Source organism: Microbacterium sp. 22242 (assembly GCF_052045495.1).
In the GTDB taxonomy this organism is placed as follows: Bacteria; Actinomycetota; Actinomycetes; order Actinomycetales; family Microbacteriaceae; genus Microbacterium.
This window is the reverse complement of record NZ_JBQEOZ010000008.1, coordinates 112424-170094: the sequence shown is the minus strand read 5'-3', so window position 1 is coordinate 170094 and position 57671 is coordinate 112424. Positions and strand designations below refer to the sequence as shown.

Annotated in this window: 44 protein-coding genes (1 of these 44 cut by a window edge); 16 read left to right on the top strand and 28 right to left on the bottom strand. The window is 71.4% G+C overall.

Translation table 11 applies throughout. The features are described 5' to 3' along the window. The 12 genes from ACTJJZ_RS11010 to ACTJJZ_RS10955 all read right to left on the bottom strand — a co-directional run. Window positions 1-770, bottom strand: partial view of a transglutaminase-like domain-containing protein gene (locus ACTJJZ_RS11010; RefSeq protein ID WP_440721227.1) — the 5' portion only. It extends 1726 nt beyond the left edge of the window; 770 of the gene's 2496 nt are visible here — the first part of the coding sequence; its start codon is at window positions 768-770; the stop codon falls past the left edge of the window. After that, window positions 767-2023, bottom strand: a complete 1257-nt coding sequence (locus ACTJJZ_RS11005) for a DUF58 domain-containing protein (RefSeq protein WP_440721226.1) — start codon at window positions 2021-2023, stop codon at window positions 767-769. Before ACTJJZ_RS11005 ends, ACTJJZ_RS11010 begins: the two co-directional genes overlap by 4 nt. Window positions 2024-2140: 117 nt before the next feature. Further along, window positions 2141-3112: an AAA family ATPase gene (locus tag ACTJJZ_RS11000; protein ID WP_440721225.1), complete on the bottom strand. Its 972-nt coding sequence runs from the start codon at window positions 3110-3112 to the stop codon at window positions 2141-2143. Window positions 3113-3171: 59 nt separating this feature from the next. Further along, window positions 3172-9312 carry an Ig-like domain-containing protein gene (locus tag ACTJJZ_RS10995; protein WP_440721224.1) on the bottom strand — a complete coding sequence of 2047 codons (6141 nt, stop codon included), beginning with the start codon at window positions 9310-9312 and terminating at the stop codon, window positions 3172-3174. Between the two features lie 83 nt (window positions 9313-9395). Continuing rightward, the gene (eccCa, locus tag ACTJJZ_RS10990) at window positions 9396-13358 is read right to left on the bottom strand and encodes a type VII secretion protein EccCa (RefSeq protein ID WP_440721223.1); all 3963 of its coding nucleotides are present in this window, start codon (window positions 13356-13358) and stop codon (window positions 9396-9398) included. Then, a complete protein-coding gene (locus ACTJJZ_RS10985; RefSeq protein ID WP_440721222.1) occupies window positions 13355-14530 on the bottom strand; it encodes an RDD family protein in 1176 nt (391 codons plus the stop codon). The genes eccCa and ACTJJZ_RS10985 overlap by 4 nt, the downstream gene beginning before the upstream one ends. A gap of 308 nt (window positions 14531-14838) precedes the next feature. After that, the gene (locus ACTJJZ_RS10980; protein ID WP_440721221.1) at window positions 14839-16266 is read right to left on the bottom strand and encodes a hypothetical protein; all 1428 of its coding nucleotides are present in this window, start codon (window positions 16264-16266) and stop codon (window positions 14839-14841) included. A gap of 85 nt (window positions 16267-16351) precedes the next feature. Then, on the bottom strand, window positions 16352-17608 hold the full coding sequence (locus ACTJJZ_RS10975) for a hypothetical protein (protein WP_440721220.1): 1257 nt from the start codon (window positions 17606-17608) through the stop codon (window positions 16352-16354). Next, a complete protein-coding gene (locus tag ACTJJZ_RS10970) occupies window positions 17605-18990 on the bottom strand; it encodes a S8 family peptidase (protein WP_440721219.1) in 1386 nt (461 codons plus the stop codon). The genes ACTJJZ_RS10975 and ACTJJZ_RS10970 overlap by 4 nt, the downstream gene beginning before the upstream one ends. After that, window positions 18987-19367, bottom strand: a complete 381-nt coding sequence (locus ACTJJZ_RS10965; protein ID WP_440721218.1) for a hypothetical protein — start codon at window positions 19365-19367, stop codon at window positions 18987-18989. Before ACTJJZ_RS10965 ends, ACTJJZ_RS10970 begins: the two co-directional genes overlap by 4 nt. A gap of 122 nt (window positions 19368-19489) precedes the next feature. Continuing rightward, a complete protein-coding gene (locus ACTJJZ_RS10960) occupies window positions 19490-19777 on the bottom strand; it encodes a WXG100 family type VII secretion target (RefSeq protein WP_440721217.1) in 288 nt (95 codons plus the stop codon). Between the two features lie 35 nt (window positions 19778-19812). Then, window positions 19813-20127: a WXG100 family type VII secretion target gene (locus ACTJJZ_RS10955; RefSeq protein ID WP_440721216.1), complete on the bottom strand. Its 315-nt coding sequence runs from the start codon at window positions 20125-20127 to the stop codon at window positions 19813-19815. Between the two features lie 247 nt (window positions 20128-20374). Here ACTJJZ_RS10955 and eccD point away from each other — a divergent pair, with 247 nt between their 5' ends. Genes eccD through ACTJJZ_RS10940 form a run of 3 tightly spaced genes read left to right on the top strand, consistent with a single transcriptional unit; the run spans window position 20375 to window position 24312 of the window. Beyond that, window positions 20375-21706: a type VII secretion integral membrane protein EccD gene (gene eccD / locus ACTJJZ_RS10950; protein ID WP_440721215.1), complete on the top strand. Its 1332-nt coding sequence runs from the start codon at window positions 20375-20377 to the stop codon at window positions 21704-21706. A 3-nt stretch (window positions 21707-21709) separates the two neighbouring features. After that, window positions 21710-23023 (top strand): type VII secretion protein EccB, encoded by a 1314-nt coding sequence (gene eccB, locus ACTJJZ_RS10945; RefSeq protein WP_440721214.1) that lies wholly within the window; start codon window positions 21710-21712, stop codon window positions 23021-23023. Beyond that, a complete protein-coding gene (locus ACTJJZ_RS10940; RefSeq protein ID WP_440721213.1) occupies window positions 23020-24312 on the top strand; it encodes a S8 family serine peptidase in 1293 nt (430 codons plus the stop codon). The genes eccB and ACTJJZ_RS10940 overlap by 4 nt, the downstream gene beginning before the upstream one ends. An 11-nt stretch (window positions 24313-24323) precedes the next feature. Here ACTJJZ_RS10940 and ACTJJZ_RS10935 read toward each other — a convergent pair whose 3' ends face one another. Then, window positions 24324-25229 carry a DUF5684 domain-containing protein gene (locus ACTJJZ_RS10935; RefSeq protein ID WP_440721212.1) on the bottom strand — a complete coding sequence of 302 codons (906 nt, stop codon included), beginning with the start codon at window positions 25227-25229 and terminating at the stop codon, window positions 24324-24326. Between the two features lie 96 nt (window positions 25230-25325). On the opposite strand from ACTJJZ_RS10935, the gene ACTJJZ_RS10930 reads away from it, so the two are divergent. Continuing rightward, window positions 25326-25883, top strand: coding sequence for a hypothetical protein (locus tag ACTJJZ_RS10930; protein WP_440721211.1), 558 nt, complete (start codon window positions 25326-25328; stop codon window positions 25881-25883). Here ACTJJZ_RS10930 and ACTJJZ_RS10925 read toward each other — a convergent pair whose 3' ends face one another. Continuing rightward, window positions 25884-26462, bottom strand: coding sequence for a DNA-3-methyladenine glycosylase I (locus tag ACTJJZ_RS10925; RefSeq protein WP_440721210.1), 579 nt, complete (start codon window positions 26460-26462; stop codon window positions 25884-25886). Window positions 26463-26549: 87 nt separating this feature from the next. Between ACTJJZ_RS10925 and ACTJJZ_RS10920 the strand changes: the two genes are divergently transcribed. Beyond that, window positions 26550-27560, top strand: coding sequence for a hypothetical protein (locus ACTJJZ_RS10920; protein WP_440721209.1), 1011 nt, complete (start codon window positions 26550-26552; stop codon window positions 27558-27560). Between the two features lie 7 nt (window positions 27561-27567). Here ACTJJZ_RS10920 and ACTJJZ_RS10915 read toward each other — a convergent pair whose 3' ends face one another. The 4 genes from ACTJJZ_RS10915 to recQ form a co-directional block, all read right to left on the bottom strand. Next, window positions 27568-28407, bottom strand: coding sequence for a ribokinase (locus tag ACTJJZ_RS10915; protein WP_440721208.1), 840 nt, complete (start codon window positions 28405-28407; stop codon window positions 27568-27570). Between the two features lie 44 nt (window positions 28408-28451). Further along, a complete protein-coding gene (locus tag ACTJJZ_RS10910; protein ID WP_440721207.1) occupies window positions 28452-30524 on the bottom strand; it encodes an acyl-CoA dehydrogenase family protein in 2073 nt (690 codons plus the stop codon). Between the two features lie 138 nt (window positions 30525-30662). Beyond that, entirely contained in the window at window positions 30663-33353 is a 2691-nt protein-coding gene (locus tag ACTJJZ_RS10905; protein ID WP_440721206.1) for an aminotransferase class I/II-fold pyridoxal phosphate-dependent enzyme, read from the bottom strand. Window positions 33354-33519: 166 nt separating this feature from the next. Continuing rightward, window positions 33520-35631, bottom strand: coding sequence for a DNA helicase RecQ (recQ, locus tag ACTJJZ_RS10900; RefSeq protein ID WP_440721205.1), 2112 nt, complete (start codon window positions 35629-35631; stop codon window positions 33520-33522). Window positions 35632-35905: 274 nt separating this feature from the next. Between recQ and ACTJJZ_RS10895 the strand changes: the two genes are divergently transcribed. The 5 genes from ACTJJZ_RS10895 to ACTJJZ_RS10875 all read left to right on the top strand — a co-directional run bounded on the left by ACTJJZ_RS10895 (window position 35906) and on the right by ACTJJZ_RS10875 (window position 41760). Further along, a complete protein-coding gene (locus tag ACTJJZ_RS10895) occupies window positions 35906-36214 on the top strand; it encodes a GNAT family N-acetyltransferase (RefSeq protein WP_440721204.1) in 309 nt (102 codons plus the stop codon). 2 nt (window positions 36215-36216) lie between these two features. After that, on the top strand, window positions 36217-37152 hold the full coding sequence (locus tag ACTJJZ_RS10890) for a pirin family protein (RefSeq protein ID WP_440721239.1): 936 nt from the start codon (window positions 36217-36219) through the stop codon (window positions 37150-37152). Between the two features lie 179 nt (window positions 37153-37331). Continuing rightward, entirely contained in the window at window positions 37332-38612 is a 1281-nt protein-coding gene (locus ACTJJZ_RS10885; protein ID WP_440721203.1) for an MFS transporter, read from the top strand. A gap of 43 nt (window positions 38613-38655) precedes the next feature. After that, entirely contained in the window at window positions 38656-41094 is a 2439-nt protein-coding gene (locus ACTJJZ_RS10880; RefSeq protein ID WP_440721238.1) for a beta-glucosidase family protein, read from the top strand. Between the two features lie 21 nt (window positions 41095-41115). Next, complete coding sequence (locus tag ACTJJZ_RS10875) at window positions 41116-41760, top strand: TetR/AcrR family transcriptional regulator (RefSeq protein ID WP_440721202.1); 645 nt, start codon at window positions 41116-41118, stop codon at window positions 41758-41760. Window positions 41761-41840: 80 nt separating this feature from the next. Here the strand turns inward: ACTJJZ_RS10875 and ACTJJZ_RS10870 are convergent, their stop codons facing one another. Continuing rightward, on the bottom strand, window positions 41841-42599 hold the full coding sequence (locus ACTJJZ_RS10870; RefSeq protein ID WP_440721201.1) for a sulfite exporter TauE/SafE family protein: 759 nt from the start codon (window positions 42597-42599) through the stop codon (window positions 41841-41843). Window positions 42600-42755: 156 nt separating this feature from the next. Next, window positions 42756-43223 carry a MarR family winged helix-turn-helix transcriptional regulator gene (locus ACTJJZ_RS10865; protein WP_440721200.1) on the bottom strand — a complete coding sequence of 156 codons (468 nt, stop codon included), beginning with the start codon at window positions 43221-43223 and terminating at the stop codon, window positions 42756-42758. Window positions 43224-43287: 64 nt separating this feature from the next. On the opposite strand from ACTJJZ_RS10865, the gene ACTJJZ_RS10860 reads away from it, so the two are divergent. The 3 genes from ACTJJZ_RS10860 (at window position 43288) to ACTJJZ_RS10850 (ending at window position 45857) form a co-directional block, all read left to right on the top strand. Then, on the top strand, window positions 43288-43794 hold the full coding sequence (locus ACTJJZ_RS10860; protein ID WP_440721199.1) for a hypothetical protein: 507 nt from the start codon (window positions 43288-43290) through the stop codon (window positions 43792-43794). Beyond that, window positions 43791-45350 (top strand): multicopper oxidase family protein, encoded by a 1560-nt coding sequence (locus ACTJJZ_RS10855; RefSeq protein WP_440721198.1) that lies wholly within the window; start codon window positions 43791-43793, stop codon window positions 45348-45350. Before ACTJJZ_RS10860 ends, ACTJJZ_RS10855 begins: the two co-directional genes overlap by 4 nt. A 102-nt stretch (window positions 45351-45452) precedes the next feature. Beyond that, window positions 45453-45857: a VOC family protein gene (locus ACTJJZ_RS10850; RefSeq protein ID WP_440721197.1), complete on the top strand. Its 405-nt coding sequence runs from the start codon at window positions 45453-45455 to the stop codon at window positions 45855-45857. A 100-nt stretch (window positions 45858-45957) separates the two neighbouring features. On the opposite strand, the gene ACTJJZ_RS10845 is transcribed toward ACTJJZ_RS10850, so the two are convergent. The 6 genes from ACTJJZ_RS10845 to ACTJJZ_RS10820 form a co-directional block, all read right to left on the bottom strand. Further along, window positions 45958-46722: an ABC transporter permease gene (locus ACTJJZ_RS10845; RefSeq protein WP_440721196.1), complete on the bottom strand. Its 765-nt coding sequence runs from the start codon at window positions 46720-46722 to the stop codon at window positions 45958-45960. Beyond that, window positions 46719-47531 carry an ABC transporter ATP-binding protein gene (locus tag ACTJJZ_RS10840; protein ID WP_440721195.1) on the bottom strand — a complete coding sequence of 271 codons (813 nt, stop codon included), beginning with the start codon at window positions 47529-47531 and terminating at the stop codon, window positions 46719-46721. Before ACTJJZ_RS10840 ends, ACTJJZ_RS10845 begins: the two co-directional genes overlap by 4 nt. Beyond that, window positions 47528-47899: a DUF1048 domain-containing protein gene (locus ACTJJZ_RS10835; RefSeq protein ID WP_440721194.1), complete on the bottom strand. Its 372-nt coding sequence runs from the start codon at window positions 47897-47899 to the stop codon at window positions 47528-47530. The genes ACTJJZ_RS10840 and ACTJJZ_RS10835 overlap by 4 nt, the downstream gene beginning before the upstream one ends. A gap of 1 nt (window position 47900) precedes the next feature. After that, entirely contained in the window at window positions 47901-48257 is a 357-nt protein-coding gene (locus tag ACTJJZ_RS10830) for a PadR family transcriptional regulator (RefSeq protein WP_440721193.1), read from the bottom strand. 177 nt (window positions 48258-48434) lie between these two features. Continuing rightward, window positions 48435-49598, bottom strand: coding sequence for an acyl-CoA dehydrogenase family protein (locus ACTJJZ_RS10825; RefSeq protein ID WP_440721192.1), 1164 nt, complete (start codon window positions 49596-49598; stop codon window positions 48435-48437). A gap of 163 nt (window positions 49599-49761) precedes the next feature. Continuing rightward, complete coding sequence (locus ACTJJZ_RS10820) at window positions 49762-50679, bottom strand: M15 family metallopeptidase (protein WP_440721191.1); 918 nt, start codon at window positions 50677-50679, stop codon at window positions 49762-49764. Between the two features lie 145 nt (window positions 50680-50824). Between ACTJJZ_RS10820 and ACTJJZ_RS10815 the strand changes: the two genes are divergently transcribed. Next, window positions 50825-52411, top strand: a complete 1587-nt coding sequence (locus ACTJJZ_RS10815) for an Rv2578c family radical SAM protein (protein WP_440721190.1) — start codon at window positions 50825-50827, stop codon at window positions 52409-52411. A 127-nt stretch (window positions 52412-52538) separates the two neighbouring features. Here the strand turns inward: ACTJJZ_RS10815 and ACTJJZ_RS10810 are convergent, their stop codons facing one another. Continuing rightward, window positions 52539-53393, bottom strand: coding sequence for a phospholipase (locus ACTJJZ_RS10810; protein WP_440721189.1), 855 nt, complete (start codon window positions 53391-53393; stop codon window positions 52539-52541). A gap of 252 nt (window positions 53394-53645) precedes the next feature. Here ACTJJZ_RS10810 and ACTJJZ_RS10805 point away from each other — a divergent pair, with 252 nt between their 5' ends. Continuing rightward, window positions 53646-54125, top strand: coding sequence for a GNAT family N-acetyltransferase (locus ACTJJZ_RS10805; RefSeq protein ID WP_440721188.1), 480 nt, complete (start codon window positions 53646-53648; stop codon window positions 54123-54125). Window positions 54126-54266: 141 nt separating this feature from the next. On the opposite strand, the gene ACTJJZ_RS10800 is transcribed toward ACTJJZ_RS10805, so the two are convergent. Next, window positions 54267-56411, bottom strand: a complete 2145-nt coding sequence (locus ACTJJZ_RS10800) for a DEAD/DEAH box helicase (protein WP_440721187.1) — start codon at window positions 56409-56411, stop codon at window positions 54267-54269. A 300-nt stretch (window positions 56412-56711) separates the two neighbouring features. Between ACTJJZ_RS10800 and ACTJJZ_RS10795 the strand changes: the two genes are divergently transcribed. Beyond that, on the top strand, window positions 56712-57614 hold the full coding sequence (locus tag ACTJJZ_RS10795; RefSeq protein ID WP_440721186.1) for an aldose 1-epimerase family protein: 903 nt from the start codon (window positions 56712-56714) through the stop codon (window positions 57612-57614). Window positions 57615-57671 lie beyond the last annotated feature (57 nt).

The window sequence follows — 57671 nt, the reverse complement described above, 5'->3', positions numbered from 1 at the left end:
ACGACGAGCACCGCGGCGCCCGCGAGCAGCCGACGCCGCAGCAGCGCCGAGGAGCGGGATCCGTCCGACGGGGTCATCCGGACGGCCGCGTCTGCCGAGGCGCCCGCGCCCCGCAGCGCCAGCCAGGCCGCGCTCACGAGCGCGAAGACGACGCCCTGTGCGATCGGAGCCGCAGGATCGGGCACGCCCATCGCGATCACGAGCATGAGGTGCGCGCCGGCGGGGATGAGCGCCCACGCCACCCGCCGCAGACGCAGCGCGAGCGCCGCGGCCGTCGCCGAGGCGACGAGAGCCGAGAGGAACGGCACCAGGCCGTACCCGTCGCCGACCGCGACCGGCGCCACGGTGGTGAGCATCGCCTTCCAGCTGGTCACGGCGCCGGTGGCGAGACCGCCGAGGGTCGACCCGGTCGGGACGAATCCGAGCAGCGTGGTCTGCGGCAGGGCGAGCGCTCCGCCGAACAGGAAGTACGCGACCAGCACCAGCCCGGCGGTGGTCAGGATCCCCCATCCGCGCCAGGCGCAGAGAAGGGCGACGCCGAGGCCGAGAAGGAGCCCGCCCAGGGCGGCGGGCAGGTAGGACGGTCCGGCGAAGGAGGGCCACCAGCCCACGATCCCGACGCCGATCAGCACGGCGACGGCGACGAGGTCGATGAGCGTGCGGCGCACGCCGAGGGGAACACGGGGCGCTGTCGCGGCCGTCGGGATCCGTGGACTCCTGGGAACCCTGGCGGTCTTCGCGGCCTTCCGGGACGGGGCGGGAGCGGTCATGCGAGCACCTTCCCGAGGGCGAGCGGCAGCTGCTCCAGCGCGCCGACGGTGATCACGTCGGCGTCGCCGATGCGGCGGAGGGCGGGGGCGGAGCCGTGGCGGGCGACGATCGCCAGCACGCGGGAGCCGAAGGGCAGCCGCGCGCAGGCCGTGCGCAGCTCTTCGGGCGACGTGCGGCTGCCGCACACGAGGACGACGACGCTGGAGAGCGGCATGTGCGCGGCGACCGTGCCGGCGAGCGCGGACAGGGCGCCGTCCTTCGCGCGCCCGCTCTCCACGCCGGCGAGCGAGTCGAGCAGCTGCTTCCCGGTCCCCGCGGGGAGCGATCGCCCCTGCACCCGCAGCTCGACGTGCTGCGAGTCGCGGATCGCGCGGAGCCCGACGGATCCGGCGAGCGAGATCCCCAGCTCGAACTCGTCCTCGTCGAAGTAGTCGGCCATCGACCGGCTGAGACCGATCACGAAGTGCGAGCGCCGCGTCTCCTCGTACTGGCGGACCATGAGCACGCCCGTGCGCGCCGAGGAGCGCCAGTGCACCCGGCGCAGGTCGTCGCCGGGCTGGTACTCGTTCAGGGCGTGGAAGGAGACGTCGTCGCGGGACAGGTCGGCGGCGGGGAGGCCGTCGAGGTCGCGCAGGAACCCGAGCGACTGCCCGTCGAACACGATCGTGCGGGGGTGCACGAACAGGTCGATCGGGTCGTCCCTGCGGTGCGCCCGCTCGAACAGGCCGAGCGGATCGCCGCGCACCACGCTGACGGGCCCGACCGAGACGACCCCGCGGCGGTGGGTCGGGATCGCGAAGAGCTCCTCCGCCTCCTCCCCCGGCGCGAGCCGCTTGATCGCGAACTCGCCGCGGCCGGCGCCCACAGGCAGCACCACGCGGGAGGGCAGGATCGCCCTGCTGCCGCGGTTCGCGAGGGTCAGCGCGCCGACCGCGCGCTCGCCCACCACGACCCTGGTGCGGGCGAGGTCGAGGTGCACGTCGTAGGCGGTGCGGCCGATCAGGAACAGCGCGCACAGCGCGAGCACGACCGCCAGCACCAGGGCGATCACGGTGAGCTCGAGCCAGCCCAGCGGCAGCGCGATCAGCAGGGCGGCGACGGCGACGCCGAGCAGCACCCAGGCCAGCGGGCGCACCGCCGAGGCGATCAGCCGCAGCCGCGCGCCGACGCGGGCGAGCAGCAGGCCGGCGATGTCGCGCCAGCCCGCCTCGCGCTCGGATCCGGGGATCCGGGCCTCTGCGGTCGTGGTCATGTCGTGCTCTCTGTGATCGGTCGGTGCGGGTCGGGGTCTGAGGGTGTCGGAGGGATCCCGTGCCGGCGGCTCGTCCCTTCCACAGGCTCAGGGCCGGGGCTCGGGCGCCGCAGGCGGTCAGGCGGCGGCGCGCGCCTGCGGCGCCGGGACCTGCTCGACGACCCGGGCGACGACGGTCTCGGCGGTGGTGCCGGCGAACTCGGCCTCGGGATCGAGCAGCAGGCGATGCATCCAGACCGGCCGGACCAGCGCCTTCACGTCGTCCGGCAGGACGTAGTGGCGCCCGTGCGCGGCGGCCCACACCTTCGCGATGCGGACCATCGCGAGCGCACCGCGGACCGAGACGCCGAGGCGGATCGCGGAGTCGGCCCTGGTCGCCTCGACGAGTTCGGCGATGTAGCGCAGCACCGCCGGCTCGACGTGCACGGCGGCGGCGAGGTCGGCCATGTCGGCGACCGCGCTCGTGGTGATCACCGCGCTGAGTCCCGCCGACGGGTTGCGGTCTGCGGCGCCGGCGAGGATCGTCGCCGTGATCTCCAGGCTGGGGTAGCCGATCGACGTCTTGATCAGGAAGCGGTCGAGCTGCGCCTCCGGCAGCTTGTAGGTGCCGGCCTGCTCGATCGGGTTCTGCGTCGCGATCACGAGGAACGGGCGGCCGGCCTCGTGCGCGACGCCGTCCACGGTCACCCTGGACTCCTCCATGACCTCGAGCAGCGCGGACTGCGTCTTGGGCGACGCGCGGTTGATCTCGTCCGCGAGCACGATCGACGCGAACACCGGGCCCCTGTGGAACTCGAAGGTGTGCGTGTTCTGGTCGTAGATCGTGACGCCCGTGACGTCCGACGGCAGCAGGTCCGGCGTGAACTGGATGCGCGCGCTGGAACCCTGCACGGTCGCCGCCAGGGCCTTGGCCAGGCTGGTCTTGCCGGTGCCCGGCGCGTCCTCGAGGAGCACGTGCCCCTCGGCGAGCATCGACGCCAGCACCAGCCCGATCACGTCGCGCTTGCCCTGCAGCGCCCGGTCGACGTTGTCGACGAGGCGGGTGAAGGTCCCCTGGAACCAGGCGGCCTGCTCGGGGGTCATCGTCATCTCGGTTGTTCCTCTGATCTCAGTTCACGTCTGCGTCTGCGCCGCGGTCGGGACCGCGGCTAAGCATGTGGCCAGTAGTTCTTCTCGGTGTCGACGGAACCGCCCCAGCCGATGATGTCGATCCACACGTCGACGCCGTCGCGGCCCTTCCAGCAGCCGATCTGGGTCGAGCCGGCGCCGTCGAAGTTGACCCGGTACGACGCGCTGCCGATCTGGCCGTCCACACTGGAGTGGCAGGTGACCGAGTAGGTGCCGATCTTCAGGTTCTGCCAGTTCACGACGAAGTAGCGGCACCCGTTCACGCAGCCGCTTCCGGCCGCGCCGCCCTCGGTCACCCAGACGCGCGGCGGCGGCGGGCTGTCGGTCTTGGCGGAGTCCGAGACGATCGCGGACTGCTGTCCCGCGGTGTCGAATGCCTGCGCCTTGATCGTGTGGGTCTGGTCGTAGCCGTTGCCGACGGTCCTGGATCCGCTGTTCCCGAGGGACTGCCAGCCGTTGCCGTCGATGTTGACCTTGACCGTGACGTCACGGCCGTTGCGGGCCGGCGGGCTCCAGCTCAGCGTCACGCTCTGACCGTTGTTCACGGCGCGCACCGAAGGGTTGCCGACCGGGCCGTACGGCTGCAGATTGCCCTGCGAGCCCGCCGCTCCCGGCTGCGACTCCTGCCCGCCGACGACCGAGTACGCCCGCACGGAGACCGTGTAGGTGCCGTTGTTGGCGGCGTAGATGTTCGTGCCGTCCCAGTTGCGGCTCCAGCCGCTGCCGAGGGAGTACTCGTAGTGCGTCTCGGACGGGCTCGCGCCGTTGTAGTCGGAGAGCGTGTACGTCACGGCGATGTTGTTGTTCCCCTCCTTCGCGGAGGTGATCGTGGTCTGTCCCGGCTGGCCGAACGCCCGCTGCGCGTTCGACACGCCCGACCAGGCGCCGGCGCCGGCCTTGTTGTTGCCGCGCACCTGGAAGGTGTAGTCCGAGGTCGAGTTGCCCACCGTGACGTTCTGGGTGTTCGTGGTGCCGGGGATCCCCGAGATCGTGCGCACCACGGATCCGCCCTGCAGCACCTGCAGGTCGTAGCTCGAGATCGCGTCGCCGTTGGGGCCGGCCGCGCTCCAGGTCACCGTCATCTGCGACTGGCTGCCCACCGAAGGAGCGCTCTGCGCGGTCGGCGTGCCCGGCGCGGTCGGCGGACCCGCCGGGATCTCCGCCGCCGACCAGCCGCTCCAGCTGGACGGCTCCGGCGCGCGGTTAACCGCCTGCACGCGCACCTGGTAGTTCGCGCCGTTCTCCAGGCCGTCCCAGTGCAGCGAGTTGCCGGTCACGCCCGTCTTCTGCGCCACGCCGCTGGGCGGCGCGGGCGAGATCTCCAGGTTGTACGAGCTCACCGGCGATCCCGGCGTGGTCGGGGTGGTCCACGACACGTCCAGCGACTTGTCGCCGAACTTCAGCGTCGGCGGGTTCGGGGTGTCGGGGCGCGCGTCCGGCCGCGCGACCGCGGAGGCCGGCGACGGCTTGCCCTCGCCCACGCGGTTGGTCGCGGTGACCGTGAACGTGTATTCCACGTTGTTCGTCAGCCCGTCCAGCGTGCACGTGGTCGAGGCGCACTGCTTGTTGTAGGAGCCGCCGCCGGCGGCGCGCACGGTGTACCCGGTGATCTCGGCGCCGTTGTTCGACGGCGGCGCCCAGTTCAGCACCACCGTGCGGTCCTGCACGCTGGTCACCTGCGGCGCTCCGGGCGCGTCCGGCACGCCCTGCACGGTCACGACGATGCGCCCCTCGACCTGGCGGTCCGGATCCTTCGTCGCGTCCTGGATCCGGTAGCTCGCGACGACCTGCCCGATGAAGTCGGCGGCGGGGGTGATCACGACCTTGTCGCCCTGGACGGACGAGTTCGCGGAACCGGTCTGCACGTCGACCGACATGATCTTCAGCGGCTTGTCCGGGAACGGGTTCACGTCGTTCTCGAGCACGGGGATCGTCACCGGCTTGCCCTGATCCGCCTGCGGGACCGTGTCGGTGTTGGCGACCGGGAGCGGGCGCGTCGACGCGGCGACCGTGACCGAGACCGTGCCGTCGACGGGCGGCGTCTTGCCGTCCGTGATCTTCAGCTTCACCGTGCTGCCGCTGCCCTTGGGCGTCGACGAGTCGGCGGACACCTTCAGGGTCGAGCCGTCCAGCTCGGCCTTGATCCCGCCGTCCGGCTTGCCGGAGATCTCGTAGCTGATCTTCTTCGCGTCGCCGGGATCCGGATCCTTGGTGAGCGCGGCGAGGTCGACGCTCTGGGCGGGCTCGCCGGCCGCGACCGAAACCTGCGCGTTCGTGAACGCGGGCGGCTGGTTGTCGGGCGGGAGCACCGTGATCGGGATGCTCAGCGTGGCCTTGCGCCCCTTCGGGTCGTCCGGCCCCGTGCCGTCGGTGACCTCGAACGTCAGCGCGTCCTCGCCGAAGTAGCCCTGCTTGGAGGTGTACACGAGCGTGTGCTCGTCCTTGATCAGCGCGGCGCCGTTGCTGTTCACCGCGCTGACCTTGTCGGCCTGGGTGATCCGCGCCTGGCCGCCGCCGGCGACCGAGACGTACTGGGAGAGCGGCAGCTCCTTGGTCTGGCCGCTCTTCACCTCGACCGGCTTGGTGGAGGTGAGGGTCGGCGCGAGCTCGCTGAGCGCAGGGACGAAGATGAAGGCGGAGGCGGCCTGCTTGTCCTGGTCCGTGATCGTGTACGGGATCAGCTGGCGCTGGTCCGTCACGGCGACCTGGATCTTGCGATTCGGCAGCACCTTGGCGGAGTCGTCCTGCACGCTCAGCTGCAGGTCGTCGATCGTGCCGTCCGGATCCTCGTCGTTGTCGAGCACCGGCACCTCGACGCTCTGGCTGCTGCCCTTGACGTCCGAGGCCTTGATGCGGTCGTCGCGGGCGATCGGCGGCACGAGCGGCACGTCGTCGGCGACGGTGATCTGGACGGGGGCGGTGGCCGTCGCCCCGTGCGAGTCGACGACCGTGTAGCCGACGGAGGTCTGGATCGGGCGGTTCGGCGCGGTGATCAGCACGCGGTCGCCCGAGACCGTGGCGCTCAGCCCGTCCACCCCGGACGGGAGCTCGAGGCCGTTCTTCACCAGGCCGATCGTGTCGCCGTCGGGGTCGGAGTCGTTGCCGAGCACCGCCACCGCGACCGTCCGGCCCGGACGCATGGTCACGGAGTCCTTCACCGCGTACGGCGCCTGGTTGATGTTGGATCCGGGCGCGATCCCGACGTGGACCGTCGCCGTGGCGTCCTTCCCGAGCCGGTCGCGCACCTTGTAGGTGAAGGAGTCGATGCCGCTCGCGTTGTCGAAGGCCTGGTAGGTGAGGAAGTTCGATCCGACCTCGGTGACCTGGCCCTGCTTCGGCGCCGAGTCCAGTCCGACCAGCTCGACCGAGTCGCCCTCCGCGTCCAGCCCGTCCAGCGGCACGGCGATGCGCACGCTGGTGCCGCTGAGCGCGCGCACGGTGAGGTCGTGCGGCCGGGGCGCGGTGTTCGTCTTCTCGTCGACCGGGAGGACCTGGATCGTGATGTATCCGGCCGCCTTCTGCCCGTTGGAGTCCACCGCCTCGTAGGTCGCGTAGACGGTGCGCGCCGTGCTGCCCGCCTTGAAGCGCACCGTGTCCTGCGACACGAACGCCTCGCCGAACTTCGGGTCGACCAGGGGCTCGACGAGCTTCGGGGCGACGTGCAGGGTCGTGCCCGGCGCGTGCTTGTCGTTGTCCAGGACGTGGATGGTGACGACGTCGCCGGCGCGGACCACCGCGGTGTCGTCGTTCGCGACCGGGGGCTCGAGCTTGGCGGGGGCGGGGATCGGGATGACGATCACGTCGCCGTCCGCGGTCTTGGATCCGTTCGAGATCCGGTAGCTGATCCTGGCTTCCTTGTCGAGGTTGCCCTGGTCCGTGATCCGCAGCGTCTCGTGGTTCAGCACCGACACCGCGATCCCGCTGTGCGGAGGGACGGTCACCGACTGCACGACGAGGATCCCGCCGGCCGGGTCGATGTCGTTGTTCAGCACGCCCACGAGGGTGTCGCCGCCGGTGGGCAGCAGCGCCACGTCCCGCACCGCGATCGGCGGCGCCTGCTCCGCGGTCTTGTCCAGCACGTCGATGCGGACCAGGCCGGGCACCGCGTTCGGGCCCGCGCTGGCCAGGTACTGCACGTAGTAGACGCCGGGGTTCGCGGCCTGGAAGGTGAACGTCCCCTCGGCGAAGTTCGGGACGAGCGTGGCGCCGGGCGTCTCGTCGACGCGGGCGAGGCGCAGCTGCTCCTTGCCGGAGCTGGAGTCGTTCGCGAGCGGGGTCGCGGTGACCTGCTCGCCCGCGCGGGTCTGGTAGTGGTCGGCGTTGGTGACCGGCTGCGTGGTCCCGGCCGGGCGCACGTCCAGGTTGATCGTCCCCGTGCCGAGCTCGCCGAGCGCGTCGGCGACCACGATCTTGATCTCCTTGCGGCCCGGCGGGCTCGCGACCGCGTGATAGCTGAGCTGGCCGTCCGGGGTGAAGTCGACCTGGTCCCCGGGGGCCGCGATCACGTCCTTCAGGTACATGTCGTCGCCGTCCGGATCCAGCCAGTCCGGCAGCGCGTTGTACTTCAGGGTGCCGCCGACCTCGACCGTCATGGTCGGGGTGCGCTGCTGCTTGGGTGCCGCATTCGTATCCCAGCCGTGCACGTCGACCGCGACGGTCGCCGTGGCCTTGCCGCCGCGACCGTCATCGGCCTGGTACTGGAAGGACGCGGATCCCGAGGCGTTGTCCGCCACGGCGATCTGCAGGGCGCCGCCGTTGTTGATCGGCTGCACCTGGCCGATCGAGGGCTGCGCCTGCGTGAGGGACGCGACGAGCACGTCGCCGTCCGCGTCGGTGTCGTTGTCGAGCACGGGCAGCATCGTGGTGCGGCCAGGCCGCACGCCGAAGCGGTCGTCGTGCGCGACCGGCGGCGTGTTCTCCGGAGTGCGCTTGGGGAGCGTGGTCTGCACCTGGTCGTCGGTGGTCTGGTCCTGCTTCTCGGTGTTCCCCTCCGGCGGGACGATGTCCTGCCAGTTGTCCACCCGCTGCAGGTTGTCGGTGGCCAGCCACGCCGCGCCGCTCGCGGTGTCGTTCAGCACCACCACGTCGCGGTTCACCCGGAACACCAGCGAGGTGCTGCTCTGCGCCCCGTCGATCGTGGTCTTCAGGTCGTTCCCCGAGCCGATGCAGTCGCGGATGAACTTCGCGGACCCGCCCCATGCGGCGTAGGTGCACCCGCTCACGAACACGGGCGCCGCGGGGGAGCCGGTGCCGCCGGCCTCCTGCACGGAGGGCTCGGAGCCGTCCAGCGGCACCGAGATCAGCGCGTCGGCGGTGGAGATCGCCGCCACCGTGTTGTCGTCCGAGGGCTGCTGCAGCACGGCCGCGTCGAGGCTCTTCAGCGCGCCGCCCTTGAGCTCGGTGCGGTGCCCGTCCGCGTACACGGCCTTCGCATCCGCGTCGAGCACGACCGGCGTGGAGCCGACGACGGTGATGGTGGGCTTCGCGCCGCGTGCGAGGTCGATCCCCTCCGTGGCGGTCGGCTGCAGGTCGCCCTGCGCGTCGATGTGCACGGTGACGATCGAGCGCTGCTTCGCCGAGACGGCGTAGACCGTGCCGTCGCGGCCGACTGCGACGTCGGCGTTCGGTCCGAGCGTCGCGGCCGGCTTGGTGCTCGCGGCTTTGAATCCGCTCAGCCCCGACGCCGGCAGCACCCAGAGCTTGCCGTCCTTCGGCTCCAGGATCGCGACCGTGGTGCCGCCCAGGGCGGACTTGGCGCCGCCGGGGACCGAGACGGCGTCGCCCATCACGACGCGCGCGGGGTCGATCGTCGTGAGCGTGGACGAGGAGCGGTCGGTCACCAGCACCGTGCCGCCGGCCTGCAGCACGTCGTAGTCCTCGCTGGCAGCGCGCAGCCCGCCGTCGAGCACGCGGGACTGGTTGTTGAAGTGCCCGACCAGCAGGCTCGAGGTCTTCGTCAGCCAGACGCCGCCGTCATGCAGGTCGACCTCGGCGGTCGGGTTGCCCTCGTAGGCGAATGCCATGCCGGCGACCGCCACGCTCGCGGCCGCGACGCCGGCGACGGAGGCGAGGGTCTTCGGACGCATCCGCAACCACGCGAACGACTTGACCACGAAAAAGACCCCCCGGTTGGACCTGCCCAGCAGTCCCATGAGCGACATTCAGGGGACTGTAAGAGTGTAGACCGCGATTCCCGGCGTGCACGATGGGGAGAACTGCCCAGGTGCGGGTGCCTGTCCGGCTGCTAGGAGTAGCGCGGGGGGACCCAGAGCAGCTGGGCGGCGACGAGGCCGCGATCCCGGCTGACGATCTGGGCACGGCCCGGGATCGACGGGACCGCCTTGATCTTGCCGATCAGCGGCCCCTCTTCCGGGCTGCCGCTGAGCAGGATCCCGGTCGCGCCGAGGTCGGTCATGCGCTGGATGATCGGGTCGTACGCGGCGCGGCTCGCGCCTCCTGTGCGACGGGTGAGGATCACGTGCAGGCCGAGGTCCCCCGCCTGTGCGAGCAGCGGCGCGAGCGCCGTGATCGGGTTGCCCTGCGAGGTCGCGACCAGGTCGTAGTCGTCGATCAGCACGAAGCCCTCCGCCCCGGTCCACCAGGAGCGGGTGCGCAGCTGCTCGGGAGTGACGTCAGGGCCGGGGATGCGGCTGCGGAAGAACGCGGCCAGCTCTCCCATGCCGCCCTCGGCCAGCTCGTGCGAGGTGAGGTACGCCCCGAGGTACTCCTGCGGGATCTCGCCGAGCAGCGCGCGCCGGTAGTCGACCGCGAAGATCTTGGCCTGGTTCGGCGCGTAGAGCCGCATGATCTCGTGCACGACCCCGCGCAGCATGGACGACTTGCCGGAGTCCGCGTCGCCGTACAGGTACAGCAGCGGCTCGGCGAGCGGATCGATCGAGAAGGGTGCCAGGTTCGCCTCGTCGATCCCGAGCAGCAGCTCGCGCGGCTCGGTCCCGCCGGCATCCCGTGCGGCGAGCGCGCGCAGCTCGTCGTGGGTGATGCGGTCCGGCAGCAGCCGCAGCTTGGGGCCTGCCGGGCCGCGCCACGCGGCGCCGACGCGCCGCTGCAGGTCGTCGACGCCGTCGGCAAGGGAGGACGCGTCCTCGATCCCGTCCACCCGGGGCAGCGCGGTCAGCATCTGCAGGCCGCGCGAGTTCAGACCGCGGCCGGGCAGAGAGGTCACGTTCGCGGCGGCCTTGCGGTCGACCTCGGAGTCGCTCGCGTCTCCCAGGCGCAGCTCGATCCTGGTGCCGATGAGGTCCTTGATGTTGGCGCGCACCTCCATCCACCGGGACGCGGTGAGGATCACGTGCACGCCGTAGGTGAGTCCGCGCGCGGCGATCGCCTGGATCTCCGGCTCCAGGTTCTCGAACTCGGCGCGCAGCGTGCCCCAGCCGTCGACCACGAGGAAGATGTCGCCGTAGCCGTCGTCGACGGATCCCTCCGCGCGGCGCCGCCGGTACGTGTCGATCGAGTCGATCCCGTTCTGCCGGAAGTAGACCTCGCGCGCGTTCAGCAGCGAGGTGATCTCGTTGATCGTGCGGCGCACCACGTCGGGCTCGGACCGGGTCGCGAGGCCGCTCAGGTGCGTGAAGCCCTGCATGCCGGCGAAGCTGCCGCCGCCGAAGTCGAGGACGAAGAACTGCACCTCGTGCGGGGTGTGCGTGAGTGCGAGGGCGACGACGGTCGTGCGCGCGAGGGTGCTCTTGCCGCTCAGCGGCGCTCCGACGATCGCCATGTGCCCCGCGGCTCCGCCGAGCGAGATGACGAGGTCCTCGCGGCGCTGCTCGAGCGGCACGTCCACGATCCCGAGCGGTACGGTGAGCCCGCCCACCGCGCGCCAGCGCGGCGAGACGAGTCCGAGCTGCGGATCCTCGACCAGGTCGCCGAACAGGCCGCCGAGCGTCGGCGGGATCTCCAGCGGCGGCAGCCAGACGCGGTGCGCCTCCGGGCCCCGGCCGCTCATCCGCTCGACCGCGATCTCGAACGTGTTGCGGGTCTCCTCGGGTTCGGCGGGCCGGCCGGCGTCGGCGACGGCCTGCTCCTCGACCGGCTGCTCGCGGATCGGCACCGGAGCCGCGGTGAACAGCTCGACCGCGGCGTCCTGGCCGCCGCGGCGGGCGGACCCCACGGCGCGACGCCGGCGCGGGGGTGTCCCCGACACGTACGCGGCGCGGAACTGCGTCATGGTCTCGGTGTCGCTCTTGAGGAAGCCGACGCCCGGCTCCGGGGGCAGGTGATACGCGTCCGGCACGCCGAGGACGGCACGGGACTCGGATGCGGAGAACGTGCGCAGGCCGATCCGGTACGACAGGTAGGTGTCGAGGCCGCGCAGCTTGCCCTCCTCGAGCCGCTGCGAGGCGAGCAGCAGGTGCACCTGCAGGGACCGGCCGACCCGGCCGATGTTGACGAAGCTCTCCACGAACTCGGGCTTGGCGGCGAGCAGCTCGCTGAACTCGTCGGCGACGATGAGCAGCGCCGGCAGCGGCGCCAGATCGGTCCGGCCGCCGCGGCGGGCCTTCTCGTAGTCGGACACGTTCGCGAAGTTGCCGGCGGCGCGCAGCAGCTCCTGGCGACGCACGACCTCGCCCTGGAGCGCGTCCTGGAACCGGTCCACGAGCGAGAGCTCGCTGCCCAGGTTGGTGATGATCGCGGAGACGTGCGGCATGCCCGACATGCCCGCGAAGGTCGCGCCGCCCTTGAAGTCGACGAGCACGAAGTTCAGCTGCTCGGGCGAGTGCGTCAGCGTGAGCGCGAGCACGAGCGTGCGCAGCACCTCGGACTTGCCCGACCCGGTGGCTCCGATGATCAGACCGTGCGGGCCCATGCCGAGCTGAGCGGACTCCTTGATGTCCAGGATCAGCGGGGCGCCGTCCTCGGTCTGGCCGATCGGCACGCGCAGCCTGTCGCGCTCCAGGCGGGGCGCCCACGCGGTGTCGAAGTCGACGTCGCGCACGTCCGGAAGGTCGAGGAGGTCGACGAGCTCCGCCTGTCCGCGCAGGACGGCCTTCTCCGCCGCGGGGGACAGCGCGGTGGGCTGCGCGGAGATCAGTCGCCGGGCCGTGGCCTCCGCCTCGACGATGGTGATCCCGTCGACCTCGAACGGCCGCGCCAGGGCCTGCCTGCTCACGAGCTCGGCGGCGCCGTGCTGCGTCGCCGAGAGCGCGAGGCGCAGCGTGCTCTGGTCCTCGAGCTCGCTCCACCGGGACGGCAGGTCGATCACCGTGACGCCGGCCACGCCGTCGACCAGGGTCGAGGTCTGCACACCGTCCGTGAGCACGACGATGTGCGGCAGCGGGGGCGATCCGGCGCCGCGCGAGAATCGCGGGCGCTCCCGCATCCCGGCCGGCAGCAGCTCCTCCAGCTCGCTCATCCGCGTTCCGATCATGCGCGCCGGTCCGAGGGCGTCGCGCCCGGTGCGCGAGTGGGTGTGCGGCAGCCACTTCGCCCACTCCCACTGCGGCAGCACGGCCTGGTCCGCGGCGATCACGATCTGCACGTCCTCCGGATCGTGCATCGTCGCCACGTGCAGCAGCATCGCTCTGGCCAGGCTCCGCGCCTCGTCCTCGTCACCGGTGACCTCGACGCGGGCGTAGTCGCGCAGGGCGACGCCGAGCGGCAGCTGCGTCTGCGTCGAGTGCGCGAGCATGAACCGGTGCGCGGCGGAGGCCGCGACCGGATCGAGCTGCGCGAGCGGGGGCAGTTCCGGCGCCTCCAGCGTGATGCAGAGCGGCTGGTCGCTGAGGCCCACGCGCACCGAGAGGAAGTCCGGATCCGCCGGCGAGCGCTCGCCGATCCTGGTGCGGTCCTCGGCGACGTACGGCAGCGCGGCGGGCGCGGGCAGCTGCCAGTTCGCCGCGCGCCGCTGCTGACGGGCGGCCACGCGGACCGACTCGCGGAGCTCGGTGAGGTAGGCGAGGTACTCCCGGCGGGCCGCGAGCGTGGTGGCCTGCTTCTGGGACCGCTGGCGCCAGCCGTTCACGAGCACGAAGCCGAGCGAGGAGACCAGCACCATGCCGCCGATCAGGAACCCGCCCGGTCCCTGGTTCGTCATGCCGACCATGACCACCGCGCCGATGCTGCCCAGCATCGGCAGCATCGAGGTGAGCAGGTTCGACCCGCCGTCGCTGGGCTGCAGCTCCGGCGGCGCCTGCACGGTGAGCTTGCCCGAGGGGACCCGCGGTGGTGCCAGTCGCGGACCCGTCATGCGTTCTCGCCTCTCTCGTCGTCCCTGCCGGATGGTGCCGCGCCGGTCAGGAGCAGGCTGACCGTGAACACGCGGTCGCCGATGCGCACGCGGTCGCCGTCGTCGAGCAGCGTGCGGGCGCCCGGGGGGAGTTCCGCGCGTCGGCCGTCGTCGGCGAAGATGCCGGATCCGTTCGTGGATCCGAGGTCGGTGGCCCAGGTGCGGCCGCGGGAGTGCTCGAGGCGCAGATGGGTCTTGGACACCGTGCTGTCCGGATCGTCGACCGCCACGAGCTGATCGCCGGGCTCGGACGGCGCAGGGCGGCGCCCGAGATTGACGACCGCCGGCAGGTCGATGCGCACGCGCTGTCCGGTGTCGAAGCTGAGCAGCAGGGCTTCACCGCCGGCGGGACCGGCCGCGGGCGCGGTGCGCGGTGCGGCCGGCGCGGGCGCGGGAGGTGCCGGGACCGGAGCCGGGGCGGCCGGGCCCGGGACGACGGCGGGGCGTGCGCCCAGCGCGGGGACCGCGGGGGGCGCCGGCGCGGCCGGAGCCTGCGCGGGCGGTGCGGGCGTGACCGGAGCCTGCGCGACCGGGACCTGCGCGACCGGAGCCTGCCGGACAGGGACGTGCGCCGCCGGCACACCGCCCAGGACCGGGATCGCGAGGCCCTCGTCGTCGTCCAGGGCGGGTCGTGACGAGGTGCTGAAGACCAGCGGAGGGGCGACGGTCGCCGACGGGGCGGCCTCGGCGGCGACGGCTCCCCGGCGGGGCACGGCCACGACGACCGTGCCGGCGGCCCGGTCCGCCCAGGAACGCCGCTTGCCGCCGGCGTCCCAGGCGCTCGACGCCACGACGATCCACGACCCGATCCCGATCATGAAGCCGGCGCCCGTCACCAGCGCGCGCACGAAGGCCCGCCCGGTTCCCGGCGAAGACGGGGCGTCGTCGCGCGCGGCGCGCAGCCGTAGCAGCAGGTTCCCCGGCGTCGCCCCGGTGCGGGCGAGCGCGACACAGAAGCCGATCGCGAGCTGCAGCGCCACCACGATCGCGAGGGTCGCACTGTGCGCGCCCAGCAGCACGGCCACGGCGACGGCGCCGATGAGCAGCGCGTCGATGGTGAACGCGATCAGGCGCGCGCCGGTGGAGGCCGGGCCGCCCGCGAATCGCGGTCCGAGTGCCCCTCCGCCGGACACCGCCACCGCCGACGGGGCGGGCGGAGCGGTCGTGACGAAGGCGGGTCCAGCCGGGGCAGGCCCAGCCGGCGCAGGCCCGACCGGTGCAGGTCCGACCGGGGCAGGCGCCGAGAACGGAGCCGGGATGTATCCCCCGGCGCGCGTGGCTGGAGCAGGCGCGGCTGCGGGGGGCGCCGCCGGCGCGCGTTCCTCCCGACGCCGGCGCCGTGAGGGTGCGGGTGCACCGGGGTCGATCACGGAACGGGGCTCCGGAACGCCGGCCGCACCCCCGGGCGTTCCCGGACCCCCCGGATAGGCACCGTTTCCGCTCACGTTGCCATCATTCCACGCAGCAGGGTGAGCACATCGGCGTGCAGGAGCGCCGCCGGCAGCGCCAGCGCGACCGCGAGAGACTCCACCGCGTCGCCCACGCGCGACCAGACCAGGGAGCGCGCACCGCGCGACACCGGACGGGTCACGGCCACCGCGATCACCGCGGCGACGAACAGGCCGGCCGCGCCGAGGAGCATGCCGTCGCCGCCCCCGGCACGGAGCCACGGCAGGGTCGCGGCACCGGCCGCCAGCACCGCGACCGAGACCACCAGCACGGCGACGGCGGCGGCCCGCGGAACCCAGCGCAGCAGACGGGAGGTGGTGTGCCGCGGGATCAGCAACAGGGCGAGGACCGTGCACGCGACCAGCGCGATCCCCCCGGCGAGGACGAACGGATCGTCCCGCCACGGTCCCTGCATCGCGAACGGCGTGAACACCGTCGCGGCAGCGCCGAGCAGCACGGTGCCGGCCGCGAGCCGGGCGGAGGAATCGTCGACGACGTCGCGCACGACCTCCTCGCGCACCTCCGTGACCGGCTCAGGGATCGTTCCGCGCACCGTCCACCGGCTGCTCATGAAGTGCTCGTAGTCGATGAACGCGCCCTCCGGCAGGTTCACCAGGGCGCTCGGCAGCGCGCGCAGCAGCAGCGGGACCAGACCGAGGCTGATCGCCGCGGAGTCCGCGACGCTCCCGTGCACGAGAAGCACACAGCCCCAGACGGCGGCGAACACGACGAGCAGGATCGCGACCGTCCCTGCCGCAGCGCGCACGCGCCGGATCCCGGTGAGCAGGGCGAGCAGCGAGGTCGTCACGGCCGAGCCGAGCAGTCCGGTCGCGACCGCGAGCTGCGCTCCCGACTCCAGGCCGGCGGGGATCAGCAGGGCGCCGGCGGCGAACGAGAGCGCGCCCGGTGCGAGCACGCCACGCAGGGCGAGCGTGTCGACGGTCCGCTCGTCCCGCGCCCACACGGCCGCGGTGACCGCGGCGGCCGCCGCCGCGATCAGGGCGGTGACGAGACGGGCCCAGGGCTGGATCGCGGTGGTCCCCGCGGCGGCCGCCAGCAGGAGCAGCGCGATGACCGCGAGCAGCAGCCATCGCGAGCCGTGATCGGCCCGCCCCGTCTCGTCGTCACCGCGACGGCGGCTCCGTTCGGGCCGCGCCGCCGGCCGGGACAGGTCCACCACCGTGTACAGGCCGCCCTCGATGAGCTCCTCGCCGAGGGTCGAGAGATCCACCTCGTATCCCAGCGGGTCGAGCACGGCGAACCCGGATCCCGAGCCCGCCGCGGCACCGGCCAGCCTCGCGGCCAGCCCCTGCGCACCGAGGACGTCGCCGAGCGGTTCGTCGAGGGGCAGCGCGAGATCCACGCGCGCCAGCTCCCCCGCCAGCGCGATCCGCCGACGCTCGATCACCCCTCCGCTCACCACAGCACCATATCCCGCTCACTACCCGGGGCTCGCCGATGCTCCTCGGACCGCCGGGCCCCGTGCGCGGCCTCGTGCGGGAGCCTCACTCCGGCGCTGGCTCGTCGCGGGAGCCGGCGCCGGCGCTCTTCGAGCGCGCGATCGGCTCCTCGTCGTCCTCCAGATGAGGGGCGATCGGGCCGTCCGATCCGTGCCCGGCGCGCTTCTTCGCCTCGCCCGAGGCGGCGCCGCCCTGGCCGCCGACCATGCCGCCGCCGGATCGGGAGCCCATTCCGGTCGCGCCCTCGGCCGCCCCGGATCCGGCACCACCGGCACCGCCCAGCCCGCCGGTGGTCCCCGATCCGAGCAGACCGCCCGGCTTCAAGGCCGAGAGGCTCGCGCCGCCGCGGAAGCCGGCGAGCCCGCCGCGCACACCGAACGCGAGCGCTGCGGCTCCCCCGCCGCCGGCCGCGCCGCCGAGAAGCCCGCCCGGCACCGAGCCGCCGACACCGCCGGCCGGCATCGGACCGAGACCGGATCCGCCTGTCCCGCCGCCGCCGGGGACGTGCCCGCGCAGGTCGGGATCGTCGATCGTGGGCCGGTCTCCCGGATCCGTGCCGTCACCGGGATCGATCGGCGAGTACGGAGGGTAGTCAGGCCCGCCGGTCAGCCCGCCGCCGTTCCCGCCGCCGGGCAATCCGCCTCCTCCGCCGGGGATGTACGGCCCGCCCGGGTAGCCGCCTCCCCCGCCTCCGGGCGCGCCCGGGTATCCGCCGCCGCCACCGGAGCCCGAATCAGCGGGAGGGGTGGAGACCGGCGGGTAGACGTAGTTCGGATCCATCAGGGACTGGCGCGCCTGCGCGATCTTCTGCGTGGGCTCCTGCATCGCGGTCCGCACCGCTTCGACCTTCGCCTGCGCCGCCTGCTCGCGCTGCCCGGCGAGATGGTCGGTGATCGTGGTGAGCGCGGTGTCGGCCGGGAGCGGGCCGAGGCCGGGATAGACCACGGTGCCCCCGGTCTTGATCAGGTTGACCCAGAACGGGGGGACGCTGCCGCTGGGGAGCTCGGCGCCGGACAGCACCGACCGCCGCGACGTGTTCGCCGTGTCGATCGCATCGACGATGACGCCGACGATCTTCTCGATCCTCGCGAACTTCGTGCGCATCTCGGCGACCTGCGCGCGCGCCGTGTCGCCGGCCGTTCCCTGCCACGCGTCCTTCGCCTCGACCAGCGCCTTCAGCGCGGAGTCGAGGGAGGACAGCGACAGCTGCAGCGAGGTCGCCTCGGGGATCCGCCAGTCCTCGATCTTCCCGATCGCTTCCCATTCCTGTTCGGCGCTCGCGCCGTCGTACCGACCGGTCATGCTTTCCCCCCGTCATGGAAAGGCGCGACAGGCGCCGCGCCTTCTGTGCTCATGGCTGCTTCCGGACTAGCGGCGACGCCGGCCGGCGCCGTGCGTCGCCGCCGCGCCGCGATCATGGCGGCCGCGATGGCCGCCGCGAGCAGCAGCACCGCGGCGCCGCCGCCGACGGCCCACGGCAACCAGGTGCCGCCTCCGGTCGACGGCTTCGAGGCGGCAGCGGGCGCTTCTGTCGACGTCGGCGTCGGAGTTCCGACGGTGCCGCCCGCCGCCCGCACATCGTCGGCGCTCGGGAGCTTGTTCGGCGTCGTGGTGTCGAACAGCGGATTCACGTCCGGGTACTTCGTCGGATCGTCCTTCAGCATGTAGGTCAGCGAGATCGCCCCGTACCCGAAGTCGCTGCTCCACTCCGGCGCGTGGTGCTTGCCTCCGGTGTTGCGGATCATCGTCTGCAGCAGCTGGTCGCCCGTCGCCTTCGGATACTTGCTCTTCAGCACCGCCAGGAAGCCCGCCACGATCGGGGTCGCCAGCGACGTTCCGCTCGCGAGCGACTGGTCGTCCCACGACGCTGCGGATCCCTGCTGCAGGATGCCGATCCCCGGGGCGGCCACCTTCACGTCGTTGCTGTCGTTGGGACGGGTCGTCGTTCCGGTGGTCGTCGTCATGATGTTCCCCGCGGCGTCGAAGGCCTGCACGCCGACGGCCCCGTTCGCCGCGGCCGGCCAATCGCCGGTGAACGCGCCCTGCGTGTCCGGGAGTCCGCCGACGACGACGACGTCGTGGGCGAACGCGTATGCCAGGGCTTCGTTGATGCCGACTCCGGTGCCGATCGAGACCGAGATGATGTCGGCGTGGGCGTCCACCGCCTGCGTGATCGCCTCGGCCATCGGCGTCTCCTTCTGGTTCACGCCGTTCGCGTCCGGGCAGACGAGGGTGCGGTTCTCGTCCACGGATCCCACGGTGCTGTAGTACAGCACGCGCGCGTCCGGGGCGACCCCGCGGATGGGGAGCTGCCCAGGGCCGGTCTTGCCCGTCCCGACGATCATCGCCGTCGTGTTCGTCCCGTGATAGGCGACCGCGTAGTCCGTGGACCGCGGCGGGTAAAGCGACCCGTCGGGCTTGTGGCAGATCGTCTTCGGCGACACCTCGATGTCCGCCCCCTGCAGCATCGGCACATCCGTGTTGATCGGGCCGTCGATCACCGCGATGGTGACGCCCTTGCCGGTGTAGCCGGCGTCGTGCGCCTCCTGCACATGCCCCCGGTCGTAGTACCACGAGCCGGAAGACAGATCATCCGCCGCCGATGCGGGGACCGCGCCCACGCCGACGAGCGCGGCGACCAGCACGGCGGCCGCGCCCAGGCGCACGGAGGAGGTTGTCGTCATCGGTAGGCGCCGTTCGAGGCCGTCTCTCCCGAACCGGTCTTCGGCGCGGGCGGAACGACCTGCTGCTCGGCCGAGGCCAGCAGGGACAGCAGGATCTTGCCCTCGTCCGCCATGGACGCATCCGCCTCGACCAGCTTCGTCACCGCGGCCTTGATCTCGTCGTGCAGATCGTTGACGCGCGTGACCACGTCCTGGGTCGTCGAGCTCAGCTGCCGGGCGGCGAGCCCGATCTCGGTGCGCAGCTCCGCGGTCACCGCGGACTTCCCGCCCTTCGACTCCGCCAGCGACGACGGAGCCGGGAACTCCTGCAACGACTTCAGGATCTTCTTCGTCAACATGAAGATGCCGTCGATGTCGACGGCGATCGGACCAGCCATAGCCCCCCTCTTTCCCTCCGTGGACGATTCCTCGTCACCGCTGCCCGCCCCGCATCACGCGACGAGCACCGGTGACGCCGCGGGCACGATCCGGTGAGGATCGCGCCCGCGGTCACCCCTGCTTACTGGAAGCGCTTGGCCGACGAGTTGTCCCGGGAGACGTACTCGTGCGACATCTCCTGGGTCTTCGTCGCGATCTGCTCGAGCAGCTGCTGGAGCTCGGTCAGCGACCGGGTCCACTTGCGCTGAGCCTCGTCATAGGCCTGCTGCGCCGCACCGCTCCACGAGCCGCGGAGCTTGGTGACCTCGGACTCGAGCTTGTCCAGCTCGGTGCGGATCCCGCCCGCGCCCCTGCGGATCTCGCCCGACAGCTGGGTGACGCTCTCCGGACGCACTGACATCGACTGCATGATGTTCTCCTCTAAACCTTGTGTCTCGACGCTCGTCAGCCGGCCATCATCGAGCCGAGGCCCGAAATGGTCGAACGGTGCTGCTCTTCCGTGGCCTGCTGGTCGCGCTCGGTGCCGCCCAGGGCATCCTCGAGCGTCACCAGCACCTCGTTGAGCTGGCGGGTCTTCTCGTCCCAGGTGTTCATGAGGCCCTGGAACAGACCGGCAGCCTCGCCGGACCAGTAGCTCCGGGCCTGCTCGATCTCGCCGCGCACGGTCTTGACCTGCTGGTCGATGCCCGCCTTCGCGGTGTTGACCGCCTGTGCACCCTTCTTGAGGGCGCCTTCCTCTGCGGCAATGGTGTCAGCCATAACTCACTCTCCTCCGGTCCAGTTCGGCAGAGGACTCGTGACCAGGATTCGCCCGACCTGCAGCCGGTCGATCCGGCGGCCCGTCCCCCACGAAGCAGGTTAGACGACCCCATTACCGTTGGCCAATGGGGAGTACTCCCCATCCTCAGGAGGCGGAGCACGCCTGCCCATCGGGAGCGCCCCGGGTAAAGTGAAACCGCTCATGCCCGGCACGGCGACCGGGGAAGACGAGGGGGGACTGCGTCCTATGGAACAGGGCAGCGCTGCGACAGGAGCCGTGCTCAGGCTGTCGATCGTCAGCGACGACCGGCGGCTGGACGCGGGAGTCCCGGCGCACGTGCCCCTGGTCGAGATCATCCCCGGTTTCGCCCGCAGCCTCGGAGTGCTGGATCCCACCCTCGCGCACGGCGGCTACGCGCTGCACCGCGCGGACGGCACCGCACTCGATCCCGCCCGCGGCGCACTCGCGCAGGGCGTGCACGACGGCGAGCTGCTGACCCTCGTCCGGGGCGGCCTGGTGCCGGCCCCGCGCGTCTACGACGACGTGGTCGAGGCGGTCATCGACGCGACCAGCGAGCAGCACGGGGTGTGGAGCCCCAAGGACAGCGCACGCACGGCGCTGTTCATCAGCCTGACCTTCCTCGCGCTCTGCGCGCTGCTGCTCGTCGCGAGCGGGGCGGGGGTGCTGTCCGCGGTGATCGCCGGCGGCGGCGCCCTGGTGCTGACGGCTGCGGCGGCCGTGCTGATCCGGCTCGACCAGACCGAGGCCGGTCACGCGCTCGGGCTCGCGGCCGCGGTCTTCGGCGGAGTCTGCGGATTCCTGTCGATGCCGTTCGCCCCGGTCTGGGGGTGGCCGTTCGCGGCCGCCGGCCTGGGGATGCTCGTCGTCGGCGGGGTGAGCCTCGCGGTCGCGAACGACAAGCCGGAGATCCACCTCGTGCCGATCGTCCTCGGCGGCGCGATCGGCATCACGGCCGCGGCGAGCGCCCTGAGCGGATCCGTCGTCGCGCCCTACGCGCTGATGCTCGCCCTCACCGCCACTCTCGCGAACGGCCTGCCGTGGCTCGTGCTCACCTCGACGCGGATCCGCGTGATCTCGCCGCAGAGCGACACCGAGATCTTCGGAGAGCCGGCTCCGATCGACGGCGACGACGTGAAGCGCCGCGCCGCCGCGGGAACCCGCGCACTCATCTCCCTTCGCGCCGCGCTGGGGATCGCCGCGCTCGTCGCGACTCCCCTCGTGGCCGCCCAGGGGCTTCCGGGCGCGGCGCTGTGCCTGCTCGCGTTCATCGGGATGATGTTCCAGTCGCGTCAGGTGCACGCCCGGCGCGGGGTCCTCGTGCTGATGCTGATCGGCGCCCTCGGTCTCGCCGCCACCGGTCTCACGGTCGCCCTGGCGCTGCCCGACCTGCGGCAGAGCCTGCTCGTGGTGCTGCTGGCGGCGACCATCATCCTGATCGGGCTGACGCTGATGCGGCCGAAGGCGCGGCTGCGCCTCGCCCGCGCCGCCGACACGGTCGAGGTGGTCGCGATGGCGCTCGTGCTGCCGCTCGGCGTCGTCACGGCGGGGCTGCTGTAGACGATGGCGACCAAGAAGGATCTCATCGAGGCGCAGGGCTTCAGCCGTCGACGGCTGCTCTCGGCGTTCACGTCCGGCGCGCCCGGCGGCAAGGAGCTCGAGCCGGCCAAGCCTCTGCGCGCGGTGACCGCCGGGATCGCGCTGACCGCGATGGTGCTGCTCGGCGGCCTCTTCTACGGGATGCTGCGCCCCGGTCTGCCGCAGGGCTGGCAGGATCACCGGCTCATCGTCGCCACCGACACCGGGGCGCGCTACGTGTCGGTCAAGGGCGTGCTGCACCCGGTCATCAACACCGCGAGCGCGCGCCTGCTCATCCCCGCCGGCAAGTTCTCGGTGATCAAGACGGATCGCGACACCCTGGCGAAGATCCCGATCGGCCCGTCGCTCGGGATCCTCGGGGCCCCCGACGCCCTCCCCTCGCCATCCGCGCTGCGCAACACCGGGTGGACCGCCTGCGTGGACGGCGGCGGAGCGCCGGCCGTCGCCATCGGCGGCACGGCCGATGCGGCGCCCGGCGACGCGGGCACCGTGGTGCGCCGCGGCGACGACCTGTTCGTGATCTCGGGCGGCCTGCGGCACGCGGTGCCCGCCGCGTCCGCGGACGCCGTGCTGCGCGCCGCGGGCCTCGGCACCGCCCGCATCGCGGACGTCGACGGACGCTGGCTGAACCTGTTCGCCCCGGGCAGCGACTTCGCACCTCTCGTCCTGCAGGGCGCGGGCGCCAGGATCCCGAACAGCGACCTGGTCGGCGGTGAGATCGTGCACGTGCAGGGCCGCCCCGCCGACGAGCGCTACGTCATCACCGCGGACGGCAAGGCAGCGCCGCTCACGCCGCTCGCCTACCAGCTCTACCTTCTCGGCAGCGGCGCCGACCGCGGCCAGGTCAGGGACCTTCCGCCTGCGCAGCTCGCGGCGCTTCCCACCGGGTCGAACGCGGGCGACGCCGACTGGCCGGCGAATGCGCTGACACCGCTCGCCGCCGACTCCGCCGCCTGTGCGCTGCTCGCCCAGGACGGACGCACCGTGCTCGCCTCGACGACCGCGAAGCTGCCGGACGACCGCAAGACGCCGCAGGTGAAGGTCGGAACCGGTGCGCTCGTGCAGCTCGGCGCCGGCACGACCGCGATGCACCTGCTGATCGACGGCTCGGGCACCGCCTACGCGATCGCGGGCGGGAAGGACGCGGTGCAGCGCCTCGGCTATGCCGCCGGCGACGTCGGCCGGGCGTCCGACGCCTGGGTCCAGTTCTTCCCCGCCGGCCCCGCGCTCTCCAGCGCCGCCGCCGGGCGCACTCCCTCGGCCGCGAGCGGCGGATGAGGCGCACAGCGGGTGTCCTCGGCGCGGCCGCGCTCGCCGTGGCCGGCGCCCTGATCGGGCCGGCCGCGACACCCGCGTTCGCGGCCGACGACGCCTGCCAGCCGGGGCACATCGTGTTCACGCCGAACACGCCGCCCGCCCTGGAGACCCTGAACGCTGCGGCGGCGAACCAGCGCGCGACCGGTCGCGGCATCACCGTCGCGATCGTCGACTCGGGCGTCGATGCGGCGAACCCCCATCTGGCCGGCGCCGTGACCGGGGGCATCAACCTGGTCGGCGACGGAGAGCGCGCCGACGGGCTCAGCGATCCCCTCGGCCACGGCACCGTGGTCGCCGGCGAGATCGCGGCACGGCGGGTCGCGGGATCCGGCGTCGTCGGCCTCGCCCCTGAGGCGAACCTGCTCTCGGTGCGCGTCTTCCGCAGCGACGCCGACGACGACGTGAAGAAGGGCTTCGGTCCCAGCGCGGGACGGATCGCGCAGGGGATCCGCTGGGCGGTCGATCACGGCGCGCGCGTGATCAACGTGTCGCTCAGCATGCAGCAGGATGCGCCGGAGCTGCGCGCCGCGGTCGCGTACGCCGCCGGACGGCACAGCCTGGTCGTGGCGAGCGCGGGCAACCGCGCCTCGGCGCCGGACGCGCCGGACGGAGTGCGCTTCCCCGCCGGATATCCGGACGCCCTCGGCGTCACCGCCGCGGGCGACGACGGCCTGGCCACCGACGACTCGATCCACGGACCCCAGGTCGCCGTGTCCGCCCCGGGCGGGAACGTCCTGAGCACGGCCACCGGCGCGGGCGACTGCCAGTTCGACAAGGTCCCGTCGTCCAGCTTCGCCACCGGCTACGCGAGCGGGGCGGCGGCGCTCGTCGCCCAGGCGCATCCGGACGAGCCGGTCGCCGGCTGGATCTACCGGCTCACCGCCACCGCCCTGCGTGCCGACGCCGACCGACGTGACGACCGCGACGGCTGGGGCCTCGTGCAGCCCGCCGCGGCGATCGACCTCCTTCCCGACGCCAGCATCCGCGGGCCGGCGAGTCCGTTCTCCGACACGAGCGGGAGCGCGGTGCGGCCGCAGGGGGCGCGGGTGAGCGCCGATTCCGAGGCCTCGCCGTTCCTCGCGACCCAGCAGGCCGCGGTCCTCGCCGGCGTGGCGGCGGCGGCGCTGCTGGGACTGCTGACGACGCTGCTGCTCCTGCGCCGCCGCCGGACCGAGCTGGCGGAGGCTTCGGCCACCGCCGCACCCCGCGAGGGCGGCCTGCTCGACCGCGAGAAGCCGCAGCCGTTCTGAACCGGGGCGTGCTACGCCGCGGTGTCGTGGACGATCAGCATGCCGACGTCGCCGAGCAGGATGCGCCCGTGCACGACCGCCGACGCGCCCGGCGGCAGCGCTTTCTCGGCACCGTCCTGGCCGACGATCCGCACCCCGTTCGTCGATCCCAGATCGGTCAGCCGCCAACCGCCGCCGTCGCGGTCCAGGCGGGCGTGCGTCTTCGAGAGCGTGCGGGTGACGTCCGCGATCCGCACCGTCTGATCGCCGGATCCGCCCGCGGGAGCGCGGCCGAGGACGACTCCCCTCCCGGTGAGCGGCACCCGTGATCCGTCGTCGAGCACGAGCAGCCAGCTCTCCCGGATCGGCGGCGCGTCGGTCACCGGGGCGTCGGTCGCCGGGGCGTCGCTCGCATCCCCGCCCGGAACGGCGTCGATCAGCGCGGGCTCCGGGGCCGATGTCGGGATCGCGTAGCCCGAGGCGTCGCGCGCCGGAGCGGGCCGCGGCGACGCGACGCGCGTGCGGATCCCGCCGGTCTGCGGAGCGGATCCGCTCGTCTCGGGAATCGGATCCGGGCCGATCGCGAGCAGAGTGGCCCAGAGCGGAGGGATGAGGACGGCGAGCGCGGTGAACCCGGCGCCGTGCCGGAAGCGGGCGCCGATGCGGTGCGCCGCCACGATCTTCAGGAAGAGGCCGTAGAGCTGGACCACGGGGATGAAGAAGAAGATGACGCCCCACGGCGCGACCCCGCCGCGGGCGAACAGCTCGGCCTCGTTCAGGACCGGGACCCAGCCCTTCCAGCCTTCTCCGCCGAGCCGCGGGAACAGCGCGGACAGCGCGATCGCGTACCAGATCCAGAGCCCGATCCCGATGAGGACGCAGGCGACGGCCGCGACGGCGAGCACCGCAAGCAGCGCCGGGTCGACGGGCAGTGCCATGCGGGGTCCCCCCTCCGTGTGGTCCGCTCCGTGTGGTCCGCCGTCCAGCCTAACCGGGCACGGCTGCCGCAGAGGTGCGCGCCGTAGGCTCGGAGGGTGTTCCTCGATCCTCTGCTCCGCCGCGCCGAACCGCTGCTGCTCCGCGTGGATCGCGTGGCGGGCGGACGCCATGCGCACCTCAGGATCCCCGAGACGGACCGCCTCCATCCGCGCACCGTGCGCGCCTTCCGGTGGACCTTCTGGCTGCTCTCCCTCGAGCTCGTGATCGGTCTCGCCGCGGTCGTCGTGGCGATCGTGATCGCGGCGAACGCGCACAGCATGGCCGCCGTCCCGTTCGCGGTGTGGATGCGCGCGCTGATCGTGCTCGCGATGACGGCGACGCTGTTCTACTTCGCCTGGCGCGCGGCACTCGGCTGGCGCTGGGCGTATCAGCGGCTGCGCCTGTTCGCGCAGATCTTCCCGGTGATCACCCTCGTGATGGCGGCGATCCCCGGCCTCTACCCGGCCTGGATGGTGACGGAGCAGATCGTGTTCAGCCTGATCATGATCGGCGTCGCCGACTTCCTCACCAGCGACCACATGCGATCGGCGTACCGGAAGCCGGAGCAGGAGCAGGACACGGTGACGGGAGACGACACGACCGCGCCGGCCTGATCACGCCGCCCGCCAGCAGCCCTCCAGGTGGTCGTCCACCATGCCGGCCGACTGCATGAGGGCGTACATCGTGGTGGGGCCGACGAAGCGGAACCCGCGCTTGCGCAGCGCGGCGCTCATCGCTTGGGACTCCGGGGTGACCGCGGGGACCTCCCCCATCGCCCGGGGCCTGGCGCCGCGGCGCGCGGCCGGCGCGAACGACCACATCAGCGCGTCGAGCTCGCCCTCCGCCATCTCGCGCACGATCCGGGCGTTGCCGATCGTGGCCTCGATCTTGGCCCTGTTCCGGATGATCCCAGGGTCCGCCATGAGCCGGGCGATGTCGTCGTCGCCGAAGTCGCCGACCAGGGCCGGGTCGAACCCGGCGAAAACCTCACGGAACCGCGGCCGCTTGCGCAGGATCGTGATCCAGCTGAGGCCCGCCTGGAAGCCCTCGAGCGCCATCTTCTCGAACAGCGCGCGGTCGCCGTGCAGCGGACGACCCCACTCCTCGTCGTGATAGCGGCGGTATTCCGGATCGTCACCGGCCCACGCGCAGCGCGTGCGCTCGTCGTCGGTCGTGCTCGCAGGATCCGTCATGCATCCAGGCTAGGCGAGGTCGGGGACATCGCGGCGAGAGCGGACCTGCGGCTACCGTGGGGGAACCGGCAGATCGAGGGGGATGTCATGAGAGCTCCGGGCACCGTGGTGCGGATCGTGTGCGCGTTCACCGGAGTCGTCGTGGCTCCGATCGCCGTCGGGCTCATCTCGTCGGGCGGCGGGGCGTGGGCCATCGCGCAGATGCAGTTCAGCTACCGGCGCACAGGACTGCCCCTCGACAGGCTGATCGGGCCGACGCTGCTGATACTGCTCGGCCTGCTCCTGCTCGCCGGTGTCGTGCTCACCGGCCTGTTCAGCGCGACCGGGCTGATCGCCGCGGGCGTCGTCGGCATCCTGCCCGCGCTCGGCACCCTCGCGCCCGGCGCCGCTCTCGGCGTCTTCACCAGCCGGCTCGTGCCGATCCCGGTCATCGAACCACTCGCGCACGGCCTGCCCGCCGCGATCCTGCCGCTGCTCGGCTTCATGGGGCTGACGCTCGTCACGGTCCGCCTGCGGCCGCCGAGGGAGAGCGCGGCGACCGCGCTGCTCGGCGCGGTGACCGCGCTGCTGGCACTGGCGCTCGGCGGCGTGCTGCTGATGTGGGGCGTGCAGCTCGGCATCAGCCGCGCCTTCACGAACTTCGACACGCGCTTCCACCCCCTTCCGGCAGCGCTGGTGCTGCTCGCCCTGGTGCTGATCGGCGTCGGCGTCGGCGCGAGCCGGTGGTCGTGGTTCGCCCTCGTGCTGCCTGCCATGGTCCTGCTCGTGCTCAGCCTGATCAACGTGCTGTCGTTCGCGCTCTACGCCGCCGGACCCCGCGACATCGCCCAGCCGACCGGCACGTTCCTGATCCTCGGCGGCGGCGTCGCGGTCGCCGTGGCCGAGCTGGCCTTCACCGCCGTGCTGCTCGTGCTCCGCGCGAGGACCCGGCGGATCGGCCCGACGACGGCAGCCGGTCCAGGACTCGCAGCCAACGCCGTCCCGGGAGCGCATCCGGCGGGCATGGGCTATCCGGCGGCGCCCCCGCAGACCGGTCTCACGGGGGCGCAGCCGAGCGCGCCGCCGCCTCCGGCTCCGCCCGCTCCCCCGGCGACCTGAGTCGCGCTCACGCCGGCAGGTATCGCTCCAGCGTGGCGAGCCGCGGCTGCGATCGCGGATCCGCGACCGCCGCCGCACCGACGGCGCACGCGGCGGCGAGCGCCCGATCGGCCGGGATCCCGGAGGCGAGGCCGACCGTGAGCGCAGCGCAGAACGCGTCGCCCGCGCCGACTGTGTTGGCCACCTCGATCTTCACCGCCGGCGCCGCGGCGACCTCGATGCCACCCTCGAACAGCTTCGCGCCGTCGGCCCCGTATGTGACCGCGACGCGACGCGCGGCGCGCAGAGCCGGCAGGAGCGCGTACTCGGTCTCGTTCACGATGATGAGGTCGGCCCGTTCGACGACGGCCTCCGGCAGCTCGCGGGCAGGGGCGGCGTTGATCGCGAGGTAGCCCCGCACCCGTCGTGCCAGCTCTGCCACGACGTCCATCCGGATCTCGAGCTGAGCGAGCACGGCCTCCTCAGCCGCGAACTCCACACCGTCCAGGCTGACCTCTGCGTTGGCGCCCTCGCACACCGCGATCTGGTTCTCCCCTGCGGCGTCGACCACGATGAGCGCGACCCCGGTCGCCTCGTGCCCGGTGCGCACGTCCGCGACGTCCACGCCCACCGCCTCGAGCTCTGCGCGCATCCAGGACCCGTCGAGGTCGGCACCGGTGGCGCCGATCATGCGCACCCGAGCCCCCAGCCGTGACGCGGCCACCGCCTGGTTCGCCCCCTTGCCACCCGCCTCGCGGACGAGACGCCCTCCGCCGATCGTCTCCCCCGGTTCGGGGAGCCGCTCGGTGCGCGCCGTGAGATCGACGTTGATGCTGCCGACGACGGCCAGCGCCAGGGGTGTGGTCATGAGGTCTCCTGAGCGGCGGAAGGATCCGGAGCTCTCTGCTGCGCTCAGAGCTGGCGGGCCTTCTTCAGCGCCTTCTCGTCGACCGGGGCGTCGCCGGAGGCGTGCAGCTCCGCGTAGTAGGAGCGGGCCTCGTCCTGCCGGATCTGCTCGGCACCGGACGCGAGGGGTGCGCGCACGTGCTCCGGCTCGTAGCCGAACGCGTTCACGAGGTCGAGCGCGTGCGGGCGCAGCCGGGCGCAGAGCCGGTCGATGTAGCGCGAGACCGAGGCGGCGCGCTGCGCGGAGAGGCGGCCGTTGATGAGGTACCAGGAGAGGTGCTTCTCGATGAGCTGCAGCCCGAACAGGTCGCGCAGCCACCGGAGCACGATGCGGCTGCCCTCGTCCTCGGTGCGGGCGACGGCGTCGGTGAACGCCTCCCACTGCAGCAGCTCGGCGTGCGCGCGGGCCGCCTCGATGAGCTCGGTCTGGTTCTCGTTGAACAGGCGGGCGCCGAGCTCCTTGTCCTTGCCGCCGGCGCGCAGACGGCCGGCGATGTCGGCCACCATCTGCTGCACCCGGTCGGTGAGCAGCTCCTGCTGCTGCTCGGCGCGCAGGCCGTTCTCGACCGAGCGGGCGATGGATCCGAAGTCCGCGACCGACTGGCCGAACTGGCGCAGACCCGCGCCGTGGAACACCTTGCCCGCGGTCTGCCCGACCGCGTACTTCGCCAGCGCGGCGGCGTCCTTGCCCTTGAACTGCTTGGCGAAGTCGGTGAGCAGGCGCTTGCCGACGAGCTGCAGCAGCACGTTGTTGTCGCCCTCGAACGTGACATAGATGTCGAGGTCGGCTCTCAGGCCGACGAAGCGGTTCTCGAACATGAAGCCCGCACCGCCGCACGCCTCTCGGCACTCCTGGAGGGTGTCCAGCGCGTGCCAGGTGGACAGCGGCTTGAGCGCGGCGGCGAGCGTCTCCAGGTCTTCGCGATCCTGCGGGGTGTCGGTGCGGCCGGAGAAGACGCCGTCGAACTTCTGCAGGAACTCGTCGTGCGCGAACAGCTGCGCGTACGTGGTCGCGAGCCGCGGCAGCAGCCGGCGCTGATGCTTGCCGTAGTCGAGCAGGGTCGTCTCGGATCCGTCGACGCCGGTGAACTGGCGGCGCTGCGTCGCGTACGTGATCGCGATCTGCAGCCCGAGCGCGGAGGCCCAGGAGGCGGCGCCGTCGAGCGAGACGCGGCCCTGCACGAGGGTGCCGAGCATCGTGAAGAAGCGGCGGCCGGGGCTGTCGATCGCGCTCGTGTAGGTGCCGTCGGCGGCGACGTCGCCGTAGCGGTTCAGCAGGTTGGTGCGCGGGATCCGCACGTGGTCGAAGCTGAGCCGGCCGTTGTCGATGCCGTTCAGCCCGCCCTTGAGCCCGTCGTCCTCGCGGCCGATGCCCGGCAGATCCTGCCCGTCCTCGCCCCGCAGCGGCACGTAGAAGCAGTGCACGCCGTGGTTGACGCCATTCGTGATGAGCTGGGCGAACACCGTCGCCGCGACGCCGTGCAGGGCCGCGTTGCCGAGGAACTCCTTCGTCGCCGCCCGGAACGGCGTGTTGATGACGAACTGCTCGGTCGCGGGGTCGTAGGTCGCGGTGGTCCCGATCGAGGCGACGTCCGAGCCGTGCCCGATCTCGGTCATCGCGAACGCGCCGGGGATCTCCAGGCTCATGATGCCGGGCAGCCATGTGTCGTGGTGCTCGGCGGTGCCGAGCTGCAGCACGGCCGAGCCGAACAGGCCCCATTGCACGCCCGATTTGATCTGCAGGCTGGGGTCGGCCACGACGAGCTCCTCGAAGCCCGCGATGTTGCCGCCGTTGTTCTCCTCGCCGCCGAACCGCTTCGGGAACGCACGGTGCACGGCGTGGTTCTCGACGAGGAGGTGCAGCTGGCTGAGCACGCGCTCGCGGTGCTCGTCCTTGCCGAGGGAGTCGTCCCGCCAGAACGCCGGATCCTTGATCATCTCCCGCGCCTCGCGACGGGTGTCCGCCCAGGTGCCGAGCAGCAGGTCGCCGACCGCGCCGACGTCGACGCGAGGGATGGCGCCGGTGGACCGGGGGCTGTCGTGCTGCGAGCTGCGGGAGCGAAGGGCGACGTCGACCATGAGGATCCTCTCGAGAGGTTTCTGGGATGCCTTCATGGTAGGTCTGGCACAACGTGAGGCGAAGGCGGCTGTAGAGCTCGTCCAACTCGCCGTGGCCCTGCGGCCGGACGGCATTGTGCTGAAGCCACAGCGACGGCTTCAGCGGATCAGTCGGTACCCGCGCACCGGGTCGAAGCCGTGGATCTCCCTGGTGTCCAGCGCCGCCATGAAGTCGAGCACCTCGGCGGTGACGATCTGGCCGGGCACGAGCACGGGGAACCCGGGCGGGTACGGCGTCACGAATCCGGCCGACACCGGACGCTCGCCGCTCGCGACGCGGTCGCGCAGCACCTGCGGCGTCGCGTACTCGATCAGCTGCCGACGCTGCCCGTCGTAGAACGCCGCACGCAGGTCGCCGTCCGGGAGCCCTGATCCGGCCGCGTATGCCGGAGCGAACGCACTGAAGTCGGGCAGCGGCGGCACGCCCGGCCCCTCCTCGATCGGCGGGCGCTCACCCGAGGCCCGCTCGCGTTCGAAGCGCTGGGCCAGCTTGACCAGCACCTCGACGAGGTACGCGATCGCACTGCGCGAGGTGCCGATGTTCGTCATGAACAGCACCGTGTTGCGGCTGGTCTTGTTGACCTGGATCCCGTACTCGTCCATCAGATGGGTGTGCTTGAAGGTGTCGCCGTCGACGCCTGTGCGCGTGATCTCGATCGTGACGCGGCTCGGGTCGATCACGAACTCGTCCTGCTCCCAGGCCTGCCACATCTCGGCGAACCCGTCGCGCAGCGGCATCGGACGCCATGTCCGCCGGTACTGCTGCGGGATCAGATCGCGCGCGCTGAGCACGCGGAAGGTGCGCCGCAGCAGCGGATGCCGCGCCACCGATCGGGCGAGACTCGTCGCGAGGTCGAGCTGACGCTGCACGAGCTCGAAGCCCTCGAGCTCGACCTGACGTCGGCCCAGGTCGAGCGAGGCGAGGATCTGATAGTTCGGCGACGTCGAGGTGTGCGTCATGAACGCCTCGTGGAAGGCGTACTCGGCCTCGAGCGCCCAGTCCTGGTCGTAGACGTGGATCATGGATCCCTGCCGCAGCGCGGTCAGCGTCTTGTGCGTGGACTGCGTGGCGTAGACGCGGATCCGGGCGTCGGGCGGCGGGATCAGCTGCTCGCTCATCCAGGCGTCGTCGTCGCGAGGCTCGCCGGTCGCCGGATCGACCAGCCGCGTCTGCTGCTCACGGTGGGCGGCGGCGTGCTCCGCGGAGCGCAGCCGCTCCGCCAGGCGCTTCGCCGCCGCCATCGCGGTGCGCTGGCGGGTGATCGGATGGAACGCGGCGAACGCGAACCACGCCTCGTCCCAGAGGAACACCAGGTCGGGCTTGATCGCGAGGCACTCCGCCATCACCCTGGCCGGGTCGTAGACGATGCCGTCGAACGTGCAGTTGGTGAGCGTGATCAGGTGCACCTCGTGCAACCTGCCCGCGGCGCGGTAGTCGAGCAGCACCCGCTTGATGCGGTCGATCGGGACGGCGCCGTAGAAGGCGAAGTCGTTCAGCGGGTAGGCCTCGAGGTAGGCGGTCCGTCCGCCGGTGAGCATGAGCGCGTGGTGGTGCGACTTGTGGCAGTTGCGGTCCACCAGCACGACGTCGTCCGGTTCGACGAGCGCCTGATGCACGATCTTGTTGGCCGTGGAGGTGCCGTTCGTGACCAGGAAGGTGCGCTGCGCGCCGAAGGCCCGCGCGGCCAGATCCTGCGCCTTCTTGATCGCCCCCGTCGGGGCGAGCAGCGAGTCGAGGCCGCCCGAGGTGGCGGAGGTCTCGGCGAGCAGCAGATTCATGCCGTAGAAGTCGGCGAGATCCCGGATCCACTTCGAGCTGACGACGGATCCGCCACGCCCCACCGGAAGCGCGTGGAAGACTCCGACCGGCCGCCGGGCGTGGTTCTGGATCGCGTCGAAGAACGGCGTGTCGTAGAGGTGCGAGACCCGGCGCAGCAGGGACAGGTGCAGCTCGAGCTGGTCTTCGCGGCGGAACACCCGGCGGAACCGGTGCGTCAGCGCGCCCGCAAGATCCTCGATGTGCGCACCCGCGACCAGGTACAGGTCCACTTCGGGCCGCAGCGCATGCAGCGTGTCGGCGAGGCGCAGCACCCGCTGCACCGACGGGATCGAGCTGCGCGCGGCGGCCGGTGCTGCGGCCGCCTGGGCGTGGGCGAGCTCGATCGTCGCGCGCAGGTCGGGACTCAGCGACTGCCGGCTGCGGTCGCTGAAACCCGGACGGACGATGCAGGCCAGGATGCCGGGGTTCGTGAGCAGCGCCGCGATCGCGTCGTCGGCCGAGGGCACGATCACGAGGTCGTAGATGAAGTCGTCGGCGCCGGTGCGCAGCCGTCGCATCTCGGCGTGCACCCCATCGCGGTCCGCCTCGGTGGTCTCATCGACCAGCAGCACCTCGAACCGCGTCCGGGTGTCGTGGTCGTCCTGCTGTTCGGCCAGCTCGACCTCGTCCGCCGTCGGCTCGGTCTCGCCCGGCACCGACGTGCGGCGCAGGCGATGCACCACCCGGCCGATGCGCTCGAGTGCTCCGGTGGGGTCGCCGTGCTCGATCAGCTTGCCGATGCGGCGCACGTAGCGCTGCCCGAATCCGGCCCAGTACAGCTCGATCGCCTCGAGCGCACGGAGGTTCCGCCGGATCTCTTCCGCGTTGGCCACGGCGTCGCGCGCGTCCCCTTCCAGGGCGAGCCGCTTGACCGCGAAGCGCAGGAACTCCCAGGCGTCGGAGCGCAGCCGCCAGGTGCTGACGGGCATGCCGGGGTCGGGTTCGAGCTGCTTCTCGGCGATGCGGATCATTCGCGGCACTCCTTCGTGCTGCTCTGCCGGGCCTGACGATCGGGACCGTGTGGACCCCCATGGTCGCACTGTCCCGGTGCCGTGGCGAGAGTGTTTCACCGGGAGCGCCCAGGCGGCCTCGATGGCGGTGCCGACCGCGGTGCTGCGGAGCGGTGTTGCGGAGCGGTCAGCCTGCGGCGGCGATGACCTCGAGCACGGCTTCCCCGTACGCCTCGCGCTTCTTCTCGCCGATGCCGCTGATCCCGACCAGGTCGTCCGGTCGGCTCGGCCGGTGCTCGGCGAGGGCGCGCAGGGTGGCGTCGCCGAAGACGACGTACGCCGGGACGCCCTGCTCGCGCGCGGTCTGCGCCCGCCACGCGCGCAGCGCCTCGAAGAGTCCGCGATCCTCCTCGGCGAGCGCATCGGCGGCGCTTCTCCTGGCCGCCCCGCCCGACCCCTTCGACACCCGGGAGATGACGTCGTGCCGCAGCCGCACCGGCGTGGTGCCGGCGAGCACGCCCGCGCTCGCCTCGCTGATCGCGAGCGTGCCGTATTCGCCCTGCGTCTGCATGAGTCCTTGCGCGAGCAGCTGCCTCACCACCGAGCGCCACTGCGCGTCGGTGAGATCGGCGCCGATCCCGTAGGTGGCGAGCTCGTCGTGCCGGAACTTGCGGATCTTCTCGGTCGAGGCGCCGCGGAGGATGTCGATGAGGTGTCCGGCGCCGAACGACTGCCGGCGCTCGCGCTGCAGCCGCACGATCGTGGAGAGCAGCTTCTGCGCGGGCACGAGTCCGTCCCAGCCCTCGGGAGGGGAGAGGCAGGTGTCGCAGTTGCCGCACGGCCCGGACGTCTGCCCGAAGTAGCCGAGCAGGTTCTGACGCCGGCAGTCCACGGTCTCGCACAGCGCGAGCATGGCGTCGAGGTGCTGATTCTGCCGCTGCTTGATCATGCGGTCGCCGTCGCCCTGCTGGATGAACCGGCGCTGCTGCACGACATCGCCCAGGCCGTAGGCCATCCAGGCGACCGAAGGCTCGCCGTCGCGACCCGCGCGGCCGGTCTCCTGGTAGTAGCCCTCGACCGACTTGGGCAGGTCGACGTGTGCGACGAAGCGCACGTCCGGCTTGTCGATCCCCATCCCGAAGGCGATCGTGGCGACGACGATCACGCCCTCGTCGCGGAGGAAGCGGGACTGGTGCGCCGCCCGCGTGGCCGCGTCGAGGCCCGCGTGGTACGGGATCGCGTCGAAGCCCTGCGCGCGCAGATACTCGGCGGTCTGCTCGACCGAGGAGCGGCTGAGCGCGTAGACGATGCCGGCGGCTCCGCGTCCGGTCGCTGAGCCCGTCGACGGGTCGGCATCCTGCTGGCTGCGGATGAACGCGACGAGCTGCGTGCGGACATCGACCTTGGGATCGATCCGGTACTGGATGTTGGGCCGGTCGAAGCTCGCGACGAAGTGCTTCGCGGCGGGCAGCTGCAGCCGCTCGGTGATCTCGCGGTGCGTCTCGCGCGTGGCGGTCGCGGTGAGCGCGATCCGCGGGACGCCGGGGAACCGCTCCGCGAGCCCGCCCAGCGCGAGGTAGTCGGGCCGGAAGTCGTGACCCCACTGCGACACGCAGTGCGCCTCGTCGATCGCGACGACGCTCAGGCAGCCGCGCTGCAGCAGCGCCAGCGTCTGCGGGTTCGAGAGACGCTCGGGCGCGACGTAGAGCAGGTCGATCTCGCCCGCGAGATAGGCGCGCTCGACCTCCGCGCGATCGGCCGACGTCTGCGTCGAATTCAGGTAGGCCGCGCTCACGCCGTTGGCACGCAGGGCGTCGACCTGGTCGTGCATGAGGGCGATGAGCGGGCTGACCACGAGGCCGGTGCCCTCGCGCACGAGCGCCGGGATCTGATAGCAGAGGCTCTTGCCGCCGCCGGTCGGCATGAGCACGACGGCGTCGCCGCCCGCCACGACGTGGTCGATGGTCTCAGCCTGGTCGCCGCGGAACGCGTCGTAGCCGTAGACCGCCTTCAGCGCCTCGAGCGGCGTCGGGAAACGGCTGGGCGCGGGCCGGCCGGCCGGTGCGGACGAGGACGGGCGCGCGGACGAGGACGGGCGCGCGGACGTGGCCGTGCCCGCCCGAACGGATGACGGCGCCGCTGTCCGCGCCGTCGCCGGCGCCGGAAAGCTGCCCTGCGGCACGGCTCCCGGCGAACCGAACCACTCGCCCTCCTCCGGCGGCGCATCCCACGGCTCGTCGAGCGGCTCGTCGGACCACGGCAGATCCGCATAGGGGTCACGCGGATCGTTCTGGGGCATGCCTCCAGCGTAACGAGCGCCGCGGACACTGAGGGCTCCCATCCACAGGCCGACCGGCCCGAGGAGCCCGCGTGGGCCACGCAGTGCAGTTCCACAGGACTATGTCGGCTCTGCAGGATCCAGGGGGCGCGGATCCTGCGTCGGGATCGCATTCGTCCTCCCGCGCCGGGCGCCGCGGATCCCGCCTCGCCACCGGCTCACGGGCATAGGTTGGACCAGAGCCCGGCCGCGCCCGGACCCGCCGGAACCGCACGACACCGCATGAAGGAGCACCATGCCCGAGATCGCCGTGACCCTGAACGAGGCGGCGTCCCGCTACGAGATCAGCAGCGACGGCGCGCTCGCGGGATTCGCCGAATTCCGCCGTCGCCCGGGCGAGATCCTGTTCACGCACACCGAGGTGGATCCCGCGTTCCAGGGCCAGGGGCTCGCCGCGAAGCTCGCCGCCGCGGCGCTTGCCGACGCCGTCGCAATCGGGGACACGATCGTGCCGTATTGCCCCTACATCGCCAACTACCTGCGCACGCACGACGTGCCGGGTGCGTCCGTACGCTTCCCCGCACTGCCCGAGGAGACGGCGTGACTCTGCACGGGTCCCGCGCCGCCGTGCTCGCGGCCCGCGAGGTCCCGCTCGGCGGCGTACGTGCGATGAATGTGCAGCGCGTGCTGCCCAGCAAGGACGTGCCCACGATCGGCGCGTGGTGCTTCCTCGACCGGTTCGGGCCCGCCGAGGTGCGCATGCGCGTGGAGCCGCATCCGCACATCGGCCTGCAGACGGTCACCTGGCCGCTGGTCGGAGAGATCCGGCACCGCGACACGATCGACAGCGACGTCGTGCTGCGACGCGGGCAGCTGAACCTGATGACCGCGGGGAACGGCATCGCGCACTCCGAGTACTCGGTCGGCGAGGACGCCGGCCCGCTCGACGCCCTGCAGCTGTGGGTCGTGCTGCCCGACGGCGCGGCGACAGGGGCCCCCGGCTTCGAGCAACACCTCGCCCTGCCTGGCCTGGCGCTGCCGGCGGAGACCGGATCCGACGCCGACGTCACGGTCGTGATGGGGTCGTACGCGGGCATCGACTCCCCCGCCACCGCGCACACGCCCATCGTCGGCGCGGAGATCCGCCTCGAACCGGGCAGCCGGGTGACGCTGCCTCTCGAGAGCGCCTGGGAGCACGGCCTGCTGCTGGTCGACGGCGACGCCCGCGTCTCGGGGACGGAGCTCGCCGAGGCCGCCCTCACCGTCGACGACGTGCTGTTCCTCGGCGACTCCCGCGACGCCGTCACGGTCTCGAGTGAGGCCGGCGCGCTGCTCTTCCTCCTCGGCGGCGAGCCCTTCGAGCAGGACCTGGTGATGTGGTGGAACTTCGCCGCCCGCAGCCACGAGGAGATCGCGCAGGCGAGAGAGGACTGGGAGGCCGGATCCGAGCGCTTCGGTCACGTCGTGGGCCACGGTGACGAGCGCGTCCCGGCGCCGCCGATCCCGCCCGTGCGTCTGATGCCGCGTCGCCGGCGGATCTGAGCGCAGGGCCAGACTCCCCGTTCGGCCGCCCGCCGCCGACGCGGCCGCGTGGGCCCCGGGTAGCGGTGATTCCCGGGTCCACTCCGCCACCCGCGCTCTTGCGGTGGTCGCGTCCGTGTCGTATCCTCACTACAGACCGAGTGGTCGGTCGGTAACTTTTCTCAATGAGGAGGACGGGCATGACCCAGAACAACACCGCCGCAGACGACTCCGCGGCGCCCCCTACGTTCGCTGCACCGACCGTCCGCGCACGGCCCCTCGTGGTCGCGACGATGATCCTCGCTCGGTTCGGGCTGATGCTTCCGCTCTTCGCGGTGCTCTCCGCCGGGCTCGTGCTGAAGCTGCAGTCGCTGCTCCCTGCGGCTCAGGTCGTTCCGAATCTCGGCATGATCACGTCGATCGGAGCCGTGGCGGCGCTGCTGTTCGACCCGGTCTTCGGGCGTATCAGCGACCGGACGATGAGCCGCTTCGGCCGCAGGCGACCGTGGCTCGTCATCGGGATGTCCGGCCTGCTGGTGACGCTCGTGGTCATCGCGATCGCCCCCACGCCGCTGGTGATCGCAGTCGCATGGATCCTGGGTCAGATCTCGGTGAATGCGGCGATCGCCGCGCACACCGCGTCGGTCGCCGACCAGCTGCCTCCGGTGCAGCGCGGCAAGGTCAGCGGAGCCATCGGGGTGGCACAGCAGGCGGCCTCGCTGGGTGCCGCCTACGCCGCGCAGATGTTCACGGCGCAGATCCTTCTCCTCCTGCTGATCCCCGGCATCATCGGCCTCGTCCTCGTGCTGATCTACGCGATCGTGCTCCCGGACCAGCCTCGCCCGTACCCGGCACGATCGGACGCAGGAGTGCTCACGGTGCTCAAGACGTTCTGGGTGAACCCGATCAAGAACCCCGACTTCGGTCTCGCCTGGTGGTCGCGATTCCTGGTCGTGCTGGCCAACTTCATGTTCGTCACGTTCCGGCTGCTGTGGATCCAGCATGAGCTGCGGCTCACCCCGGGGCAGGCCACGCAGATCATGGCGACCGGCGTACTCTGCTTCACGATCGCGCTCGTGGTCGCCGGCCAGGTGGCCGGTTGGCTCTCGGACAAGCTCGGTCGGCGCAAGGTCTTCATCATCGGCTCTGCGGTTCTGTTCGCCGCCGGAACCCTCGTACTCACCCAGGCCGCGACGCCGGCGATGTTCTTCGTCGCCGAGACCGTGATCGGCGTGGGATTCGGTGTCTACGTCTCCGTCGACCTCGCGCTCGTGCTCGACGTGCTGCCGGATCCGGAGGAGACCGCGAAGGATCTCGGCGTCTTCAACATCGCCATGGCGGGCCCGCAGGTCATCGCCCCGGGACTCGCAGCCTGGATCATCGGCCTCACAGGTTCGAACTACGACGCCATGCTGATGACGGCGGCGGTGATCGCGCTCGCGGGAGCGGCGCTGATCATCCCGGTGCGGAAGGTGAGATGAGACGATGACGGGCCAGCACACCGCAGGAGCGTCCGTGAGGGACATGAACCCGAACGCCGAGGACGAGGAGCTCATCGAACAGGCCATGTCGGCACTCTCCCTCCCGGAGAAGGTGAGACTGCTGTCCGGTGCCGACAGCTTCTCGCTGCACGGCGAGCCGGAGATCGGGCTCGAACCGGTCGTCCTCTCCGATGGCCCGACCGGCGTGCGCGGGCCTGTCGTGGTCGGCGGTCGAGAGAGCTGCCTGCTGCCGAATGCGAGCCTGCTCGCGCAGACCTGGAGCGCCGGCGCGCTCGCCGAGGCCGCCGCCATCCTCGCCGATGAGGCCGAGGCGCAGCAGACCCACGTCGTGCTCGGCCCGACCATCAATCTGCACCGCTCCCCCCTCGGCGGCCGGCTGTTCGAGGCCTTCAGCGAAGATCCGCTGCTCACCGGTCACCTCGCCGCGGCGTACACGAACGCACTGCAGCGCCGCGGCATCGCCGCGAGCGTCAAGCACTTCATCGGGAACGAGTCGGAGACGGAGCGCACCTCGGTGAACGTCTCCATGACCGAGAAGACGCTGCGCGAGGTCTACCTCGCGCCCTTCGAGATCGCGATCCAGGACGCGGACCCCTGGACCCTGATGGCCGCATACAACGACATCAACGGCGTGCCCTCGACCGAGCAGCATGCTCTCCTCACCGACGTGCTGAAGACCGAGTGGGGCTACGACGGCGTGATCGTGTCGGATTGGTACGCGACCACGTCCTCGGCGGGCAGCGCCGTTGCCGGTCTCGACCTCGTGATGCCGGGTCCGGTGACCCCGTGGAGCGAGCAGCTCGTCGACGACGTGCGCTCCGGCGCTGTGCCGGAGACCGTCGTCGACGATCACCTCCGGCGTCTGCTGCGGCTTGCCCGCCGCGTCGGCGCGTTGGGCGAGACCCGCAGCTGGGCGACCGACATCCCTTCCCCGGCCGGCGCTCTGCGGCGGGAGCAGCTGACCTCCCTGGCGGCGAGGGGGATGGTGGTGCTGAAGAACCAGGACGGCCTCCTTCCGCTGCCCGCAGAAGAATCCGTCGCACTGATCGGCCGTCACGCGGTGGACACGATCGCCCAGGGCGGCGGCTCCGCCCAAGTGCGCCCACCGCACGTCGTCTCGGTCGCGGAGGGGATCCGGCGCCGCACAGCGAACGTCGTCGTCGTCGACGGCGTCGAGACGAGGAAGACGCTTCCGGCGGCACGCCCCTCGCTGGTGCGCGATCCGGAGACCGGCTCACGCGGAGTGCGTGCGCGAGTGCTCGACGCCGCGGGGCGCGTACTGCACAGCCGACACCTCGACGTCGCCGAGCTCGAGGACAGCCAGACCGGTTGGCTGGAGGGCGCCGAGCGGATCGAGTTCTCCGCCCTCCTCGACGTGCCCCTCGGCGGCCCGGTACAGCTCGGCACGCGCGGCCCAGGAAACTGGCGGATCGTCACCGACGGCTTCGAGGACGAGTACCGCATCGACTACCACCCCGGGCCGGGCGGCGGATTCTTCCGCCCCGCCAGCCATGCCTCCACGGTCATGGTCCAGCCGGGCCAGCAGGTCACGGCGAGCGTCGGCCGCGAGGCGATCCCCCGGATTCTCGGTCTGGTCGTGGGCGAGGCTGCGCGCTCGTCCGCCTCGGCCATCGCGGAAGCGGCGGCCGAGGCGACCGGAAAGACGGCGATCGTCGTGGTCGGGCTGACGACCGACCAGGAGACCGAAGGGCAGGACAAGACCACGCTGGCGCTGCCAGGAGACCAGGACGCCCTCGTCGCGGCCGTCGCCGCCAGCGCCGACCGCACTGTGGTCGTCGTCAATGCGGCCTCGCCCGTGCTGATGCCGTGGATCGACCAGGTCGATGCGGTGCTGTTCGCCGGGCTGCCCGGCCAAGAGGCGGGTGACGCGATCGCGGCGGCGCTGTTCGGCGAGGTCGCCCCGGAAGGACGACTCGTCACCACCTTCCCTCGACGCAACCGCCAGGGACCGGCATGGACCACCGCTCCGAGGGCCGGCATGCTCACCTACGATGAGGGCGTCTTCCTCGGCTATCGCGGCTGGGACCAGCGCGCCGAGGAGCCGGCGTTCTGGTTCGGACACGGCCTGGGCTACACGACATGGGAGTACGTCTCGCCGGAGATCGTGCCGGCACCCGATCACCTGCTGGCCGGCGTCCGCCTCACTGTGCGCAACACCGGACAGCACAGCGGCACCGAGACGGTGCAGGCGTATTTCCGTCCGCGCCGGGCAGAGGAGCCGATCCGGCTGATCGGCTGGGCACAGGTCACCCTCGAGCCGGGCATGTCGGCGAGCGTGACAGTGCCGTGCGACCGACGGCTGCTGCGCCGATGGGACGAGCAGGAGAGCGGGTGGCGACCGGTCGGCACCGGATCCCTGATCCTCGCCCGAGGCCTGGGCGACGTCCGCGTTACGATTCCCGTAGAGGTCGCCCGGGACGAGAACGGCGCCGGCCGCTGACGCCGAACGAGAGGTGCATCTTTGTCCTTCCCCCCGCGGTACACGATCGAACCCCAGACCCGTCGCCCGCGGCGACGAGCCGAGGAGAGCCGACGCCAGATCGTCGATGCTGCGGTGGATCAGATCGCCGATGCGGGCTTCCACGGCATGTCGATCGCGGAGGTGGCCGCAGCGAGCGGGATCTCACAGTCCGGGCTGCTGCACCACTTCCCCTCCAAGGCTGCTCTGCTGGCCGCGGTGCTCGAACGCCACGAGCACGACGACAACGAGTTCCTGTTCGGAGACGGCAGCACGCCATTGGGCTGGGCCGCGTTCGACGCGCTCGTCTCGCTCGCCGCGCGCAACTCGACGCGACCGGAATGGGTCGCCGTGTTCGTGCGGGTCTCGGCCGAGGCGACCGAGGCGGATCACCCCGCGCACGACTGGCTGAAACGGCACTACTCGAGCACCTCGTCGTGGCTCGTGGAGGCCATCGAAGACGGCGTCCGGTTGGGATCCATGCACCCGGACATGCCGGCTCGACTGGTGTCCGGCAACACGATCGGCCTTCTCGACGGCATCCAGCAGCAATGGCTCGTGAACCCGAAGGGGATCGACATGGTGGCGCACGTGCGCGAGCACGTGCACCTGCTGAAGAGCCGCTGGGCGCTGCCCGCCTCCGCCTGACCCGTCGTCTCCGCCTCGTCGCAGCCGCAGGAACAACGACCTCGGCATGCCGAGGACAAGGATCCGTGATTTCCGCCCGCCTACGAGAAGACGATCTGGAGCACGGTCAGCGCGGCGACGGCGAGGACCAGGATCGCGAAGGATCTCTGCAGCACGCGGTTGCTGACCCGGCGCGCAAGACGTGCGGTCAGGAACGCCGCGGCCATCGACGGGATGACGAACGTGAGCGCGACGCCCCAGCCGACGGTCGACGTGCCCGCATGCGCCGCGATCCCAGCGAGCGAGTTGACGACCGCGATGACGAGGGACGTCCCGATCGCGCGATTCATCGGCATCCCGAGCGCGAAGACGAGCGCCGGAACGGTGATGAATCCGCCGCCGATACCGAGAAGGCCGGTCAGAAAGCCGACGAGGAGACCGACGGCGAGTGCGCGCACGATCCAGCGCGAGGGGCGGACATCGACGTCCTCAGCAGTTCCGCGCCCGCGCAGCATCTGGACACCGGAGGCCACCATCAGGAGGGCGAAGGCGAGCATCGTCGCATCGTCCGGAAGCAGACGTCCGATGGCTGTTCCGGCGAAAGCCGCCGGAACGCCCGTCGCCAGGACGACGAGCGCGACCCTTCCGTCGACTCCGCCGCGCAAGCGCGGCACCAGGGCCGCCACCGGGCCGATCGCCCCCATCACGAGGGACGTGGACACCGCCGCCTCCACAGGGATACCGACGAGATAGACGAGCGCCGGGACCGCGAGGATCCCACCGCCGGCGCCGAGAAGACCGGTCAGAGCGCCGATGCCCAGGCCCAGCATGATGAGGCTGAGGAACATGTACGGCTCCATCCATCGATGCCTTCGCCGAGCGCGAAAGCCGACGCCGGCGATCCTCACTCTAACATACCGACCGACCACACGGTCTGTATGGGGAGGACCGAGCCACGCAGAACCCGGGTCGGGCGGGCAGCATCGGCGCCGTCACGGGGCGCGAGAGGCGGAGGCTCAGTCGCCGACGCCGGGCACCTCCGGTGATCCGCCGTCCGTCTGCGAGGCGACGAACTCCGCGAGAAGATCGCGCAGATCAGTGCGCTGCCCGGCCGTGAGCCCGGCGAACAGCGGGGTCGCCGCAGCACCCGCCAGGGCCCTCGCACGCCCGAGCAGCTCACGGCCCGCCTCCGTCAACTCGACGAGGTTGACCCGCCGATCCTCGGGCGAGACCCGACGGCGGCACAGGCCGCGATCCTGCAGCTCGTCGATCGTGCGCACCATGGTCGACTTGTCGCTCCCCGCGCGATCCGTGAGCCTGCGCTGGCTCACCGGGCCCTCCGCCGCGAGCGACATCATCGCGCCGAAATGGCGCCCCTGCAGGCCGAGCGGCTCCAAGGCGTCGTTGACGGTGACTGCGGCGATCCGGTGCGCCCGTCGCAGCAGCGCGCCGATCTCGAACTCCACCCGTTCACCCCTGCTCACCCTTGCAATCCTATCTCGAACAAGATAGTTGTAGATGAGACGATCTCAAAAGAGAGGAGATGTCGTGGCGACGAATGCGCACCAGGGCGACGCGTACACGAGGGATGCCCGAGCGTCCGAGCGCACCTGGACGCGGTGGCCGTTCCGCCTGGCGAGCACGGTCGCGGCAGTGCTCCTCGGCGACCAGGCGGTCTTCGCGGGACAGTTCCTGGCCGGCTCCTACCCCGCCCTGCTCACGCATCGCGAGAACGCGACGTATGCCGGCATCGCGGTGCTGGTCGCCCTGGCCGCGGCCGTGCTGATCCGCTGGCCTGGACGCGGTCCGTGGTGGCCGGCGGCCGCGACGCTCGGCCTGTTCGGTCTCATCGCGCTGCAGATCGTGCTCGGCTTCGCGCGCGCGGTCGCCCTCCACGTGCCGCTCGGCGTTGGCATCATCGTGCTCGCCGTCGGCCTGACGCTGTGGTCATGGCGGAACCCGCCCCGACCAGGATCCGGCGCCGAGACGGGTGCTGCGGGCGCGTCCCGCTCGGGCTCTGCGCCCCGTCACGACGTCGCTCAGGACCCGCGATGATCGAGCTCACCCGTCGCCGCCTGCTCGGGCTCGCGGCCGGCCTCGGCGCCGCCGCGGGGGTGGGCGTCCCGCTCTTCACCGGCGTGGCCGGATCATCCTCGACCGGCGTGCTGCTGGCCAGCGAACGCGCGCGTCCGCGGCCGTTCACGAGTCCGTTCGCGGTGCCGCCGGTGCTGGCCCCGACGCGCCAGGACGACGAGACCGACTACTACGAGCTGGTGCAGCGGCCGGGACGCGCCCGGATCCTGCCGGACGTCGACACCCCGATCTGGGGCTACAACGGGATCTTCCCGGGTCCGACGATCCACGCGAGACAAGGGCGCTCGGTCGTCGTACGCCACCGCAACGAGCTCGGCGTGCCCGTGGTCGTGCACCTGCACGGCGCGCAGACCCCGCCCGAGAGCGACGGGTACCCGACCGACCTGATCATCCCGCCCGGCTGGCGGATGCCTGCGCCCTCCCCTGCGATGCCCGAGGACGCGAGGGCCAGAGTGGTCACCGGCGAGCGGCTGTACTCCTACCCGATGGATCAGCGCGCCGCCACCCTGTGGTACCACGACCACCGGATGGGCTTCACCGGCGCGAGCGTGTGGCGGGGTCTCGCCGGCTTCCTCCTGATCCACGACGACGAGGAGGAGACGCTTCCGCTTCCCCGCGGATCCCGGGACCTGCCGATCATGATCGCGGACCGCTCGTTCGCCGCCGACGGGTCCCTCCGCTATCCCAGCCTGGATCCGGCGCTGATCGACATGCCTGGCGTCGAGGACGCCTACACCGCCGGCGTGCTCGGCGACGTGATCCTGGTGAACGGCCGGGCGTGGCCCCGCGCCGACATCGATGCGGCCCGCTACCGGCTTCGACTGCTGAACGCCTCCAACGCGCGGCGGTACCGGCTCGCGCTCGATCCCCCGCCGCCCGGCGGCGGGGGCCTGGTCCAGATCGGCTCAGACGGAGGCCTGCTCCACCGCCCGATCGCCCATGACGCGATCGAGATCGCCCCGGCGGAGCGTTTCGACGTGGTCGTCGACTTCAGCCGCTACCGCCCCGGCCAGCGTGTGATCCTGCGCGACGAGTTCGAGATCGGGCCGACGTCGGCCGTCATGCGCTTCGACGTCGGGGATCCGGCGCCCGACGACAGCCGGATCCCGGAGACGCTCTCGCCGATCCGGTCGCTCAGCGCAGCCGACGCCTCCGTCCAGCGCAGCTTCTTGTTCCGCAACCTGGGCGGGCAGATGGGGTGGCAGATCAACGGCCGCCCGTTCGACCCCGGACATGCCGACGCCACCGTGGCGCTGGGCAGCACCGAGGTCTGGCGACTCGTCACGGACTTCCACCATCCGATCCATCTGCATCTGGCGCAGTTCCAGGTGCTGTCCCGCGGGCTCTCCGGACCCGGCCCTTACGACCACGGCTGGAAGGACGTGATCGACCTCCGCCCCGCCGAGGAGGCCACGATCGCCGCCCGCTTCACCGGCTACCGGGGCCGATACGTCTTCCACTGCCACAACCTGGAGCACGAGGACATGGCGATGATGGGCAATCTCCTGGTGACGTAGGACGTGTCGCGGAGCCGCAACGTCGTCGAGCGCCGCGTCAACCGCCTCGAGCAGTGGCGCGGTGTCGCGAAGCGCTCTGGCGACACGGCCTAAGCTCGGGGCGTGACCGACCGTGCCGTGCCGAATCTTCCATCACGCGACCTCGCCGCGACGGCCGCCTTCTACGGTGGCTTCGGGTTCCGGGAACTGCACCGCGACGACGACTGGCTGGTGCTGCGTCGTGCAGATCTCCAGCTCGAGTTCTTCCGCAAGGAGGACCATGAGCCGCGCGGCCACGACTTCGGCTGCTGTCTTCGCGTCGCCGATCTGCCGGGCCTCTACGACGCGGTCCGCGCCGCCGGGGTGCCACAGGAACGATACGGGCTGCCGAGCGTCCGCCCGATCGAGACCGCGCCCTGGGGCCAGCAGATGTCCACGCTGCTCGACCCTGACGGCAACCTTCTGCGCATGATCGCGGACGACGACTCACGCGGACTGCCGACGCCCGACCGAGACGACCACCGTTAGCGGCACGGCCTGAGACGGCTCGATCCGGTTCCGCCTTTCGATGAGCTCAGGGACCGCGCCGGTTGCTGAGGCTGTCGAAGCGCGGCGCCGGCGAATCTGCTCAGCTGATCCTCTTCCGGTAGACCGCGATCGCGAAGCCGTAGGCGACCACGAGGATCCCGACCATCCAGGCGAGGGCGATCCAGATGCTGGATCCCACCGGCTGCCCGGCGAACAGGGCACGGATCGTGTTCACGATCGACGTCACGGGCTGGTACTCCGCGAACCAGGCGACCGGGCCCGGCATCGACGAGGTGGGCACGAACGCCGAGCTGATGAACGGCAGGAAGATGAGCGGGTAGCTGAATGCGCTCGCGCCGTCCACCGTCTTCGCGCTCAGACCCGCGATCACGGCGAGCCAGGTCAGGGACAGGGTGAACAGCACGAGGATCCCGGCCACGGCGAGCCAGGCTCCGACCGAGGCTCCCGTGCGGAATCCCATCGCGAACGCGACACCGACGACGATCGCCACCGACACGAGGTTCGCGACGAGCGACGTGAGCACGTGCGCCCACAGCACGCTCGAGCGGGCGATCGGCATGGACTGGAACCGCTCGAAGATCCCGCCCTGCAGATCCAGGAACAGCCGGTACGAGGTGTACGCGATGCCGGACGCGATCGTGATGAGCAGGATGCCCGGCAGCATGTAGTCGATGTAGGACTGGTCGGATCCGGTGCGGATCGCGCCGCCGAGCACGTAGACGAAGAGCAGCAGGAGCGCGATCGGGGTCACCGCGGTGGTGATGATCGTGTCGGGACTGCGCAGGATGTGCGTGAGCGAGCGGCGGGTGAGCGTGCCGGTGTCGCGCAGGATGTGACTGGTCATTTCATGGCCTCCTTCGTGGCGCCGGTGCCTTCGACGGGCTCAGGGGTGGTGGACGGGCCGACCAGGGCGAGGAAGACCTCCTCGAGGCTGGGCTGCTTCTCGACGTATTCGACGGTCGCCTGCGGCAGCAGCCGCTTGAGCTCGGCGAGCGTGCCGTTCTGGATGATGGCGCCCTCGTGCAGGATCGCGATCCGGTCGGCGAGGTGCTCCGCCTCGTCGAGGTACTGCGTGGTGAGCAGCACGGTGGTGCCGTTGTTCGCCAGCTCCTTGACGGTGTCCCAGACCTCGATGCGCGCCTGGGGGTCGAGGCCGGTGGTGGGCTCGTCGAGGAAGATCACCGGTGGATCCCCGATCAGGCTCATCGCGATGTCGAGCCGACGACGCATGCCGCCCGAGTAGGTGCCGGCGCGGCGCCCTCCGGCGTCGGTGAGCGAGAACCGGGCGAGCAGGTCGTCCGCGATCGCGCCGGAATCCTTCAGGTGACGCAGCGACGCGACGAGCACGAGGTTCTCCCGACCGGTGAGCACCTCGTCGACCGCCGCGAACTGGCCGGTGAGGCTGATCGCCTCGCGCACGTCGTCCGGTGCGGCGGCGACGTCGAAGCCCTGCACGGTGGCGGATCCGCCGTCGGCCTTGAGCAGGGTCGACAGGATCCGTACGAGCGTGGTCTTGCCGGCGCCGTTCGAGCCGAGCAGGGCGAAGATGCTGCCCCGCGCGACCTCGAAGTCGACGCCGCGGAGGACCTGCAGGTCCTTGAAGGCCTTGGTGATACCGCCCACGCGGATCGCGGGCGCAGTGACGGTGCTCATGATCGGTTCTCCTTCCCGGCGGCGTCGTCGATCGCCCGCGTGAACCGGGTGCGCTCCTTGTCGATCCACTCGCGCCCGGCGTACGCCTTGGCGAAGGTCTCGGCGAAGTCGACCGGGTCGTCGCCGACGATGTCGCGCACCGGGGTGCCGTCGACGGCGGCGCGCTCCCAGAGGTCGGCCATGTCGGCGTACATCCGGACCATGGTGTCGCCGTCGGTGATGCCGCCGGCGTACATCAGGTAGCGATGCATCGCCAGGGCAGCCTCCGCGTAGGGGGCCGGAAGGGCCTCGATGCGGGCCTTGTCCTGCTTGTACTGCTTCTTCTGCTCGAGGGACCCGGTGAGGGCTTCGATCCACTTGGCGGCCATGTCAGGCTCCTTCATTCGCGTCGGTCGTGCTGCTGTCGGTGTGGCGGAGCTGTTCGATGTGCTCTGCGAGGAAGCTCCAGGTCCTCCAGAAGTCGGTGAGCTGATCCCGTCCCCGCGCGTTGAGCGAGTACACCTTGCGCGGAGGACCCTTCTCGGACGGAACCTTCTCGACGTCCACGAGGCCGCGCTGCTCGATGCGCACGAGCAGCGCGTAGACGGTTCCCTCCGCGAGGTCGGAGAACCCTCCCTCCCGCAGGCGCGTGGTGATCTCGTATCCGTACGCCGATCGCTCGGCCAGGATCGCCAGGACGATGCCCTCGAGAGTGCCCTTGAGCATCTCGGTCATCTGACTCGCCATCGCGATCGCCTCCTCATCTACTCAGTGACGTTGACTACTGGTAGAAAGTAACACTGAGTACCGGTACATAGCAACACTGAATACCGATCCATCGCCGCCGTGTCCCAGACACCCGGAACGCCCCCGGATCCGAGGATCCGGGGGCGTTCTGCGACAGTCTCAGGCGGACAGCAGGCGTCAGCGCTTCCCGGCGATCTGCCGAGACACGATGTCGCGCATGATCTCGTTCGTGCCGCCGTAGATGCGGTGGACGCGGGCATCGAGGAACGCGCGCGCGATCGGGTATTCGGTGATGTAGCCGTAGCCGCCGTGCAGTTGCACACCGGCGTCGAGCACCTCCCACTCGCGCTCGGTCGCCCAGAACTTGACCTTCGCCGCCTCCTCCGCGGACAACTTGCTGTCCTTGTAGGCCAGCAGCGCGCGGTCGATGTACGCCCAGAGCGCGTCGACCGTGGCCGCCATGTCGGCGATCGTGAAGCGGGTGTTCTGGAAGTCGATGATCCGCTGGCCGAACGCCTCGCGATCCTTCGTGTAGGCGACGGTCCAGTCGAAGGCCGCCTGCGCCGCGGCCGCGCCGGCGACGCCGATCGACAAGCGCTCCAGCGGCAGGTTCATCATGAGCTGGACGAAGCCCTGGCCCTCGGTGCCGCCGATGAGGTTCTCCTCGGGGACGAAGACGTCCGTGAAGCTGAGCTCGGCGGTGTCGTGACCCTGGAAGCCCATCTTGTGCAGCTTCTTGCCGTGGTCGAAGCCGTCCATGCCGTTCTCGATGAGCACGAGACTGAACGCGTCGGGGCGGTTGCCCTCCCCTGTCTTCACGAACGTGACGACCAGGTCGGCGGTCTTGCCCGAGGAGATGAACGTCTTCGCACCGTTGACGAGATAGCCGCCGTCGACCTTCTTGGCCGTGGTCTTGATGCCGCGCAGGTCGGATCCCGCGCCCGGCTCCGACATCGCGAGCGCGCCGATGACCTCGCCCGTGGCCATCCGCGGCAGCCACTTCGCCTTCTGCTCCTGCGTGCCCATGTGCACGAGATAGGGCACCGCGAGGTCATCCTGGATCCCGAAGGCTCCGGCGAGGGACCCGGCGCCGGCCGCGATGATCTCCTCCATCACGACCGTGCGGAACCGGTAGTCCTGGAGCATGCCGGCGCCGCCGAACTCCTCCGGCACGGACAGGCCGATGATCCCGGCCTCGCCCGCGGCGAGCATCGTGGCCCGGTCGATCTCGCCGTCGGCGTTCCACCGCTCGATCGCCTCGTTGGTGACGTAGCGCTTGATGAAATCCCTGACGAGATCCCGGAAGGCCTCGTGGTCCTCGTCGTAGATGTCGCGTTCCATGCGCGCTCCTCCAGATCGTGTGTGCGTCTTCGCACTCGCGATCCTACGCGGAAAGACGGGCCTGACGGCGTCAACTGTGGGAACGCATCCCACGAGACGTGACACCCGGTGTCACGTTTGTGGGATCGGTCCAGCCGGGTCCGTCCGAGCGTTCGGAACGGGTTCAGCCGGGGTACGCGGGGGCCGCGGGAAGACCGAAGAACTGCTCGAGCGTGCTGAATCCGCCGTCGTGGTAGGCGGTCGCGAGCGGCACCCCGATGTAGCGCAGGTGCCACGGCTCGGGGTCGTAGCCGGTGACCGGCGTCTGCCCCGCCACATAGCGGACGATGAATCCGTACTGCCACGAGTTCGCCGCCACCCAGACACCGGCCGGGGAGGCGCCGAACGAGTCGATGTCGCCGCACCCGTCGGCGCAGGAGACCACGTCCGCCGCCATCCCGGTCTGATGCTCGCTGTGCCCGGGGCGGGCGGAGAGGGCGTCGCCCTGCGCCTGGCCGTAGGTGGCGATCTGGCCGGAGTACGTCTGCACCTGGGTGTCGTAGGACCGATAGCCGCTGCCGAGACCGACCGGGCCGACGCCGGCGGCGTCGGCGGCCGCGGAGAGCCGGTCGAGCGCCTGCGCCACGTCGCTGCGCACGGGACCGGCGGTGTCGTCGACGACGAGCGCGGGCTCGGCCAGGGACGCGGGCGCGAAGTTCAGCGGGTTCAGCGGCCTGGCCTTGTTCACCACGAGCCAGTCGCGCCTCGGGTCTCCGAGGTCGATGCAGGGCGCGTTTCCGGCGGCCACGGCCGCACGGAACGGCACGCCGCCGCCGAACGCCGAGATCACCGCGTCGTCCCCGCCGGACGCGAGCGCCGTCTGCACGGCGGGCTGCGCGCACGGGTTCGCCGCGACCACGCCGCTCAGCCGCACCTGCGGGAGGCTCTTGGCCGACGGCGGCATCACGATTCCGGACGTCGCGCTCTCGGCCGCGGCGGATGCCCCCCGGGGACCGGCCGAGGCCGAGCCGTCCGCGAGCGCCCAGAGCGCGCCGATCAGCGCGACGGCCAGGCCGACCGTCACGAAGAGTCGGAACACCACGCGCTGATCCATGCCGCGAGCGCGCGTCGGGTGCCTCGGGTATCCCACGGATCCATTCTCGCCGCCGCACCTGGGCGTCCGCGACATTCGAATATCTCACCGATTCCATCTTGACCTTCCATCGTCATTATGTTCGAATAACGATATGAGGTGGCAGGGACAGAGGATCGACGAGACCGACGCCGAGGCGCTGCCCGGCATGGAGAACCGGACCGGCTTCCTGCGGACCGTGACGACACCGGAGTTCGCCGGCATGACGTTCCACGAGGTGCTCGCGAAGTCGGCGCTGAACCACGTCCCCGGGCCGTCCAAGATGCCGTTCTCCTGGACCATCAACCCGTACCGCGGCTGCAGCCACGCGTGCGTCTATTGCGTCTCGCCCGACACGATGATTCTGTGCGCCGACGGCCGTCAACGACCGCTGCGAGACCTCGAGGTCGGAGACGAGATCTATGGAACCGAGAAGCGCGGGGCGTACCGCCGCTATGTCTGCACTCGGATCCAAGCGAAGTGGTCCACCCGGAAGCCGGCTTATCGGATCGCCCTGGCCGACGGGACATCCCTGGTCGCCAGCGGAGACCACCGTTTCCTCACCGATCGCGGCTGGAGACACGTGACGGGTGGGAACGAGGGACAGAGGCCGCACCTGACGACGAACAACCGGCTGATGGGGTTAGGAGCGGGTGCCATTTCGGCGATGGAACTCAACCTCGAGGGAACCGCTGTGAAGACCGTCGCGGATCTTCGCGTTCGGTCCATCGACGCGCTGGATGGCGAGAGGGAGCTTCTCGACATCACAACCGGGACCGGCGACTTCATCGCGAACGGCGTCATCAGCCACAACTGCTTCGCCCGGGGCACGCACACCTACCTGGATCTGGACGCGGGGCGCGATTTCGACTCACAGATCGTGGTCAAGGTGAACGTCGTCGAGACGCTGGAGAAGGAGTTGCGGCGCGGATCCTGGAAGCACGAGACCGTCGCGCTCGGCACCAACACGGATCCGTATCAGCGCGCGGAGGGGCGGTACCGGCTGATGCCGGGGATCGTCGGCGCGCTCGCGGAGTCCGGCACGCCGTTCTCGGTGCTCACCAAAGGGACGCTGATCCGCCGCGACATCCCGCTGCTGGTGGAGGCGGCCAACCGGGTGCCCGTGGACGTCCAGCTGTCGATCGCGATGTTCGACGAGACGCTGCGGGAGGCGATCGAGCCCGGCGCCCCGAGCACGCAGGCCCGGCTCGACACGGTGCGTGCGCTCAGTGACGCCGGCTTCCGAGTCGGCGTGTTCCTGATGCCGATCCTGCCCCACCTGACGGATTCGGTGGGGGCGATCGACAGCGCGCTGCGACGGATCAAGGAGGCCGGTGCGGATCACGTCGTCTACGGTGCGCTGCACCTGCGGGCGGGGGTGAAGCCGTGGTTCCTGCAGTGGCTGTCCCAGCACCGTCCCGATCTGCTCTCGTCATACCGCGAGCTCTATCCGGGTTCCGCCGTCGAGGCGCCGACGGACTACCGGAAGTGGCTCGGTCGACGGGTCAAGCCGCTGATCCGCATGCACGGTCTGGAGGCGCGTCAGGCCGACGACAGCCCGCCGCGACGGCGGTCCTTCTCGGAACCGGAGCCCGCGAACCCGCAGCCGCTGTGGCTGTTCCAGCAACCGGCCCAGGAGACCCCTTCGCCCTCGCGGATCGGATCGCCGAGGGCGCCCGCGCCGGCGCCGACGCTCTTCTGATGCCCACGATCCAGCCTGCCGGCGTCTCGGCCTGATGCACAGAAACGCGGCCTCCGGAGAGACCGCGTTTCTGTGCGTCAGCCGAGGCCGAACGGACTCGACGTCGTGAAGGAGCGTACGACGCGGCTCAGTACCAGTTCGTGGCCTGCGAGTGACCCCACGCCGAGCACGGGGTGCCGTAGACGCTGGAGATGTAGCCGAGGCCCCACTTGATCTGGGTGGTGGCGTTCGTCTCCCAGTCGTCGGCGATCGACGCCATCTTGTCGCCGGGGAGCGCCTGCGGGATGCCGGTGGCGCCGGACGGGTTGTAGGCCTGGTAGTTCCAGCCGGACTCCTTGTTCCACAGCGAGTCCAAGCACTGGAACTGGTCATCGCCCCAGCCGTACTGGCTGGCCATGATCTGCTGCGCGGCGGCGCGGGCGCCGTCGGGGGTGTTCGCCGCGGCCTGCGCCTCGGCAGCGGCCTGAGCGGCAGCCTGGGCTGCGGCGGCCTGCGCGGCGGCGGCAGCGGCAGCGGCGTCCGCGGCCTTCTTCTGCGCGATGGCGTTGTTCAGGTTGGTGCGCACCTCGGCGACCTGCGACTCCACCTTCTCGGAGTAGTCGGCCACGGCCACGGCGAGAGCGGTGTGCGCGGCGCCCTTGTCCGAGGCGACGTCGGAGAGCACATCGTGCGCCGAGTGCAGTCCGGTCGCGTCCACGACCTTCCTGACCTGGCCGAGGTCGAGGCCGGAGGCCTTCACATCGGCGTTCACGGCCGCGGCGTCGGTCAGCGCGGTGGTGGCGGTGTCGAGGGCGGCGCGCACCTGCGCCCGCTGGTTGTAGGCGGTGACGTCGTCGATCTGGGCCTGCGCGGGAGCCGCGGCGGCGACGGACGGCGCGACGACAGCGGCGCCTCCCACGACGATGACGCCGAGAAGGGCTGCGGCGCCGACCAGAGTGATGGTCTTGCTGCGGGAAGAGCGGAAGAACGGGTTTCTTGACATGACGAGTAACGATCCTTGGAGTCTTCGCACCGCTCGGGTAGCGGCAGGTCCGCCCTCGGGTCGGGCGTACAAGGTAACGATCCTGCATCACTGAGTCTGGGAGACCTCCGAGTATCCGACGGATACGGCAGAATTTTCTACCCGATTCTCAGGTTCGGCCTCAGCGGCCTCTCACCATAGAGTCCCGGTCTGCGCATAGAGCCCGGGTCTGCACCGCGGGCCGGTGTCCGTGGTCCTCCGTATCGTGGCCGGATGGTGACACTGCGCCCGTGGCACGACGATGACCGGCCTCTGCTGGACCGGTTCAATTCGCCCGAGATGACCGCGCATCTCGTCGGCCCCGAGACCGAGGAGGAGCTCGAGAAGCGCCATCGGCGCTATCTCCGCACGGACCTCCCCGGCCGAATGCTCGTCATCTGCGCGGACGGCGTAGCGGTCGGGTCGATCGGCTACTGGGAGAACGACGAGGACGCGGACGCGGTGGTCTGGGAGACCGGATGGAGCGTCCTCCCGGAGTTCCAAGGGCGGGGATATGCCGGCAGCGCACTCGAGGCGCTGATCGAGATCGTGCGCGCGGACGGCCGGCATGCCGAGATCCACGCCTACCCGGCCGTCGACAACGCCCCGTCGAACGCGCTCTGCCGTCGCGCCGGCTTCTCGCTGCGCCGCACGAGGCCGTTCGCGTTCCGCGGCACGGAGATCCTCAGCAACGACTGGGCCCTCGCGCTCTGACCGGACGCGGCGGGCGCTCCGGCTCGGCGGATCGCGCCGCGGACGGCGAAGGGCCGGAGGACGACAGGATCTGTCACAGGATCCCGCGCCCTCCGGCCCTTCGGCCTGTCCGGGAGTGCTCGCCCGTCGGCGAGCCCCGGCTCAGGAGGTGAGGTCGGCCGCGGTCGGCACGCGACCGGCGATCTCCTCGAGGATGTCGTCGCCGAGGCGTGCCTCCTCGAAGGGGGCGTCGATCTCGGCACGGTTCAGCAGCTCCGTCATGCGGCGCCCGCGGGGGCGGGTGATCAGCGTGACCACGCGGCCCGCGTTGCCCGCGCGACCGGTGCGGCCGGAGCGGTGCAGGTACGTCTTGTACTCGTCCGGGGCGTCGGCCTGCACGACCAGGTCGATGTCGTCGACGTGGATGCCGCGCGCGGCGACGTCGGTCGCGACGAGCACGTTCACCCGGCCCGAGGTCAGCTTCTGCAGGTTGCGCGTGCGCTTCGCCTGGTTCAGGTCGCCGTGCAGCGAGACCGCGGGGATCCCTGCGTCCTCGAACGCCTCGGCGAGCTGCTCCGCGTAGGCGCGGGTGCGCGAGAACACAAGGGTGCGCCCGTCGCGGTCCACGAGCGAGGTGAGGATCTCGGCCTTGTCGCGGTGCTCGATCACGAGCACACGGTGCTCGATCGTGCCAGAATCCTGCGTCTCGCCGGCGACCTCGAAGACGGCCGGGTCGACCAGGAACTCGTCGACGAGCGCGGCGACCTCGCGGTCGAGCGTCGCGGAGAACAGCAGCTTCTGGCTGCCCTCGCCGGTCGCCCGGAGGATCCGCTGCACCGGCTCGACGAACCCGAGCTCGCACATGTGGTCGGCCTCGTCGAGCACGGCGATCCGCACGTCGGAGAGGTCGAGCTTGCCCTGGTTGATCAGGTCTTCGATGCGGCCGGGCGTGCCGATCACGATGTCGACGCCCTTCTTCAGCGCGCCGACCTGGCGCGCCTGCGGGACGCCGCCGTAGATCTGGGTGGTGAACAGGCCGACGCTGCGCGCGATCGGCTGGATCGTGCGGTCGATCTGCAGCGCGAGTTCGCGGGTCGGTGCGAGGACGATCGCGCGGGGAGTGCGACCGAACTCGCGCTTCTTGCCCTTCTGCGAGGTCAGGATGCTCTCCACGAGCGGAGCGCCGAACGCGATGGTCTTGCCGGATCCGGTGCGGCCGCGGGCGAGCACGTCGCGGCCCTCGAGGACCGCGGGGATCGACGCGGCCTGGATCGGGAAGGGTCGCTCCGCGCCCATGCGGGTCAGGATCTCGACGATGTTGGATCCGAGGCCGAGGTCGCCGAACGTCACATCAGCGACCTCCGCCGCCTCGACGGTCTGCGCCACGAGGCGCTCGTGCACGACGTCCTCGATCGGCTCATGCTTGGGTGCACGATCCGCGGTGCGGTTCCAGTCGCTGCGGTTCGGTCCGTCGGAGCGACGGGGGCGGTCGGTGCGCGCATCGCGGTCGAACCGCGGACGCTCCGTGCGGGCGTCCCGGTCGAACCGCGGACGCTCGGTCCGGGCGTCCCGGTCGAACCGCGGACGCTCAGTCCGGTCATCACGACGCGGACGATCATCCCGATCGAACCGCGGACGCTCGGTCCGGGCGTCCCGGTCGAACTGCGGGCGCTCCGTGCGGTCATCACGACGCGGACGGTCGGTGCGGTCATCACGACGCGGACGGTCGTCCCGATCGAAACGCGGACGGTCCGTGCGCGCGTCACGGTCGAACCGCGGACGCTCAGTGCGCGCGTCACGGTCGAACCGCGGACGCTCAGTGCGCGCGTCACGGTCGAACCGCGGGCGGTCGTCCCGGCGATGCGGGGCGTCCACGCGGCCCGATTCGGCGCGGTTGCGGATGGAGCGGGCCTCGTCACGGCCCGCGCGCTCCTGCGCCGACCAGCGCTGCTTGGGTCCACCGGCAGCGGACTCGGGGCGGAAGCCGCGATGGTTCGGCGAGCGGCTGCCCGGGCGGGTGTCCACCCGGCGGTCGTCACGGACCGGCCGCGCGTCGCGGTCGTCACGGGAGGGCCGCGCGTCGCGGTCGTACCGCGTGCCGCGGTCGGCGCCCGCATACCGGCTCGCCGCCGCCGGGCGGTCGGTGCGCGCGAAGCGGTCCGTGCGCTCGCCGCCGGTGCGGCCGGAGTCGCCGTCGCGGGCCGGGCGGCCCTGATTGTGCCGGTCGTGGAACGACGTCTTCTTGGCGTAGCGCGGCTCGAAGTTGGCCGAGGGACGTCCGCCCTTGGGCTTGTGGTTCTTGGGCATGGGTGTGTCCTTGTCTGGTTCTCGCACGAGAACAGCGCCCGTCGCCCTCGTGGGGCGCGGACATACCCGGGCAGTCTTCGGCCGGGGGCCATTCATGTGATGGATAAGCGCCCGGCGATCGATCCGCCGGCTCACCATCGGCCCCTGGGCTCACACGTTCGCACACATCCGCGCTCGACGGGGATCCCGTGGAGCTGCGGTTGCCCGAAGCCGACCTTCCCATGCTACCGCAGCCGCCTGGGAACCGGCCCCGGCCGGATCCCGCCTCCGCCGGCACCGCCGCCGCTCTACGATGGCGGCATGAGCACTCCGACCGGCGTCCAGATCCACCTCGCCTCCGGAGGCGTCCGCGCGCAGCTCTCCCAGGTCGGAGCGTCCCTGCGGCACCTCGTCGTCGACGGCACGACGGTCGTCCCGCCCTACCCCGAGGATCAACCGGCGCCCGCCTGCGCCGGCGTGGTGCTCGTGCCGTGGCCGAACCGGGTCCGCGACGGCATCTGGATCGACGGCGACGAGACCCGCGCCCTGGCGATCACGGAGCCGAAGCTGCACAACGCCAGCCACGGCCTGCTCCGCTACACGGCGTACGAGATCGCGGATCAGGCCGACGACACGGTGCTGCTGCGTGCGGACGTGGTGCCGCAGACGGGCTACCCCTACCTGCTCGAGACCTCCGTGCGCTACACGCTCGGCGCCGAGGGGATCACGACCGAGCACACGATCGTCAACCGCGCCTCCTCCGCCGCCCCGGTCGCGATCGGCGCGCACCCCTACGTCACGATCGGCGGCACGGATCCGCGCGAGCTGCGGCTGCGGATCCCCGCCGAGACGTACTTCGAGACCGACGACCGGATGCTGCCGGTGGGAGAGTCGCCGGTGTCCGAAGGCACGGACCTGCGCGCTCCGCGCCGCCTCGCCGACCTGCAGCTCGACACCGGCTTCGCGAACCTGCATCGCGATGACGACGGCCTGGTGCGCAGCACGCTCACCGCCCCGGACGGCCGCGTCGCGACACTCTGGCAGGGCGAGGGCATGGACTACCTCCAGGCCTACACGAACACCCGTTTCCCCGGGCAGGACCTCGTCGTCGCCCTCGAGCCGATGACCGCGCCCGCCGAGGCGTTCAACTCCGGCCGCGGCCTGCGCCGCCTGGAGCCGGGCGAGCGCTGGACTGTGCAGTGGGGCATCACGCTCAGCGCCTGACGCATTGATCCGCACAGCGGAGACCTCGATCCGAGCCGCCCGCTGGGATATCCTGCT

Coding starts and splice junctions, on each gene's coding strand:
- ACTJJZ_RS10970 (WP_440721219.1), bottom strand. CDS start 18,990: ATGACGACAACCTCCTCCGTGCGCCTGGGCGCGGCCGCCGTGCTGGTC.
- ACTJJZ_RS10825 (WP_440721192.1), bottom strand. CDS start 49,598: ATGGAACGCGACATCTACGACGAGGACCACGAGGCCTTCCGGGATCTC.
- ACTJJZ_RS10955 (WP_440721216.1), bottom strand. CDS start 20,127: ATGGCTGACACCATTGCCGCAGAGGAAGGCGCCCTCAAGAAGGGTGCA.
- ACTJJZ_RS11000 (WP_440721225.1), bottom strand. CDS start 3,112: ATGACGATGACCCCCGAGCAGGCCGCCTGGTTCCAGGGGACCTTCACC.
- ACTJJZ_RS10805 (WP_440721188.1), top strand. CDS start 53,646: ATGGTGACACTGCGCCCGTGGCACGACGATGACCGGCCTCTGCTGGAC.
- ACTJJZ_RS10795 (WP_440721186.1), top strand. CDS start 56,712: ATGAGCACTCCGACCGGCGTCCAGATCCACCTCGCCTCCGGAGGCGTC.
- ACTJJZ_RS10940 (WP_440721213.1), top strand. CDS start 23,020: ATGAGGCGCACAGCGGGTGTCCTCGGCGCGGCCGCGCTCGCCGTGGCC.
- ACTJJZ_RS10915 (WP_440721208.1), bottom strand. CDS start 28,407: ATGACCACACCCCTGGCGCTGGCCGTCGTCGGCAGCATCAACGTCGAT.
- ACTJJZ_RS10840 (WP_440721195.1), bottom strand. CDS start 47,531: ATGAGCACCGTCACTGCGCCCGCGATCCGCGTGGGCGGTATCACCAAG.
- ACTJJZ_RS10960 (WP_440721217.1), bottom strand. CDS start 19,777: ATGCAGTCGATGTCAGTGCGTCCGGAGAGCGTCACCCAGCTGTCGGGC.
- ACTJJZ_RS10925 (WP_440721210.1), bottom strand. CDS start 26,462: ATGACGGATCCTGCGAGCACGACCGACGACGAGCGCACGCGCTGCGCG.
- ACTJJZ_RS10895 (WP_440721204.1), top strand. CDS start 35,906: ATGCCCGAGATCGCCGTGACCCTGAACGAGGCGGCGTCCCGCTACGAG.
- ACTJJZ_RS10815 (WP_440721190.1), top strand. CDS start 50,825: ATGAGGTGGCAGGGACAGAGGATCGACGAGACCGACGCCGAGGCGCTG.
- eccB (WP_440721214.1), top strand. CDS start 21,710: ATGGCGACCAAGAAGGATCTCATCGAGGCGCAGGGCTTCAGCCGTCGA.
- eccCa (WP_440721223.1), bottom strand. CDS start 13,358: ATGACGGGTCCGCGACTGGCACCACCGCGGGTCCCCTCGGGCAAGCTC.
- ACTJJZ_RS10830 (WP_440721193.1), bottom strand. CDS start 48,257: ATGGCGAGTCAGATGACCGAGATGCTCAAGGGCACTCTCGAGGGCATC.
- ACTJJZ_RS10995 (WP_440721224.1), bottom strand. CDS start 9,312: ATGTCGCTCATGGGACTGCTGGGCAGGTCCAACCGGGGGGTCTTTTTC.
- ACTJJZ_RS10905 (WP_440721206.1), bottom strand. CDS start 33,353: ATGATCCGCATCGCCGAGAAGCAGCTCGAACCCGACCCCGGCATGCCC.
- ACTJJZ_RS10935 (WP_440721212.1), bottom strand. CDS start 25,229: ATGGCACTGCCCGTCGACCCGGCGCTGCTTGCGGTGCTCGCCGTCGCG.
- ACTJJZ_RS10975 (WP_440721220.1), bottom strand. CDS start 17,608: ATGACCGGTCGGTACGACGGCGCGAGCGCCGAACAGGAATGGGAAGCG.
- ACTJJZ_RS10965 (WP_440721218.1), bottom strand. CDS start 19,367: ATGGCTGGTCCGATCGCCGTCGACATCGACGGCATCTTCATGTTGACG.
- ACTJJZ_RS10845 (WP_440721196.1), bottom strand. CDS start 46,722: ATGACCAGTCACATCCTGCGCGACACCGGCACGCTCACCCGCCGCTCG.
- eccD (WP_440721215.1), top strand. CDS start 20,375: ATGGAACAGGGCAGCGCTGCGACAGGAGCCGTGCTCAGGCTGTCGATC.
- ACTJJZ_RS10810 (WP_440721189.1), bottom strand. CDS start 53,393: ATGTCAAGAAACCCGTTCTTCCGCTCTTCCCGCAGCAAGACCATCACT.
- ACTJJZ_RS10800 (WP_440721187.1), bottom strand. CDS start 56,411: ATGCCCAAGAACCACAAGCCCAAGGGCGGACGTCCCTCGGCCAACTTC.
- ACTJJZ_RS10835 (WP_440721194.1), bottom strand. CDS start 47,899: ATGGCCGCCAAGTGGATCGAAGCCCTCACCGGGTCCCTCGAGCAGAAG.
- ACTJJZ_RS10920 (WP_440721209.1), top strand. CDS start 26,550: ATGAGAGCTCCGGGCACCGTGGTGCGGATCGTGTGCGCGTTCACCGGA.
- ACTJJZ_RS11005 (WP_440721226.1), bottom strand. CDS start 2,023: ATGACCACGACCGCAGAGGCCCGGATCCCCGGATCCGAGCGCGAGGCG.
- ACTJJZ_RS10855 (WP_440721198.1), top strand. CDS start 43,791: ATGATCGAGCTCACCCGTCGCCGCCTGCTCGGGCTCGCGGCCGGCCTC.
- ACTJJZ_RS10880 (WP_440721238.1), top strand. CDS start 38,656: ATGAACCCGAACGCCGAGGACGAGGAGCTCATCGAACAGGCCATGTCG.
- ACTJJZ_RS10885 (WP_440721203.1), top strand. CDS start 37,332: ATGACCCAGAACAACACCGCCGCAGACGACTCCGCGGCGCCCCCTACG.
- ACTJJZ_RS10910 (WP_440721207.1), bottom strand. CDS start 30,524: ATGGTCGACGTCGCCCTTCGCTCCCGCAGCTCGCAGCACGACAGCCCC.
- ACTJJZ_RS10870 (WP_440721201.1), bottom strand. CDS start 42,599: ATGGAGCCGTACATGTTCCTCAGCCTCATCATGCTGGGCCTGGGCATC.
- recQ (WP_440721205.1), bottom strand. CDS start 35,631: ATGCCCCAGAACGATCCGCGTGACCCCTATGCGGATCTGCCGTGGTCC.